This window comes from Bacillus sp. FSL K6-6540 (genome assembly GCF_038007545.1).
This window is the reverse complement of record NZ_JBBOXH010000002.1, coordinates 748,750-806,420: the sequence shown is the minus strand read 5'-3', so window position 1 is coordinate 806,420 and position 57,671 is coordinate 748,750. Positions and strand designations below refer to the sequence as shown.

Genomic DNA, 57,671 nt, shown 5'->3' with positions numbered 1-57,671 from the left:
CGGCGTAATCGCCACAAACCGAAACGGAGCGATTATTCTCTTAAACAGCCCGGCGCTGGAGCTGTTGAACGTTTCACGTGAAACAGCCTTAGAAATGCCGATTACGAGTTTGCTGGGGCTTCAAGAGAATTATACTTTTGAAGATTTAGTGGAGCAGCAGGATTCTATGCTGCTTGAAATAGAGCGCGATGATGAATTAACGGTGCTTCGCGTGAATTTCTCTGTGATTCAAAGGGAACACGGCAAAATTGATGGTTTAATCGCTGTCATTTACGATGTAACCGAACAAGAGAAAATGGATCAGGAACGCAGAGAATTCGTTGCGAATGTATCACATGAGCTGCGGACGCCGCTTACGACAATGCGCAGCTATTTAGAAGCGTTAGCTGAAGGCGCGTGGGAAAATAAAGACATTGCTCCGCGCTTCTTAATGGTGACGCAAAATGAAACAGAGCGTATGATCCGGCTTGTCAATGATCTGCTTCAGCTGTCGAAATTTGACAGTAAAGATTATCAATTTAACCGGGAATGGATTCAGATTGTCCGGTTTATGTCGCTTATTATTGACCGTTTTGAAATGACAAAAGAGCAGCATGTGGAGTTTATCCGCAATCTGCCGGACAGAGATCTGTACGTCGAGATTGACCAGGATAAAATAACGCAGGTGCTCGATAATATTATTTCTAACGCTTTAAAATATTCACCGGAAGGCGGACATGTCACGTTCTCGATTGATGTCAATGAAGAGGAAGAACTTCTCTATATCAGCGTGAAGGATGAAGGGATCGGCATTCCGAAAAAAGATGTCGAAAAAGTCTTTGACCGCTTCTATAGGGTGGATAAAGCGAGAACGAGAAAGCTTGGCGGCACCGGTCTGGGATTGGCGATTGCCAAGGAAATGGTACAGGCGCACGGTGGAGATATTTGGGCGGACAGCATAGAAGGAAAAGGCACGACGATTACATTTACTCTTCCATATAAAGAGGAACAAGAGGATGATTGGGATGAAGCGTGAAAATATAAAAACGATATTACTTACGGTACTCGTCGTCATCAGTCTTGTTTTTACATGGGGGATATGGACGTTCCAGCCAAACTTTTCTGAAGGCTCATCCTCAACAGAGTCTACTGTTCGTGTGAAACATAAAATCGAAAAAACCACCCAAAAGCTGTCTGAAACGGTAAGGCCAAGGGACATGTTTATCCATGATGACGGCGCTCATTACAAAGTGGATGACAATGCCCTCTATGAAGAAATTTGGTCTGACTTGCCGCATTGGGATGTGAAAGGAATTAAAGATATTTCGGATCAGTATGACAAGGCTGGATTCAAAAGCTGGTTTTATGGAATAGGCGGTTCTGAAGCCAAGCTTGACTTGCAATTCAGCGATACGATTCCGATTGATATTTTCCAAACGTTGTTTAAATGGTCTAATCAGTCGTTTGAATACAGTTCGTTTGACCATATTCTGATCCCGTTCAATGAAACAAAAGCGAACAAGAAAATCTATTTGGTGTCATACAGCAAGCAGCTCATTCTTGAAGTGACGGTTGAATCAGCAAACTACCGGAACATTATGAACGACTTGAAAAACAGGCAATCAAATATGCCGGCGTTCAGTTTGTTCTCCATTGGCTCAAAGAAAGAGTTCTTGCTGCCGAACAAACCGCTTACGATGGACAAAAAAGAATTTGTCACAGAATCGATTAAAACAAATACCTTTAAGCAGGCTTTGTTTAGTGATCCGAGCATTGTAAGAGAAGATTCGAATTACAACAACAGAAATGTGCTGACAGATGGGATCAGCCGGTTAGATGTGAATCTAAGCCAGAGACAGGTGCAATTCCAGCAGCGCAATTTGGTGCAGAGCACATCCTATCAAACAGGTGAATTAATCAAAAAGAGCCAAAAATACCTTGAGGATACCGGAAGCTGGACGGATCACTATCAATTTTTCAATATCAATGACAGCCAGCAGTTGAGCTTCTATATCTTTATGGATCAGATCCCGGTCATTAACAGCACCGCCAAACCTTTCGGGGCGACATCGGCGATTTCGGTGCAATGGGCGAATGATGATATTCTCAGCTATAAGCGGCCGAATTACAGTCTCGGAACGAATCCGATTAAAACAAGTGAAACAGAGCTCATGAGCGGCAGCGAAGTGAGGATGCTGCTTTCGAAACAAACCGCTTATGATACGGACAAAATTGATCAGATCTTCCTTGCTTATCAATTGGTATCAACATCAACCAACGACGATCCTCTCGTTGAACTGGAACCGGTTTGGGCGATGAAAGTAAATGGAAAAATTGTGCCGATTACAAAGGATTTATTGAGGAAGGAGGGGGCTAACAGTGGAGTGGAATAAGACAAAATCAATCTTCATCGTTGCCTTCCTCATTTTAGATATTTTCTTAGGCTATCAGTTTTTTCAAAAATGGCAGGCTACCGGCAAAGAATATGAAGTCATTAAAAATGATGTCGAGCATGACATGAAGGCCGATCATATCACGTATGAAGGTTTGAATAAGGAAGCGACAGAAGGTTATCGGATCACGGCAAATCAAAAGTCTTTCTCCAAGGAGGAAATTGAGGCGCTGAAGGATCAAAAGCCTTTGATGGACATGCCTAGTGATGATCATAAAGTAACGAGCCTGAAAATGAAGTTTGCAAATCCAATCGCCCTATCAAAGAAGGATATCGAGGACGATGCCCAGGCACTTGTTTCTTCAAAGATTCAAGATGGCGAAAAATATAAGCTTTGGAAGGTTAATAAATCGAAGAAAGAAATTATTTTCTTCCAAACGTACGAAGGTCATTATATTTACCAAAAGACTGATAATCCCGCTAATATGATCGGGCAAGTGGTATTGCACTTAAACGGTAAAAACGAGGTTGTGTCATACGACCAGACTACGCTTGAGACCTTCAAGCAAATCCAGAAAGAAAGCTTAATTACTGAAATGGATGCGGTTGAGCTATTGTACTATCAAAATCAATTAAAAGAATACAGCACTGTGAAGAGCTGTAAATTCGGCTATGTAGCACAATATCCGCTGACAAGTACGCAGGTGCTGGCGCCGGTATGGAGAATTACGGTCGAGTACGAGAAAAAAGTGAACGGTGAGAAAAAGACAGTACAAGAGTATTTTACTGTGAATGCTTTGGAGAGTACGATTTTAGATACAGATCAATGAAAATAATGGAGTGAGACAAACATGAGCTTGCAATTTAGCGTACTTGCGAGCGGGAGTACGGGAAATGCGTTTTACCTCGAAACAGAGGATCACGCATTTTTAGTGGACGCCGGTTTGAGCGGAAAAGCCATGGATGGGCTGATGGCGCAGATCGGGCGTAAGCTGGATGATGTAGACGGCATTTTTGTGACGCATGAGCATAGTGACCATATTAAGGGCCTTGGTGTCGTCGCCAGAAAGTACAAGCTTCCGATCTATGCGAATGAGAAGACTTGGAAAGCGATGGAGAATCAAATCGGCAAAATTGACACCGATCAAAAGTTTGTATTTCCAATGGAGACGGTGAAGTCGTTCGGCGGACTTGATGTTGAATCGTTTGGCGTTTCCCACGATGCGGCGGAACCGATGTTTTATGTATTCCATTATAACGGCCGAAAGCTCGCGTTAATGACAGATACGGGATATGTCAGCGACCGGATGAAAGGCATTATCCGTTCAGCGAATGTATTTGTGTTTGAAAGCAATCACGATGTCGGTATGCTGCAAATGGGAAGATACCCGTGGAGCATTAAGCGGCGGATATTAAGTGACGTCGGGCACGTTTCAAATGAAGATGCTGCCCTGGCGATGACGGATGTCATTGGCGATGAGACGTCTCGTATTTACCTGGCGCATTTGAGCCAGGACAACAACATGAAGGAGCTGGCAAGAATGTCTGTGCAGCAGACATTGGCTTCTAAAGGATTTGTGACGGGTAAGACATTTGACTTATACGACACCGATCCGAAGAAGGCCACTCCGCTTTGCGCTGTATAATTTTTCTATGTAAATCATGACTATTCTAGGAGCTTCTAACCCACAATATAACCATATTAACGTTCTTGGAAAGGATGGAATATGGTGGATTACGAACGTGAGGAAGAACATACTACTCCTGAACAGCCAAAGAGAAGCAAAAAAGGATATTTTCTTTCGAGTCTGATTGGCGTGATTGTCGGTGCCGTATTAATGGCGTTTATCATGCCGTACCTTTCAAATGAAGGGCTGGATACAGGCGCCTTAGATCAGCAGCAAAACAACAATGGCCGGGAATCAATCAGGACGGTAAATGTCAGTGTCAACAATGCCGTCACCAAGATTGTCAGCAATGTGTCGCCCGCCGTTGTCGGTGTTGTGAACATCCAAAAATCAGATATTTGGGGAGAGAGCGGCGAGGCTGGGAGCGGCTCTGGCGTCATCTATAAGAAAAATGACCATTCCGCTTATGTCGTGACCAACCATCATGTCATCGAAGGCGCTTCCCAAATTGAAATCAGCTTGAAAGACGGCTCACGTGTATCAGCTGATCTTGTCGGCAGCGACCAGCTGATGGACCTTGCCGTTTTACGGGTGAAAAGCGATAAGATTAAAGCAGTCGCCGATTTCGGAAATTCAGATAAAGTGAAGTCTGGGGAGCCGGTTATTGCGATCGGGAACCCGTTAGGCCTTGAGTTTGCAGGCTCTGTCACACAAGGCGTCATCTCAGGTACGGAGAGGGCGATTCCAGTGGATTCAAACGGTGATGGACAGCCTGACTGGAACGCAGAAGTCCTGCAAACAGATGCGGCCATTAACCCTGGGAACAGCGGCGGTGCTTTGTTAAATATGGATGGGAAGGTCATTGGCATCAATTCAATGAAAATTGCCGAGTCGGCGGTTGAAGGGATTGGCCTGTCGATTCCCTCTAAGCTCGTGATCCCTGTGATAGAGGATTTAGAGAGATACGGAAAGGTCAAACGCCCGTTCCTTGGCATTGAGATGAAATCGCTAAGTGACATCGCAAGCTATCATTGGGATGAAACATTAAAGCTTCCTAAGAACGTCACCAATGGAGCGGTTGTGATGGGTGTAGACGCCTTTTCACCTGCCGGAAAAGCGGGGCTGAAGGAACTGGATGTCATCACGGAATTTGACGGATACAAAGTAAATGATATTGTTGACCTGCGAAAACGGCTTTATCAGAAAAAAGTCGGTGACCGGGTGAAGGTGAAGTTTTATCGCGGCGGAAAAGAAAAATCTGTTGATATCAAGCTGTCCTCCGCAGACCAATTAGGCAGTTAATAAAAGCAGTCTGGCATCGTTGCCAGGCTGTTTTGATATGCAAAAAAAACTGAACAGGGGTCACGCCCGTTCAGTTGAAAAAGGATATATCGAATATGAAGAAAAATACAAGATGGATGTTACACGTGAAACAGCAAATAGCAGTTAGCAAATACCTTCATTTTCAGCATTCTCCCGAAAATATGGAGGGTCGGGATTAGGCCTTGCCATAACGAAATCGATTATCGACAGCCACAATGGGTCGATTGACGTGAAAAGTAAAATAGGCAAAGGAACTGTTTTTCTGATCAGGCTTCCTGCCCCGGATTATTCGTTAGACGAGTGAGAAAATTTCTTCAGCCGATATTGGAGGCTTTGTCTGCTGATGCCAAGCTCCTGAGCAGCTTTCGAGATGTTATGGCCGTGTTTTCTTAACACGTTCTCTATCACATATTTTTCAAAGCTTTCCATTTTTTCTTTTAAGTCCGCGGCTGGCTGGTGTCTTGGTGTTTCCGGCTCTGGGATGTCAGCCGGCTTGATTTTCATGCGGTATTGATAGGGCAGATGGGAAGCCGTAATCGTTTGCTCGTCCGTCATGAAATTCATTGCGCCTTCGATCATATGCTCAAGCTCGCGAATATTTCCCGGCCAGTCATAAGAAAGGAAAAATTGCTTCACGTCATCGCTGATGTGTTCAACATTCATTTGGAATAGATGATTGTTTTTCTGGATGAACTCCGACGCGAGAAGCAAAATGTCTTCTTTTCGTTCCCGAAGCGGCGGGATGATCAGTGTGACGACACTCAGCCTGTAATACAAGTCCTTCCGCATTCGTTCGCCTGCAATTGCATCAATTGGGTCTTCATTCATCGTGGCAATAATACGTACGTCTATCGGTGTATCCTTTGTCGAACCGATGCGCCTGATTTTCCGTTCTTGAAGGGCGCGCAGCAGCTTCGCCTGAAGGCTGAGATTCAGCGAGTTGATTTCATCTAACAGCAGTGTGCCGCCATGGGCTTGTTCAAACAGGCCGGGCTGGTCGACAGCGCCGGTAAACGCGCCTTTTTTCGTCCCAAACAAAATGCTTTCCACAAGGCTGTCTGGCAGTGCCGCACAGTTTTGCGAAATAAACGGGCCGCCAGAACGATCGCTTCCATTATGGATACTTTGCGCGAACAGTTCTTTTCCTGTGCCGGTTTCGCCTGCGAGAAGGACAGATGATGACGTACGGGTTGCCCGCTTGGCGTTTTCGATGACGTCTTGAATGGCCGGACTGGTGCCGAGAATACTGTCAAACGTATAGGTTGTGCTGCCTTTTTTGTTCATATTCTCCCTGATCAGCCGTTCCAGCTTTGTCACATCCTTGGCAATTTCAACGGCGCCCCTGATTTTGCCGTCTTGGACAATGGGATATGTATGATTGATCGTCGTAATTTCCTGGCCTTTATTATTGAAATAGCTCTGTTTGACGTTTTTAATCGTCTTGCCTTCCTGAAGAGCCTGTACCAGTGTGCTGTCCTGCTGCTTTGAAAACATAAACACATCCATCAGGTTTTTATTCAAGACGTCATGCTTCTCCATATCTTCAATCTGCATCATTTTATTGTTATAAACGATTGTGTTTCCATGCTCGTCTACCACGTGCAGGCCAACATCGATTTCATCTAAAATACTCTGAAAAACCAATGTGAGGAATTCGCTGTCTTTGACCACTGTATGAACCTCCCTCTATTATTTTCTTAATATTGCTTCTATTTTATAAAAAAATGGAGAGGATATGCAAAAGAATTTTGCACTTGCTGGAATTTTTGCTCGAAATATCAGAATGTTTTTGCACCTTGTCCTCGAAAATTGTAGAAAACACACGAATTCTTGATTTGGCACAGAACTTGCATTTATATAAAGGGAAAGCAGGATAACATGTTGAAACAGAAAACAAGGGGGAATTCAAATATGACAGCTTTATCTAAATCCAAAGAAATTATTGATCAGACGTCTCATTACGGAGCCAACAATTATCACCCGCTCCCGATTGTTATTTCTGAAGCGCTGGGTGCTTGGGTAAAGGACCCGGAAGGCAATGAATATATGGATATGCTGAGTGCTTACTCTGCGGTAAACCAGGGGCACAGACACCCGAAAATCATTCAGGCATTGAAGGATCAGGCTGATAAAATCACCCTCACGTCACGCGCGTTTCATAACGATCAGCTTGGGCCGTTTTACGAAAAAACAGCTAAACTGACAGGCAAAGAGATGATTCTGCCGATGAATACAGGAGCCGAAGCGGTTGAATCTGCGGTGAAAGCGGCGAGACGCTGGGCGTATGAAGTGAAGGGCGTAGCTGACAATCAAGCGGAAATTATCGCATGTGTCGGAAACTTCCACGGCCGCACGATGCTGGCGGTATCTCTTTCTTCTGAAGAGGAATATAAACGAGGATTCGGCCCGATGCTTCCGGGAATCAAACTCATTCCTTACGGCGATGTGGAAGCGCTTCGACAGGCCATTACGCCGAATACAGCGGCATTCTTGTTTGAACCGATTCAAGGCGAAGCGGGCATTGTGATTCCGCCTGAAGGATTTTTACAGGAAGCGGCGGCGATTTGTAAGGAAGAGAATGTCTTGTTTATTGCGGATGAAATTCAAACGGGTCTCGGACGTACAGGCAAGACGTTTGCCTGTGACTGGGACGGCATTGTCCCTGATATGTATATTTTGGGCAAAGCGCTTGGCGGCGGTGTGTTCCCGATCTCATGCATTGCGGCGGACCGCGAGATCCTAGGCGTGTTTAACCCTGGCTCACACGGCTCAACATTTGGCGGAAACCCGCTTGCATGTGCAGTGTCTATCGCTTCATTAAAAGTGCTGGAGGATGAAAAGCTGGCGGATCGTTCTCTTGAGCTTGGCGAATACTTTAAAAGCGAGCTTGAGAGCATTGACAACCCGGTTATTAAAGAAGTCCGCGGCAGAGGGCTGTTTATCGGTGTGGAATTGACGGAAGCGGCACGTCCGTATTGTGAGCGTTTGAAGGAAGAGGGACTTTTATGCAAGGAAACGCATGATACAGTCATTCGTTTTGCACCGCCATTAATCATTTCGAAAGAGGATTTGGATTGGGCGATAGAGAAAATTAAGCACGTGCTGCAAAACGCATAAATCCGCACCATGGCGGGATATTCACTTCGTTTGTATAAATTTACAACAGAAAAATCAGCACTCCCTATTTGCTCAGCTACAGTATTTTAGTATAATGTATCTTTATGAGAAGAAGTGAATTTTATATTAAATAGATAGAGACTCTTTGGACAGCAAACTGGGATAGCACCATGCAGATGTTCCAGCTTAGATCCAATACAAGTTGCTGAAGGGGTGCAGAATGTGAATACAAACCAAGATAACGGAAATCAGCTCCAGCGGACAATGAAATCACGCCATTTGTTCATGATTTCATTGGGCGGAGTGATCGGAACCGGTTTCTTCCTTGGAACCGGGTTTACCATTAACCAAGCGGGACCGCTCGGCGCGGTTCTGTCCTATTTAGTGGGCGGCTTTATCATGTTTTTGACCATGCTCTGCTTAGGAGAGCTGGCAGTCGCCTTTCCTGTGTCGGGGTCCTTCCAGACCTATGCCACGAAATTTATCAGCCCGGCCTTCGGGTTTGCGTTCGGCTGGCTGTACTGGCTCGGCTGGGCGGTTACATGCGCCATTGAATTTTTATCAGCGGGGCAGCTGATGCAACGCTGGTTTCCGCATATAGACGTGTGGATCTGGTGTCTGGTCTTTGCGGCACTGATGTTTATTTTAAATGCGATCACCACAAAAGCCTTTGCGGAATCTGAATTCTGGTTCTCAGGTATTAAAATTTTGATTATCCTTTTATTTATTATTCTCGGCGGAGCTGCCATGTTTGGCCTGATTGATCTGAAGGGTGGAGAGCATGCGCCGTTTTTGACACATTTTTATGAAGACGGGTTATTTCCGAACGGCATAAAGGCAATGCTGATTACGATGATTACCGTGAACTTTGCGTTTCAGGGGACTGAGCTGATCGGGGTTGCAGCCGGAGAAAGTGAAGACCCTGAAAAAACGATTCCGCGGTCCATCAAACAGACAGTATGGAGAACGCTTGTGTTCTTTGTGCTTTCAATCATTGTCATTGCCGGCATGATTCCGTGGAAACAGGCGGGTGTCGTGGAAAGTCCATTTGTTGCCGTATTTGAGCAAATCGGAATCCCATATGCAGCTGATATCATGAACTTTGTTATTTTAATCGCACTGTTATCTGTTGCGAACTCAGGTTTATACGCATCAACACGTATTCTGTACGCGATGGCGAATGAAGGACAAGCCTTCAAAGCGCTTGGCAAAACAAATCAGCGCGGTGTACCGATGTACTCGTTAATCGTAACGATGGCTGTGGCCTGCCTATCACTTCTGACAAAGTTTGCGCAGGCTGAAACCGTATATATGGTACTGTTATCTTTGGCGGGCATGAGCGCGCAGGTCGGCTGGATTACGATCTCGCTTTCCCAAATCATGTTCAGACGCAAATATATCCGTGAGGGCGGGAAGATAGAAGATTTGAAATTTAAAACACCGCTGTACCCGGTGCTTCCGCTGATCGGCCTAACATTAAATACGGTCGTGCTCATCAGTCTTGCATTTGATCCGGAGCAGCGTATCGCGCTGTATTGCGGCGTACCGTTTATGGTCATTTGCTACATCATTTATCATGTCGTCATTAAAAAACGCCAGCAGGCAAATCGTCAGCTAGAGCTTTAAAAACGTTGTCCGCAAGTCATCTTTGTTATAACCCGCATAGGACATTATCTTAAATGTTGAGGTGGAATCACAGATGGATAAAACGATTTCGGTTATTGGAATGCCAATGGATTTAGGACAAGCACGACGCGGAGTGGATATGGGCCCGAGCGCCATCCGGTACGCTCATCTGATCGAGCGGCTGTCGGACATGGGGTATACGGTTGAAGATCTCGGTGACATTCCGATCAACCGCGAAAAAATCAAAAATGACGAGGAACTGAAAAACCTGAATTCCGTTTTGGCGGGAAATGAAAAACTCGCGCAAAAGGTCAACAAAGTCATTGAAGAGAAAAAATTCCCGCTTGTCCTGGGCGGTGACCACAGTATTGCGATCGGCACGCTTGCAGGCACAGCGAAGCATTACGATAATCTCGGCGTCATCTGGTATGACGCGCACGGCGATCTGAATACACTTGAAACTTCACCATCGGGCAATATTCACGGCATGCCGCTCGCGGTCAGCCTCGGCATTGGCCACGAGTCACTGGTTAACCTTGAAGGCTACGCGCCTAAAATCAAACCGGAAAACGTCGTTATCATTGGCGCCCGGTCACTTGATGAAGGGGAGCGCAAGTACATTAAGGAAAGCGGCATGAAGGTGTACACAATGCACGAAATCGACCGTCTTGGCATGACAAAGGTCATTGAAGAAACCCTTGATTATTTATCAGCATGTGATGGCGTCCATCTGAGCCTTGATCTGGACGGACTTGATCCGAACGACGCACCGGGTGTCGGAACCCCTGTCGTCGGCGGCATCAGCTACCGGGAGAGCCATCTGGCTATGGAAATGCTGTATGACGCAGGCATCATTACCTCAGCCGAATTCGTTGAGGTTAACCCGATCCTTGATCACAAAAACAAAACAGGCAAAACAGCAGTAGAGCTCGTAGAATCCCTGTTAGGGAAGAAGCTGCTGTAATAAGAAAACCCCCGCACCCGCGGGGGTTTCAGCGTGTCGACAAACCCTCGCATTCGTTGTCAGGCCTGCGCTTCGGTGCTCACGAATTCCAAACATTCGCTGCGCTCCAATGCTCGTTCTTCCTAGACTTCAAGGGTTTTCAATCACGCTGAAAAGATGAAAGAATCCTAAAACTACAAACCGTTTTAGGATTCTTTCGTTAAATTGAACCCCCGCACCCGCGGGGGTTTTTCATTTATCCAATCATTTTCTCAGCGACTTTCATTTCCTGTGAGTGGGTTTGATGGTCTGCAATAAACCAACCTGATAAAATCACCGCTGCGACGCCTGCGCCAATCAGAAATCTTTTCATTTATATAACCTCCGTTCGTTTAATCAGTTCTTCAATCTGTAATGCTTCATAAAAAAAGTGGGCAGCTTCTTTGTAAAGCTCAAGTTCCCTATACCGTTCGCCAGCCAAAATGGAAAGTTCTCTTACACTGTCATACTCTTTCTCGGACAACAAGTCATCCATATGTTGTTTGCATAAGTGAAACGTTTCCGCATGACCCCCTTCTGCATAAATGGTATATAAAATGTCTATTTTTGCCTCACATATTCTATTCGGCTCAGCAGTCAATTTTTCCTTCACGTCTTGGTAATAAGATAAGGCCTGTTCTTTCTTTTTGATCTTAAACAGTTCTCGTATCAGCAAGTAGGCAGAATGATAATAATAGGCGGAGCGGGCATACTCATCGTTCCGTAGAGCCTCCTCTAATTTCGAAACCGCTTCTTCTGATTTGCCGCTTTGCGCATGAAGAAGGCCGAAGTTATGCAAAAGCTGGGCTTCAAAAAAATGATCCTCTAATTCACTCGTGATCCGAATTGCTTCGTCCAAATAAGCCTCAGCTTCTTCAAACTGGCTCATCTCTGTAAAATTGCCTGACATGGTAATCAGCGCTGAAGCCAGCTTCTTTTTATAATCTGTCTCTTCTCTGAATGTTTTGACTGCTTGCCGTGTATGATTGAGGGATACAATATTTTGTCCAAGCTTATAATAGAGCTTTCCGACCTTCAGGTGAAATTCGGCTTTTTCAATCGGATCGGGAATGTTGTCGAGATACTGCTCTGCATCTTTATACAGCCCAATGGCAATGTCATAATTATTTTTATAGGCCTCATACATGCCTTCAAACAGAAAAAAGTAATATTTCAGCATGTCAGACGTAGCATTCATATGAGAAGGCTCCTCATGCTGAAAGCCCTGTCCTCTCGCCTCGTGAAGCAAAACCTTGTGGCGCAGTTCCAATAAGGAGAAGTAGGCCAGCACCTCCTGATCCTCTTCCATGTCATCCAATAAAGGCTTCACTTCTTCAAATAAACGGGAGGACTCTTCAACTTCATGTTTCTTGATAGCAAGGTACCAATCGTTGAGCATGCTAGCGATTTCTGCGGGTGCGATCTTATTCATGTGAAACTCCTTTCTCTAGTGACTTATCAATCTCAGTTGCTTATTCTGATAGTAACACCTCTTTCTATTTTATGTAAAATCCTCTAGTCAATATATGAAGGAGAGATGATATGACAATTATGCTGAGCCCTATGCAGACAGAAGAATTTCGGTCTTATCTCACGTACACAACAAAGCATTACGCGAAAGAAAAGGTAAAAGCGGGAACATGGCTGCCTGAAGATGCACAGCTTTTGTCTAAGCAGGCGTTTTCTAATCTGCTTCCGAGAGGGCTGGAAACACCCCATCACCATTTGTGGAGCCTCAAGCTGAATGAAAAGGATATCGTTGGCTGGCTCTGGATACATGCTGAACCGGAGCATCCGCAGCAGGAAGCGTTTATTTATGATTTCGGGTTATATGAACCGTATCGGGGAAAGGGCTACGCAAAGCAAGCATTGGCGGCATTAGATCAAGCGGCACGCAGTATGGGAATCCGCAAGCTGTCCCTTCATGTCTTTGCCCATAATCAGACGGCTCGAAAGCTATATGAGCAAACCGGATTTCAAGAAACAGACGTAGTGATGAGCAAGAAGCTTTAACGAAAAGGGCCTGATAAAGGCCTTTTTCTGTAAACGATTTCTAAAAATTCTGTAAATAACCTAGTTACTTTCCTTATTTTCCTAATATAATGTGGGTGAGGAAATTACCTTTCCTACACTCACAAGAAAAGAGGAGATGTAATGAAGTTGAAGAAACGAGTGTCGATGTTTTTGGTAGCGCTCACAATGTGCGGCGGCCTGTTTGTTACTCCCGCCAAAGCCGTAAAGACCACAAATTATGCTGAAGAAATCGCCGCACTGCAGCCAGGCACGACACCGGAAGAAATCATGAAATCTGCCAGCCAGATTGCCAAACAGCAGCACGTAAAGCAGGACGTTATCCTAAAACAGTTCTATAAGGAAATCACGGCTGATAAAGCAGAGGGAGACCGGCTCGCCAAGGAAAGCGGCATGTCTATCATGGGCGGCTCGTCCGGCACGAAAAAACTCCCGACAAGCGCGAAAGGCAATATCTATTACACGAACTCCTACACAGCCTACTACAATCACGGCCACGTCGGCATGTACTCCGCTGCTGACAAAATTGTTGAATCTGTCCCGAGCGACGGCGTCAGGCAGATCGCTTATAATGCCAGAGACGTGGAAGACAACTCCATTGTGCAAACCGTCAGCGTATCCTCATCTCAAAAAACAGCTGCTGCCGACTGGGCGGTATCAAAAGTGGGCGACCCATACTCATTTAACTTCGTCAATAACAGAAATACCGGCCATGACGGCGCCAAAAACTGTTCAAAGCTCCTATGGTCTGCCTTTTTGCTGAAAGCAGGCATTGATATAGACAGCAACGGAGGCTTAGGCGTGTATCCGCGCGACATCACAAGTTCTTCGTATACGACAACCATCATGACCATTTACTAAGGAGAAGGATATGAAAAAGTGGATGATTACCATCGCCATGCTGATTCTCGCAGGAATCGCACTATTTGTCTTCATTTCTCCTCTCAAAAACCATAAAACCGTAAGTCAGCAGGATCTCAGAAACCCCGATTTCCTGGATGACAAAGAAGTCCTGTTATATTTCTCATCCTCTGCGGATCAAGATGCATTTGGCGGCGGGAAAAGCTACGCCCTGTTTATCAGCCAGGACGGGACGCTGTCTTCCTTTAAGATGAAGGGCCTTGAGCTGGGCTCAGCCAAGGTTCACGGCGACAGTGTGATGCTGGAGGACAAAAACAAGATTTATACGATCAAAAACGGCCTGCGCTCCCATAAAAGAACCTATCAGCACACAGGCGACAGCGCCGGCTTTCTGCAAAACACGGACGGCTTTTACACCTTATACAACTCCGGCTACGACAAAAAGGGAGACGGATACCGCTCAGAGCTGTACCGCCAAATGGACGGAGAGTGGAAAAAAGACGTCATCCCCTACTACATCCGAGCCTCCGGTTTTCATGACGGCACCATTTATGCACTCGTCCCGACAGATGACGAAAAAGGCTACGAGCTCCTTCAGATTCAAGCAGATCAGAAGAAGCTTACCTATCACACCATAACGGAATGGCAATACCGGGAAGGAGCCTCAGTCGAATCCCAGCTTGCTGTGGACGACCAAGCTGTTTATGTTATGGTTCGCGGCCAAAAAGCCCGCAATCTCTATCAAATGGTCAAGATCAACAAAAAAAGCGGCAAAGTAGAGCTGCACGACATCGCCGAATACAAAAACGACGAACAAACGATATATAGCTCCATGCCCTTCAGCTTTAAAAACAGCTTTTTCCCTTATGACGGGAACCTGTATTTCATTGACGGCTTCGGAAAGGTACACAAAATTGATGCCAAGACAGGAAAAACAAACATCGCCTTCACCCTTTCCCAGGACAAAATGAAAGCCGATTTCAAAGAAATCACCCAAAAAGGCAGCAGCCTCTATTTCTTCACATACACGTATAACAAGCCTGCCTACATTGAACAGTACAATCTGAAAACCGGAAAGAAAATGAAAGAAAAAGTGATTGGGAAGGTAAAGGACGTCGTGACGCCGAAGAGTCATTTGAAGCTGTATGATGTTGAGGTGATGAAGGGGTTTTAGGGCAAGGAGGTTAGTATGGGAGCTATCGCCGTTTTATTTATCGTTTTTGGTTTTCCGATTTTTGCAGGTGTATTTGGTATAGCGGGTCATTTTTTATTTAAGAGGTTTTGGGTGGCACCGCTCATCGTCCTTATCGCGAGCTTGATATTGTTATTTACGTTAGCTTCGGGCAATAGCTCATTCATGTTTTGGGTTGTTATGTATACGGCGATTTCGTTAGTAACGAGTGTTGTCACATTATTTCTCAGGAAATTTTTTAATTGATCTCTAATTATGAAGAGACTGGTGTGAAGTCTCTTTTTTTGTTGAACCGAAATTTGCAGAGGATTTTGGGTATGGTTTAGAAACGAATCTAAAGGAGGAATTACATGCGCACCAAACGGGTTATTCTTCTGGCAGTTATGATCTGCCTGGTTTCGGCCATTACTGTGTTCTTGTTAAATGGATGTAAAGTCGACTTCTTAGACATCGGCGGAACCATTATTGGATGCTTTCTTGGCATATTTGTTGTTGTAAGAATACAGAAAAAACAGTCGTGAAAAAGGGAAAGAGTCATGCCGAACCGAAGTCATGTTCAAGGACGGAGAGTCCAAACACATGAATGGGAGGAATGGCGTTGACAGGAAACAAAGCGGTTGTGTACAAAGGCAAAGGGACTGTAGCGGTGGAGGATATCGGTTATCCGGAGTTAATCTTGAGGGACGGGCCCGGCGTCCCGAAGGCGAATGTGAATCGAAAATGTGAGCATGGGGTTATTCTCAAAGTCATTACAACCAACATTTGCGGGAGCGACCAGCATATGGTCAGAGGCCGCACAACGGCGCCTGAAGGCTTGGTGCTCGGACATGAAATCACCGGAGAAGTTATTGAAACGGGGCGTGATGTCGAATTTATCAAAAAGGGCGATATCGTATCCGTTCCTTTCAATATTGCCTGCGGACGCTGTGTGATGTGCAAAACGCAGAAAACGCATGTGTGCCTGAATGTCAATCCGGACCGTCCGGGATCGGCTTACGGCTACGTCGATATGGGCGGCTGGGTCGGCGGCCAGTCTGAATACGTCATGGTGCCATACGCTGACTTTCAGCTTTTGGTATTCCCTGATAAAGAACAGGCGCTAGAAAAGATTCTCGATTTGACCATGCTGTCCGACATTTTTCCGACCGGCTTCCATGGAGCTTACACAGCGGGCGTGCAAACAGGTTCAACCGTTTACATCGCGGGAGCGGGTCCTGTCGGCTTGGCAGCTGCACACTCCGCTCAGCTCCTTGGTGCCTCTACCGTGATTGTCGGCGATCTGAACGAAGACAGACTGGCACAGGCGAGAAGCTTCGGCTGTGAAACGGTCAACGTACAAAAACACGACCGCCTCGGCGAGCAAATTGAACAAATACTAGGTGAACCAACCGTTGATGCCGCAGTGGACTGTGTCGGCTTTGAAGCATCCGGACACGGCAATCAAGGAGAAGCGCCTGCCGCCGTGCTGAACTCAATCATGGACGTCACCCAGGTCGGAGGCAGCCTTGGCATTCCAGGCTTATACGTGACCGAAGATCCCGGTGCAAAGGATGCGGACGCCAAAACAGGCTCACTAAAAATCCGCTTCGGACTCGGCTGGGCTAAAGCCCACACCTTCGTCACCGGACAAACACCCGCCATGACATACAACCGCAATTTGATGAAAGCGATCCTGAGCGGCAGAGCGCAAATCGCAAAGGCCGTCAACGCCACTGTCATTTCTTTGGACGACGCGCCAAAAGGCTACAGCGACTTCGACAAAGGCGCAGCCAAAAAATTCGTCATCGACCCGCATGGAACATTGAAGTAAAAGAAAAAGCCGGACGTTCTCAGAACGCCGGCTTTATTGCTGGTAATCCGTTTCTTCAAATCTACTTCCCGTTTCATCCTGTACGATGAAATCCCCTGCGATTTTGTCCAGTCCAATCAAAATATAAGGGTTTTTCTCATTTGCCGTAGGAGCAGGTTTTCGTTTCACAGTTACAATCGTTTCTTTAGGCGAGAATTTGACGTCTGACACTTCAAGCTTCTTATCTTTCTCGCTGCTTCCGAGAGACACAATAACCATCTTTCTCCCTTCTAAAATGGTGAAGACTTGATATCCTTTTACATCATCATGCATTTGAAGGTAATTAGCGTATATTTCTAAGTCTGGACTGCCTTCACCGATTCGATCCTTCTCCAACACCCAATAAGACGGCCGACACCCAGCAAGCAGCAACATGATCACAAAAAGCCAAACCCATCTAAAGCGCAAATGCAGACCTCCCCACACATCGGTTACATCCAAACTAACACACGAGCGAAATAGAGTCATCAACAGCTTGTTTGTCGAATTGTGGATAAAACTCAGCCCGAAGCACTACTAACATGTGAATAAATAGGTTATATTGAGAAGAGAACATTTGTAAAAATGGAAGAAAACATCGGAGGATTTGAACATGAAACAAGCGTATTATTCTTGTGAAGAACACATCGAAACGGTGCTGGATATGTACATAGACGACCACGAGCTGCCGCCCGAAATCAGAAAAATCGAACATACTAACAGTTTATCCACAGCCTGTGAATTATGTGGAGACCCCGCAGTATATATAGTGGGGAACGAATGATCTTACACAAAATACAGAAAAGATATCCACAATTGTGGACAACATATATGAATAACTTGTTTTTAAAGTGGGGATGACCTGTGAATATCAATATTGTGACAATCGGAAAACTAAAAGAAAAATACCTCAAGCAAGGCATTGAAGAATACACGAAACGACTTTCGGCCTACGCAAAAATCGACATCATCGAACTCCCGGACGAAAAAGCGCCGGAAAACCTAAGCGACCAGGACATGAAAATCATAAAAGACAAAGAAGGCGACCGCATCCTATCAAAAATCAGCTCCGACGCCCACGTCATCGCCCTCGCCATCGAAGGAAAAATGAAAACATCCGAAGAACTAGCCGATACAATAGATAAGCTGGCGACATATGGAAAAAGCAAAATCACCTTCGTCATCGGCGGATCACTCGGACTGAGCGACGCAGTGATGAAGCGAGCGGATGAGAAGCTGTCGTTTTCGAAAATGACGTTCCCTCATCAGTTGATGCGGCTCATACTAGTCGAGCAGATTTATCGGGCTTTTCGGATTAATCGTGGGGAGCCGTACCATAAGTAAGTGATGGTTCTTCAGGTTTAAGAAAAACTGTAATTTAAGTGAAAACCGTTGGAGAAATCGACATTTGCTAACTTAAATGTAAAGTGATTGTAGAAGATAATAGGTAAGGAAAATATGTTCGCTATCTATTGAAAAAAAGAGTTAAATCATATATGCTGCTTTTACAGTTGTTTTTTAAATAGGAGCGAAACAAATGAGTACAACAGTAAAATTTAAACTAATCGATTTGTTTGCAGGTGCTGGAGGACTAAGCAACGGATTCGAACAAACTGGGAGATTCAAAGTAATTGGTGCTGTAGAAATAAACAAAGAAGCAGTTCAAACATACATTTATAATCATAATAAAAACACAGATATTATTATCAAACCTAAAGGTAGTGAGATTAGCGATATAACAAAAATAAAATTTAGTGACTACTTAAAAGAAAAAAATATTAATAATAATGAAACTGTTGTTATCGGTGGTCCGCCTTGTCAAGGTTTCTCAAATGCAAATCGTCAGAAAAACCATTTGATTTCTGGTAATAATCAGCTTGTTAAAGAATTTGCACGTGCCATTGATGAGATTAAGCCAGTAGGTTTTTTATTGGAAAATGTCAAAACAATGAACTCAGAGAAGCATAAGTTTTTTGTTACGGAACAAGGAGAAGGAGTATTTGCATATAGTTCAGAAGAACACTTGCAAGAGATTACTACGAAACTTGGAAAAAAACCTCTATGGGAAAAAGAAAAATTAGTTTTAATGGATTCAACCAATACTAATTTAAAATCTTTAATAGATGAGCTAATTGAAAAGTCTTTTACACCATTTCTAACATCAAATATACATCTTTCTAGAATGCGTAGTTTACTACGAAATCTTAAGAGCGATAAAGTTTACAATGTAGTAAAAAAGAAAGAAGAAGAGGAAATTAAAAGTGTAATTCAATGTATTAATGAGTATGATTTTTCACTTTTAAACGGTTATGAAGTATTGAATCGAATTTTTCTTAATACTAAGGAAGCTCTAGTATCACTGATACAACGAAATAATAATGATAACAAACTACAAATCAACAAACTTAATGATTTTATGGAATTAAATCAACTTTTGAAACATCTAGAAGAGTTAAAACAACAAAAAATAAAAATAGTGGGGAAAACAAAAGCAAAACTAATTAACGAAAAATTGATAGTTAGTGTAACAGTTAAATCTTATAATATAGTTAAATATTTAACCTATTTCTTTAAATTTATAGGCTATGAAATTAAAACTGAAGTAATGTTAGCTAGTGATTTTGGTACGCCTCAAAACAGACATCGATTTATGATTTTAGGTATTAAAAAGGACTATGTAAAAAACGGTCCTGTCAAGATGCCAGAAAAATTCGAATCAGAAAAACTTCCTTTTACTGTTTATGATGCCATAAAAGATTTAGAGAATATTGCACCAACTAAAGATGTAGCTGATAATAAAATCCCTTATAGTATCGATTCACAAAAAACAGAGATGCAACACTATTTTCGTTCAACAATAAAAGGAGATTTCATATACAACCATATAAATACTGATAGCAAGCCTCTAAGTCGGCAACGATTTGAAGCTTTAAAACAAAGTGGAGGAAGGAATTTCCATAGTTTATCGAAAGAGCTAAAAGAAATATCTTATACTGACGGATCACGAACTCAAAATACAGTGTATTTAAGAATGAATTATCATGAGCCGTCTCCAACAGTAATCAATGTTAGAAAATCAATGTGGCAACACCCAGAGAAAGCAGAAGCATTGAGTATTCGAGAGGCTGCACGATTGCAATCCTTTAAAGATGATTATGTTTTTATTGGATCAAAAGATAAACAATATCAACAGGTTGGAAATGCCGTACCACCACTTTTAGCACGTGCAGTTGCTGAACAAATGTTATATATATTAGGCGATAAACCGATTAAGAAAATAACTGATGAATTTAATTTTTAAAATCTCGGAGTACACGAAGTTTAAACAATGACGTGTACTCTTTTCAATATTTTGTTAACCTAAAAGTATCAAAAGATATAGAGTGAGGGATTGAAGTTGGATACAATTTTAACTAGACCATCTGCAGCTCCTGTCATCCAATCGTTAAGAAATATAGGATATAATGCACAAACTGCTATTGCAGACATTATAGATAATAGTTTAGATGCCAATTCAACTGATGTTCATATTACATTTGAATATAATTCCGGTAATGGATACATTTTAATATATGATAATGGAATAGGAATGACAGATGAAGAATTACAAGTTGCTATGACTATTGGCTCCAAAGATCCGAGACTGGAAAGGAAAGAAAGGGAACTCGGAAGATTTGGAATGGGTTTAAAAACTGCAGCATTTTCATTAGGAAAACGTTTGAGTGTTGTGACTAAGAGTCAAGGGGTTATTTCTGAGCGTTGTTGGGATTTAGATTTTGTAAGTGAAAATAATGAGTGGGAATTACTCAAACAAATACCCGAGGACATAAAAGAAAAAATAGGTGGTCTTGAGTCTAACGGGACAATAGTATTTATTGATAAGTTAGATCGTTTTACTGGATATGATAGCAAGAAAGTTATTCAACCAAGAAGCTTTTATGGAAAGGTAGCTAGAGTTAGAAAGTATTTGGAAATGGTTTTTCATTTAAAGTTACAAAATGGTTTTAATATTTATTTAAATGATAACTTTTTAATACCTTGGGATCCTTTTTTAAGTAAACACCCGAAAACGATTGAAGGAGAAACACAAGTTATACGGGTAAATCGAAAAAGGGTAAAGATAACTCCATATGTTTTGCCACATCCTTCAGCTTTCAAAGAAAGTGAATATAAAGATGCATCTGGTCCAAAAGGTTGGCGTGATCAACAAGGATTTTATATTTATAGAGAAGGGCGCTTGGTGAATTTTGGAGATTGGTTTGGGATGTTTACAAAAGACAATTACTCTGAATTAGTAAGAATAAAAATAGACTTTAATAATAATGCTGATGAAGATTGGAAAATAGATATTAAAAAATCAAGTATTTCAATACCAGAAGATGCTAAGGAAAATTTAAAAGCAATAGGTAAATATTATAGACAGGTGTCTAAAGAAATTATGCTTTACCGAGCAAAACCTAACAAGAAAACGGATCGATTAAAAGGTTCTTTACATACTTGGGAACTTTACAATGATGAAGTTAACAGCGTATATGTTTTAAATCGTAATCACCCAATTTTAATTGAAGTTTTAAAAGAAGTTAATGATATAACTCGAAAAAAACTAAATTCCTATCTGAAACTTATTGAATGGGGTTCTCCTAATAATTTACTTATGTCTGAGTCGATGGTTAAAAAAGAAGAAGAAATTCAAGAGCTAGATGAAAATAAAAGATTCATTATTATAGAGGTAGCAAATAGCTTAGTCTCTATTAATGATGAAATTGATATAAATCTTATAGTCGACTCTATTTCTTTAATAGCAGGTTTTGAATCAATTAATAGAAGTACAATAAAGACTTTTATAGAAAAGGAAGTGTTAGTGAAAAATGAATGAAACAATGAGAGAAAATTATAAGGCAACTTTTAAAACGATATATCATGCCTTTCAAAATAGTGGTATTAATTCTCCTTTTGAACGAGCACAGGCTATAGCAGAAGATAAGTTAAAAACAAGCTATCATGATGTTAAGGAATCTGATTTAGAAAGTCTAGCGTTAGAGATGTTTGAGTTGTATGGAGGATATATTGATATTCCAAAGAGTTCTATATTGAAGGGAACTGGTGCGAAAAATTGGTTTGATGAAAATGCACTTCCTGTATACTCGTACTTCTGGCCAAGATATAGAAGATATTTAGAAGAGTACAAAAATTGGGAAAGGGAAAATGTAGACTCAATCCATGAATCGACAAATAAAATTCTTAGATCAATAGGTAATCCTAAAAGTACAGAGGCCTTTGACGTACGTGGCTTAGTATTGGGATATGTTCAATCTGGTAAAACAGCCAATTTTACCGGTCTAATTAATAAAGCTTTTGACATTGGGTATAAATTAGTAATTGTTTTAGCTGGTATGCATAATGACTTACGATCTCAAACACAAATTAGGTTAGAAGAAGAAGTAGTAGGGAGAATTGATGAAAACACAGACGAGAAGATAGGAGTAGCCAAGATTAGAAATGATGGTCCACTTGTCACAACTTGGACTACAAAGGATAAAGATATTACTGTAGCACATGCTAAAAAACGTGATTTTCTTTCTCGAAATCTCCTCATTGTGAAGAAAAATAAATCTGTATTAGAGTCTTTGAAAGAAATATTATTGCAGAGTATTATGTTATCAAAGAAAAACGAAGATGTACCGGTATTGATTATAGACGATGAAGCAGATCAAGCAAGTGTAGATACATCAAATCCAAATAAAGAAGAAAATCCAAAAACGATTAATAAATTAATTCGAGAAATTTTAGAGTTGTTCAGAAAGAAATCATATGTAGGATACACGGCTACACCTTTTGCTAATCTTTTAATCCGGACTGATGCGAAACATGATACTGCGGGTAAGGATCTATACCCAAAAGATTTTGTTGTAGCCTTACCTAAGCCAAAAGGATATTGTGGTCCAGCTGAATATTTTAATGTAACAGGATATCTTAAAGATAATAAACCTTTACTCTTAAGACATTTAAATGAAGAAGATTTAAACTTATTTAACAGTATGAAAAAAACGACAGATTCAGACAAATTTAATAAAGTACCTAAATCAATGAGAGAAGCAATTTTTGCATTTTTAATTGCCATAGCAGTAAGAAATCTACGTGGACAAAATGGAAAACATAACTCAATGCTGATCCATACTTCACGCTTTACAGATACACAAGGCACTATGACAGAAGTCATAGAAAGATACTATCAAGAATTATGTAATGATATTTTATATAACAGTCATAGTAATTATATTACTGAATTAAAAGAGCTTTATTTAAATGACCACTTATTAGTACAACGAGAATTTGATAAACAACTCCCCGTTTATGATTGGAAAGAAGTTTTTAAAGAGATTAAAACACTTGTTAGCAATGTGCGCATAATGGAGATAAACGGACAGAGTGGAGAAGCCTTAGAATATGAAACTTATAAGGATGTCGGTTTGAATGTAATAGTAGTCGGAGGTGATAAATTATCTCGTGGATTAACGCTTGAAGGACTAAGTGTTTCATACTATTATCGAGGAACAAACATGTATGATACATTGATGCAAATGGGTAGGTGGTTCGGTTTTAGAACTGGTTACATGGATTTGTGTCGTATTTATACTTCTGAAACAGTATCTGATTATTTTGAACACATGGCTTTTGTAATGGTAGAGTTACGTAAGGAATTTGAATATATTGCAAAAAACGAGAATGTCACACCGGAAGAATATGCGATAAAAATGTTAGATCATGAAGATATGCAGGTAACAAGCATAGCGAAAATGCGTTATGCTAAGAAACTAACTAATTACAGTGGTATGAGACAGACCCGTATTTTTGACTCTAGAGAGCTTATTATGAAGAAAAATTTTGATGCAACTTTAAGTTTAATAAATGAAATAGAAACACCAATCACAAAGTTAAATAATAAATTGAAAAAGGACACTCAATATTATATATCAAGAGATGTAGCTAGTAGGCGAGTAATAGATTTTCTTAAAAGATATGAAACGCCAGCCTCTGTTAACAAAGTTAATAGTAAAGATATTGCTAGTTTTATTGAAAGAATGAATTCAAAAAATGAGTTACAGAAATTTAATGTGATTATTGTTGGTGGTACTAACTCAACATTAAATAGTGATAATGTTAAGCTAGCTGGTTTAAAAAAGCATCCAGTTAATTTAGGAAAAATAAAATTAGAAACTGCAGTTATTCGGGCTGTAGAGAAAAAGATAGATCCAACAGATAAAGTTGATATAGGGGCGATTGTGGCAAGTAATCAAGAGTTTGTAGATTTAGAGCAGCCAAGTCAAACAGAACGTAATAAACATAATGCTGCTTTATTAGTCTATCCATTACATCCAGGAGTAGAATTATTTAAAGATTTAGGGTACGAATTTAATGAAAACTTTGTACCTGTAGGATTTGCATTTTCTTTTCCGGAAATAACGGAAAAATTTACAGATGATGGAGGGGATATAATTAAAAAGCAGGGGAAATTCATAGTAAATAAAACTGTTAAAAGAGGTAGTAAAAATGATTAATCTTACAGAAGAAATTAAAAAATTACTAGACATCACGGATAATGATCAGAATGAACAGGTCTATAAACTTAAAACAATACATTTTAAAATACCTATTATGATGATAGGAATTGATATGATCACTAGGGAACGCAGGATTTATATTGATATCAGTAATGAAAATTGGAATGATGATCAAATGAAATCGCTTCCTAAGTGGAGGGGAGTAAAGATAACTATAGATACCTTTGATAAGATAGGACCGTTAATTAATAAGAGGTTTTTAATTATTGCTCAAGAAGAGGAAGATAGTGAAGAGATTTTCGAAAAACTTCTACAAAGTTTGGTTGACCATATTTTAGTAAGTGAAGGACGTTCTTTATTTACAGTTATTTATGGAGTCTTAGATCGGTGGCACAATTTCTTTCGGTTTAAGACGAATAAACGGCTTTCTTTGGAAGAGCAGATGGGTTTATTTGGAGAATTATACTATATAAGTACTTGGTTGAATAAATTTTCGGATGAACCACCATTGATAATTGATGCTTGGAAAGGACCAACAAAACACAGAATAGATTTTGTGAAAGAAAATATAGGAATTGAAATTAAGACAATCTCTCAAAAAATTCATGATGGCATACGTATATCAAATGAAACGCAACTAGAATTAAACAACGTAATTCGTAAAATTTACTTGTATGTACTTAAAATTGAACATACACAATCTGATGATGGAAAATCAATTCAAGATTTAATAGATGATATTCGCTTTCAGCTAAATGAACGATCAAAAACAGGGTTAGTTCGATTTAATGATATTTTACTTGAACTATATATTTCAGATGATATGTATAATGATGTGTATTTTTATATACATAACGAAGAAACTTACGAAGTTACTGAAAAATTCCCGAAGATCATAAGTGATAATCTACCGATTGGTGTAACTAATGTATCCTATAAAATTGATTTATCTCACTGTATTGAGTTCAAAGTGGAAACTGATAAAGCATATTATTCAAGTAAAGTAGGTTGAGTGATGTGAAGGAAGAGAAGAAGAAAATTGAATTTCTGGAAGAATTCATAGATGCAGTTGAACAAAAAGGTTTAACGATTGGTAGCAGAGAAATTCCATTCTTTACTGAAATGTTAACTTACATGAACCAAGAAGATGAACCCTCAATTATATTCCCATATATAAAAGGAAATATCAAAGTTAATGGTTATTTTTATGATGAAGAGTCTGCTAATTTAAGTCTTTATGTCGTTGATTATGATATCAATTTTGATGAAGGTACTCTACCTGAAACCACAAAAACTAAACTTACTGAAATTGCGAATAAGGCAAAACGTTTTTATACTAACTCAAATGGGATTTATCATAGTGCTAGCGGTGGGGTTGAATTTAGAGAACTGGCAAGGTTTATTACTAATAATCGTAATGTAATAGATGAGGTAAATATTTATGTTTTGACTACAAGTTTTTATCTGACAAACAAACCGGTAGAAGTTAATATCCCGGGGGTAGAGGCTGTTAACGTTCATATTTGGGACATGGACCGCGTATATAGATTATCTGAGGCTGAGCAAGGTATTCGTGATTTTGATATTGAATTGGAGGTAGACTACAATCAATCAATTGAAATGATGAATGTTCCGAAAAGAGAGAACTGTCAAAGTAATTATGATTTTGATTGCTATATTGGTTATATACCAGCGGATTTATTAGCTAAACTTTATGATGACTGGGGCCCAAAACTTGTTGAACGTAACGTACGTTCATTTTTACAAGCACGTGGAGGAACAAATAAAGGTATACGGGATACACTAAAAGATCCTATTCAACGTGATATGTTTGTTTCCTATAATAACGGTATATCTAGTGTTGCTAAAGATGCTGATATTCAACAAATAGGAGACAACAACTTATATCGTATAACTCGAATTACTAGTTGGCAGATTGTCAATGGTGGACAGACAACAGCATCTGTTCATCAGGCTTATAAAAGTGGAGTAGATTTAAAGGATGTGTATGTTCAAACAAAGTTAACAATTTTAAAAGTTAGTGAACAGGAAGAAGATCGATATAAACTTGAAGATGAAATTGTATCTAAAATTTCAGAGTACGCGAATACACAAAATAAAATTAATAAATCTGATTTATTGGCTAACACAAGATTTATGTCAGATATTGAAAAATTATCCCGGAGTATTTGGATTCCAAGCTTAGATAACAGAAAAGAAGAGTCCAAGTGGTACTTTGAACGAGCTCGCGGACAATATATGGTTGATATTAGTCGACGTAAAAAAGGGAAAGAACAAAATGTATTCAAAAAGATATATCCAAAGGAAAACGTAATTACAAAAGTAGACTTAGCAAAGTTTTTTATGTCTTGGGAGGGATTTCCTCATATATCAAGTAAAGGTGGAGAAGAGGCCTTTAAACAATTTATGAATGTAAATAGTCGTTTTTGGAAATCTAATACAAACGAGAAGGGGGAATCAACAAGCTTAGATGAGATCGATAGTGATTTCTATAAACAGTTAATTTCTCGTAAAATCATCAACTCTTATGTAACAGACATTGTTAACGAGATGAACTTAAAAGGATACCGAGCAAATGTTATTTACTATACAGTGGCAATGCTCGGGCACATATATGGAAGACAAATTAATTTAATGGAGATTTGGGAATCACAAAGTGTTCCTAATCAATGGGATAGTATAGTAAAAATAATTGCTCAAAATGCATTAAACTATTTACGTGATTCAGCCGGAGATCGAAACGTAACTCAATGGGCTAAACAAGCAACATGTTGGGATTTATTTAAAGAGGAATCAACAACAGTATTGAGCCAGTTGATTTAATCACTACACTTTCTTAGATGAGAGATTGAGTTTAAAGGGAGACCAACAAATTTTAGAATAAAAATATATCTCCAAAAGTAAGCAGGCATATATTATAGCAACTTCGTAATTTTGATAATTGCTTTATGTTAATCTTAATTATAAGTGATTTTTTAAAAGGTAATTCATTCAAAATAAAGAGGTATGTGAAAAGTTCACGTACCTTTTTTTAATTGAGATTATTCACGTACTTGTAAGCGAGCAGATAACGAGACTTGTTAGCAATTTTGCTGTGTTAAATGAGAAATTAAAAAACCATAAGGAGCCCAGAGATGTCACCCCTGAACCCCTATCCCTCACTTCATATACCGATACTCCCGCAAACTCTCCAAAATCGCAACTTCCTGCAACAATTCCTCACCAACATTCGTTTCCTTCACTTTCTTCCGCTCAAGCTCTTTGTCCACTAACCGCTTCACTGTTAAGACATCGGTTCCGGTGCTTAGGACTTCTGCCTTTGAGTTGAAGTGTTTATGGGCGACGAGCTGCATGCCGTAGGAGTTGTAGAGCAGCGTGTAGCCGGCGATGCCTGTTGTGGATTGGTAAGCCTTGGAGAAGCCGCCGTCGATGACGATCATTTTTCCGTTTGCTTTGATTGGGTCTTCTCCTTCGATTTCTTTTACCGGTGTATGGCCGTTGATGATATGGCCATGATCTGGATTGAGGCCGAATTCTGCCAGGATGTTTCGGCAGGTTTCCTCGTCTTCTCGTAAATAATAATACGGGTTTTTCTTTTCTTTATGCGTTTCCTTCTCTTTAATGAAATAGCGCTCAAATGTGGTCATGGCGCGTTTTCCGAAAAGGGAGGAATACTCGCCTGTCCATAAATACCAAGCCATATCTGTTGCCAGGTCATCGGTTTCTTCCGGGTGGGCAAAGGCTTCCCGTAAGAATCGTTCAAATACATCGAGCAGCTCACGGCCCGCATACGGTTTATCCTCAATCATCATCGTTTCCATATTGCCGTTTTCATCGACAGGAATACAGCCGTGAATCAACAGGTTGCCGTTATATTTTAAATAAAGGCTGCCTTTTTTCATCATAAAATTCATATGGCGGCCCAGCTTTTCGGAATGCTGGACAGAGAATAGCAGCTTGTCTATGACTTCTGCTTCTTCTTCTAAAAGCTGATCTGGCTGCTCCGGAGTAATCGTCGCAAAGCAGGTGTTTTCCAGTTGATATGTTTTACCGTTCAGCGTGATTTCATTTTTGTCATAATCTATTTTCTCTAATAACAGCCGCTCTTCCATATTAAAGTTCGGCCGTCTCTTGATAATCGGGCTCTCAAGCTTGAATTGGATCATGGCAATCGCTTGATGGATTTTTGTGATTTGCTTAATCTCATCCTCTGGTCTGTTGTCGTCTGCTTTTGGACGGAACGCTGGATTATCATCATAATATTTTTCGGCCAGGTTCAGAAGCGGTCTCAGGTTGATGCCGTACACGTCCTCAATAATATCCAGGTTGTCGTAGCGGGCACAGATGCGGATAATATTGGCCAGGCACACTTTGGAACCGGAATAGGCGCCGATCCAAAGGACATCGTGATTTCCCCACTGAATATCGACAGAATGATAGTTGATCAGTTCTTCCATAATCCTATCCGGTTGCGGTCCGCGGTCGTAAATATCGCCGACCACATGCAGATGGTCGACCACCAATCGCTGAACGCTGTATGCAAGGCCGGTGATCAGCTTATCGGCTTGGCCAAGTTCAATGATCTGATCAATGATTTCGGAGTAATATTGCTCCTTGTTGCCAGCTTGTTCTGTTTTGTATAACAGCTCCTCCGTAATATAAGCAAATTGGGCAGGCAGTGCTTTGCGTAATTTGGAGCGGGTATACTTGGAGGAGCAATATGAAACGAGCTTAATCATTCGATGAATCGTTTCTTTATACCACTCGTTTAACGCTTCTTTCGCATCAAAGTCATGTTTGATTAACTTCAGTTTGTCTTCCGGATAGTAGACCAATGCTGCTAATTCATCGATTTCTCTATCGTAAATGACACCGCTGAAGATGTCGCGTATCTTCTCTTTGACTCGTCCTGAACCATTGCGCAGCACGTGCTGGAATGCCTGATACTCCCCGTGCAAATCACTGACAAAATGCTCAGTGCCCTTCGGCAGGTTCAATATCGCTTTCAAATTAATGATTTCTGTTACCACTTTTTCTTCACAATCGTATTTTTGTGCGAGTAGATCTAGGTACTTGCTTTCCAAAACCGTCCAACCCCTTTTTAGAATAAACCCCTCTTTATGAGCATGTGCATGATAAGGTGAATTTAAAAGTATGTCATTGTTTTTCATCATTGGACCTTTATATGATAGTACCGCATAACTGCTTTTATAGACAATTGAAACGAGTGAAAGATTAAGGCAGCTAGAGCTGAAAAACCTTTCAGCAGAATCTACGGAGGAGGTTATTTAGTCAAGGGCTTAGGCTAAAAGGTTCAGTATCCTCCTTATTGTTGTTATCAATATGCATTGATATGGTATTGACGATCCATTTATTTAGCTTGTTGTCAGTTATCTTGTAAGGAATTGCCTTGAGGAAACTGCCGTTGTTGTACATTGAGTGTTATATATTGTAAACTAGAGTAAAAGATATCCAGATTAATCATCGAAAAACATTTCTTACAGTTCCAAACCGGAAACGAAAGAGGTACCTCGAAAATACAAATATTTCCTAGGAGTATGTATATGAATATAGCAAATTACACTTTAATAGTGAAAGGAAAAACGTTACTTCAGGACACCGACTTGCATTTTTCGAGCGGGAAAATTAATCACGTTGTTGGAAAAAATGGAGTCGGTAAATCACAGCTTGCTAAAGACTTTTTGTTGAATAATAGCAAAAGAATCGGCAGAGATATTCGTCAAAATGTTTCTTTAATATCCAGCTCGTCGAATATACCTAATGATGTTTCTAAGGACTTTTTATTACACTTTTTGAGTAAAAAATTTGATGCAGAAATGATAGATAAAATCGCACATTTACTTAATCTGGATAATATTGATGGAAAAGTTCTGATCAAAAATTTGAGTGATGGACAAAAGCAAAAATTAAAATTGCTCAGTTTCTTATTAGAGGATAAAAATATTATTGTTTTAGATGAAATAACGAATTCATTAGACAAAAAAACGGTTATAGAGATTCATGGCTTCTTAAACAAGTATATTCAGGAGAACCCCGAGAAGATTATCATCAACATCACACATGATTTGTCTGATTTAAAGGCGATAGAAGGGGATTATTATATATTTAATCACCAAGAAATTCAACAATATCATTCAGTGGATAAATTAATTGAAGTGTATATAAATGAGTAATAAAACAGTGGGGGCTTGAGATGAAATTAGAGTTTAAAAAGAGTATTAGCAACAAAGTTATCATTATTTTAGGAGCAATGTTTGTATTTTTATTCTTGCTGGGTTATTTTTTACTTGTTGGAATTGATAAAGTCAGCAATGTTACACCTGAAATGTTTTTCTTTAGCTCCTATACTGTTGCGACCCAGTTTGGTTTGATGTTATTTTCATTTGTTATAGCTTTCTTTATTAATAGAGAGTATTCAAACAAAAATATTCTCTTTTACAAATTAATTGGAGAGAACATCTATACTTTCTTTTATAAAAAGATAGCTGTTTTATTTTTAGAATGTTTTGCATTTATAACGCTAGGCCTGCTAATCATATCGTTGATGTACCATGATTTTTCGCATTTTGCATTATTACTTTTTTTATTTTCTGCAGTTATACTGCAGTATATTCTAATTATCGGAACTATAAGCATGTTATGTCCTAATATATTAATTAGTATAGGTGTCAGTATCGTTTATTGGATGACTTCTGTTATCTTAGTAGCTATAAGCAATAAAACGTTTGGTTTCATTGCTCCTTTTGAGGCAGGTAACACTATGTATCTCCGAATAGAAAGAGTGCTGCAATCTGATAACATGACACTTGGGAGTAATGATGTTTTATTTATTATTTTGTATTTAGTTTCAATTATTATCATAAATGCGATTATCCTTCGCTTTTCTAAAACTAGATGGATCAAAATGGGCATTTAATAAAGGAAGCTACTTCACAGTGAAGTAGCTTTTTTTGAACATAATATTTGGTGGAGAATTATTAAAAGAAATCCTATTAGATACCGAATTTCACAATAAAAAACTATTAGCCTGTACGACAAACTGCGACTGCTTATAATTATACGAAATCTTCGAGTAATCAAACGGCTGCCCATTTGTCAGGTGAAAAATACTTTCTATATACAGCTTCGGCAGTCCAGCCTCTAACCCCAAATATTCCGCTTCCTCCTCATTAAGCTGGTCCACGTGCAGAAACAAATCAGAAAAACCAATCTTCAACCCCAGTCCTTCCCGGATGTAATGGAAGATGGAGTGGGAGACGATTTCGTTGTTTAAATACGTCACGATCGATTTGTTGTAATAGGATTCTTCGTAGCAAAGGGTCTGGCCGTTGATATAGCGGACCCTTTTGACATAGTAGGTGTCCTCGTCCATTTCGATGTTCAGGTTTTCCGCCGCTTCAGGTGTCGGCTTTCTCACGTCCAGTTCGATGACTTTTGAGGTGACGTTGAAATCCTCGAGATCTTTTTTAAATCCCTGATTCGACAGAAGGCTGATATAGCCTTTTCGTTTATGTTTTCTGACGAAAATGCCGCTTCCTCTGACTTGAAAGATCGCGCCTTTTTGCTCTAATAGCTCGAGGGACTTTGTGATTGTGCTTTTGCTGACTTCAAACTGGGCCATGAGGGTTTCCAGGACTGGCAGTTTGTCTCCCTGCTGAAGCTGGTGTTCTTCTATATATGTTTCAATTTCCGCTGCGATTTGCTGGTATTTTAACATACGCATTCCTCATTTATTCGTTTAATTTCACTTGTCAAAATTATAGCATAAACCGCTTACAATTATAGTTAGTCCGTAAATATTTTGTTTCGGTATTGATAAATTATACCGGTACAATTATAATGAAAGCGCAACCAAAACAAAGGGGTGGGTGAAAATGTCGGGGAAAGTGAGAGATTATACGAAACTAGCAAAAGACATTTTAGAGGCCGTAGGCGGGGAAGAGAATGTGATTGGGGCTTCTCGCTGCGCTACCAGACTTCGATTGGTGCAGAAGCGGTCTACCCCTAAAGCGAAGGAAATCGTGAAATCGATGCCACCATCCCGGGTCATTACGGTTGTCAAAGCATGCGATTGACCTGCGTTCAGCGTCGAATTGCTTGCGCACATCGGGCTGGATACGGTGACATTAGACGGCAGGCCTTTTTCCTTGAAGGTAAAAGAAGGCGATACCGTCAAAAAAGGCGAAGTGCTTGTTGAGTTTGATAAAGCTTTCATTGAAGAGATTGAGGAAAGTGCATTGCATCAAAAAATATTTACAGTCGTAAGCTGAGGAGGAATTAAACATGGGAAACATGCCGAAAGATTTTTTATGGGGCGGTGCTTTAGCCGCCCACCAATTTGAAGGCGGATGGAATCAAGGCGGTAAAGGGCCGAGTGTCGTCGATGTGATGACAGCGGGTGCGCACGGCGTGCCGAGAAAAATCACGGACACGATTGAAGAAAACGAATTTTATCCAAACCATGAAGCCATTGATTTCTATCACAGATACAAGGAAGATATCGCTTTGTTTGCGGAAATGGGATTAAAATGCCTGCGGACGTCCATCGGCTGGAGCCGCATTTTTCCGAAAGGCGATGAGACTGAACCGAACGAAGCGGGTTTGCAGTTTTATGATGATGTGTTTGATGAATTGTTGAAGCATGGGATCGAGCCGGTCATTACCCTGTCTCACTTTGAAATGCCGCTGCACCTGGCAAGAGAATATGGCGGCTTCAGAAACCGGAAAGTCGTGGACTTCTTCGTCAACTTTGCAGAGGCTTGCTTTACCCGTTACAAAGATAAAGTGAAGTACTGGATGACATTTAACGAGATCAACAACCAAATGGATGTGAACAATCCGTTGTTCCTATGGACGAATTCAGGTGTTGTGGTTGGCGAAAACGAAAACGCCAAGGAGGTCATGTACCAAACGGCACACCACGAACTAGTGGCGAGTGCCTTAGCAGTGGCAAAAGGAAAAGACATCAATCCAGAGTTCCAGATCGGGGCCATGGTATCACACGTGCCGATTTATCCTTTCTCCTCCAATCCTGAAGATGTGATGCTGGCTGAAGAAGAAATGAGGCAGCGCTATTTCTTCCCTGATGTACAGGTTCGCGGTTATTATCCAAGCTACGCGTTGAAGGAATTTGAACGCGAAGGCTACAACATCACATTCGAAGACGGCGATGATGAGATTTTAAGAAACGGAACCGTCGATTACTTAGGCTTCAGCTATTACATGTCAACAACTGTGAAAAGCGATGTGAAAAATGATAACACTGGCGATATTGTAAATGGCGGCTTGCCGAATGGTGTCGAAAATCCGTACATCACTTCGAGTGACTGGGGATGGGCGATTGATCCAACCGGGCTGAGATATACGTTAAATCGTTTTTATGACCGATACCAAATCCCGTTATTCATCGTTGAAAATGGCTTTGGCGCAGTGGATACGCTGGAGGAGGACGGCAAGGTTCATGATCCGGAACGCATTCAATATTTAAAATCGCATATTGAAGCATTGAAAAAAGCGGTCACGTACGATGGTGTTGATTTAATTGGCTACACGCCGTGGGGCATTATTGATATTGTCTCCTTCACAACTGGCGAAATGAAAAAACGCTACGGCATGATCTATGTTGATCGTGACAATGAAGGAAACGGATCCATGAAGCGGTATAAGAAAGATTCCTTTGAGTGGTACAAAAATGTCATTCAAACGAATGGCGAGGACCTATAAGAAGCTGGCCCGAATCGAGCACGTTTACCGGAGTGCCTGGTTCGGGTTTTTGGCATGATCCGATCCGATATCCAATAATGGGAATAGATTACTAGCTCTGATTGCTATGTTATGATTTCACCTGTAAGATCCTTTTTTGTATAATTTAATATTAGAATGGAAGAAAGGGAGAGAGTTTGTGAGTAAAAAGGGATGAAAGCGGGTGTCCGGCTGAAGTTTTAAGATCATGATAGAGTTCCCTAAGCAAATCTCCTGAAAAAAATTTGGCGAGGAAGGGGCAACATCACATTGAAAAACATTTTAATAAGAGCTGGCATATCACCATTTGATACATTTAATGCAGCTGAAATGATTGTTCGCAACTCCATTGGCGGCAACGTAGGAAACCTAGTATATGCCTACAGTGTGTTTCGCACGCTGATGACAGAAGGAACGACGATTACTCCTGATTATTATCGGATTAATCCAGCGGATGCTGAACAAATTAATACAAATTATGATATGTATATTATTCCGCTGGCAGATGCATTCCGCGAGGATTTCGTGCCTTCTTTACGGAAATATACCCAATTAATTAAGAAACTAACCATTCCGGTTGTTGTGATTGGTGTTGGTTTGCGGGCTCCGTTTGAACCAAAATTAAATGAAGGTTTTCCTTTTGATGAGGATGTAAAAGCGTTTGTAAGTGCTGTGCTGGAGAGATCAAATATGATCGGTGTCCGCGGTGAAATTACAGCGAAATACCTTTCCAGATTAGGCTTCCGTGAAGACATTGACCATACGGTGATTGGGTGTCCTTCTATGTATGCGTTTGGCAGAGAACTGAAGATAAGAGAAACTAATATCACAACAGAATCAATGGTGACGGTTAACTCATCAAGACTGTCTCCAAAGCATGTACTGGACTTCATTACGAGAAGCATGAAAGAGTTCCCGAATCATTACTTTATCCCGCAATGGCGAAAAGAAATGATTCTGACGTATGCGGGTGCGCCTGCGCTAGCGAAGCCTGCTGATAATTATCCGGTCAGCATGGAAGACCCGGCTTATCAGAATGATAGAGTCCGATTCTTTTTAAATGTGCCGACTTGGCTGGATTTCCTGAGAAAAGCCGATTTGAGCTTTGGCGCAAGGCTGCATGGAAATATCGCAGCGACGATTGCCGGTACACCGAGCCTGTTGCTTCCGAAAGATGCCAGAATGCGTGAATTAGCTGAGTACCATCAATTAACGCATGTCATGGCAAATGAGATAACCGATCAGACAAAACTGTCAGAATTAATTGAAACACTTGATTTTCATCAGCCTGAGAAACGGCAAGCGCAAAACTTTGACCATTTCATCAGCTTCTTGAATCAAAATGAATTAGACCATATTTATAAAGAGAAAGCGATTCCTGATACCGTTCCTTTTGACGAAAAACTATCTAACACGAAGCTTCTTCCGCCTGTGACTACAGTTAGCGGCTGCAGTTCCACAGAAACAGCGAAACGCTGGGAAGCGCTGATGGCATTAGAAAATGCCAAAAAGGAAAAAACCATTAAAGATCTGAAAAAAAAGGTCAAAAAGTATCAGGGCACGTTAAATAGAAAATCAGTGCGTATCGCTTTAAAAACAGCAAATATGCTGAGTGTGAAGTGACCATTCACTAACATTACAACTATATTACAGTTGTATAAAACTTGCAATATTTTTGGAATAAAAAAGAAAGCCGCAATGCTGCCAATCTGGCAATTGCGGCTTTCTTATATTAGTTACGGATTAGGTAATCAAACGCGCCGAGGGCGGCAGTTGCACCTGATCCCATAGAAATAATAATTTGGTTGTACGCACTGTCTGTGCAGTCGCCGGCAGCAAATAAGCCTGGTACGCTTGTTGCGCCGTGTTTGTCGACAATAATTTCGCCCATGCGGTTGCGTTCAACTGTTCCTTCTAACCATTCTGTGTTTGGAACGAGACCGATTTGGACGAATACACCTTGAAGTTCAACGTGTTTTTCTTCGCCTGTTTCGCGGTCTACATATGTGATGCCGTTAACACTCTGATCACCTGTGATTTCTTTTGTTTGTGCGTTTTTCACGACAGTGACGTTAGGCAGGCTGTAGAGACGTTTTTGCAGGACTTCGTCTGCTTTCAGTTCCGGCGCAAATTCTAGCACGGTAACGTGATTGACAATACCTGCAAGGTCAATCGCTGCTTCGATACCAGAGTTTCCTCCGCCGATAACCGCTACGTCTTTGCCTTCAAACAATGGCCCATCACAGTGCGGGCAGTATGCAACACCTTTGTTTTTGAACTCTTGTTCACCGGGTACGTTGACATTGCGCCAGCGTGCACCTGTTGAAAGGATCACTGTTTTACTTTTCAGGACAGCACCGTTTTCGAGTTCAAGTTCGAACAGATCTTTCTTCTCAAGGCGTTTCGCACGCTGAAGGTTCATGACATCAATATCATATTCCTTCACATGCTCTTCAAGACTTGCCGCAAGCTTCGGTCCTTCCGTCGCTTTGACGCTGATGAAGTTTTCGATGCTCATGGTGTCGAGAACCTGTCCGCCGAAGCGTTCAGCCACAACCCCAGTGCGGATGCCTTTACGTGCAGTGTAGATCGCTGCACTTGCACCAGCAGGTCCGCCTCCGACAACAAGAACGTCAAACGGCTCTTTGTCAGCAAACTCAGATGCATCTGCGCCGCTGCCCATTTTCGCAAGGATTTCTTCAAGCGTCATACGGCCGCTTCCGAAGGATTCGCCATTCAGGTAAACGGTCGGCACTGCCATGATGTTTTTGCTTTCAACTTCTGCTTTGTATGCTGCACCGTCAATCATCGTGTGCGTAATGTTCGGGTTCAGCACGCTCATCATGTTTAAAGCTTGTACAACATCAGGACAGTTGTGGCATGTCAGGCTGATATAAGATTCGAAGTGGTATTCACCGCTGATCTTCTTCACCTGATCAATGACTTTTTGGTCCACCTTAGGCGGTCTGCCGCTCACTTGGAGCAACGCCAACACTAATGATGTGAATTCGTGGCCCAGAGGGATACCAGCGAAAGTTACGCCAGTGTCTTCTCCGACACGATTGACACTGAAGCTTGGCGTTCTGTTTAATTCAGCTTTTTCAACTGAAATTTTCGATGACATGGAAGCCAGCTCATCAACGAGAGCCAGCATGTCCTTTGAAATGTCATCTTCGCCTGCGCTAACTTTGAGAACAATGTCATTCTCAATTAGCTGCATATATTGATTTAATTGTGCTTTGATATTTGCATCAAGTACCAATTGAATGCACTCCTTAGATTTTACCTACTAGATCAAGGCTAGGTGTAAGAGTTTCGCCGCCTTCTTCCCATTTAGCCGGGCAAACTTCACCTGGGTTTTGACGAACGTATTGAGCTGCTTTTACTTTGTTTACAAGGTTGCTTGCGTCACGGCCGATACCGCCTGCATTGATTTCAACAGTTTGGATAACGCCGTCTGGATCGATGATGAATGTTCCGCGGTCAGCAAGACCAGTTTCTTCGTCAAGAACATCGAAGTTGCGAGAGATTGTTTGAGATGGGTCACCGATCATTGCGTAAGTGATTTTGCTGATTTTTTCAGAGCTGTCATGCCAGCCTTTGTGTACGAAGTGAGTATCTGTAGAAACAGAGTATACTTCAACACCTAATTCTTTAAGAGTAGCATATTGTTCTTGAAGATCTTCAAGCTCAGTTGGGCATACGAAAGAGAAATCTGCTGGGTAGAAGCAGAATACGCTCCATTGGCCTTTCAAATCTTCGTTTGTTACATCGATGAATTCACCGTTTTTGAATGCTTTTGCTTCGAATGGAAGTACTTCTTTACCGATTAAAGACATAATGTATATTCCTCCTAAAAATGTATTAGAAAGCATATTCGCTTTCAATAATAATTCTAATTATATATGAATTATTAATTAATATATATTTTTTGTCAAGCCATAACCTACTTTTTTTCATCTTACTAAAGGTGTGACAGGTAGGATTTATGCATTTCTTTTATAACAAATGAGAGGCTGATTCTCAATTAGACAAGGTTTTCAGGGACTTTTGTAAATCAGAATGACAGGCCGTTTTGGCATTTGAACATTTTATGACACCATGGGCAAGGGCAAAGGACAATGGCCAAAAGCAGAATAGAACGGAACAGCAAGCTGCTGTCACATGATGATCTTGGGGATTGTTTCTAGCTATTATTGTATCACTGTTTATGATATTTAAAACATAACTTATGTCTTCTGTTGTTTGGGATAGAAGAAAAAAACACGGTTCAGTTGAAAACTGACCGTGTTTTTGATGACAGGTTATTCAGACCAATTCGTATGGAAAACGCCGTCCATATCAGTCCGTTCGTACGTGTGAGCGCCAAAGTAATCGCGCTGCGCCTGCAAGAGGTTCGCATTGGAACGCCCTGTGCGGTAGCCGTCGTAATAAGAGAGCGCGGTAGTTAAGCATGGGAAAGAGATTCCGGTGCTGATACCCTCGCAAACGACTTTTCGAAGGCCTGTTTGATAGGCATGGAGCTTATCTGTGAAATAAGGCGCGATCAGCAGGTTTGCCAGATTTGGCTGCTCACTGAATGCTTCGCTGATCACGTTTAGGAAATCAGCGCGGATGATGCAGCCGCCTCGGAAAATCAAGGCAATGTCTTTGAGCGGCAGATTCCAGCCGTAAAGCTCAGATGACATCTTATATTGGGCAAAGCCTTGTGCATAGGCGCATACTTTCCCCATGTAAAGAGCCTGTCTGACGTATTCAATCCAGGTGTCTTTATCCAAGTGTTTTTCTTCGGCTTCCGGGCCTGCTAATACGTCTTGAGCTGCCATCCGTTCTTCTTTTAAGGATGACAAGTAGCGGGCGAACAAGGACTCTGTGATGATCGTGGACGGGATGCCGTTATCAATCGCCTGCATGCTCGTCCATTTCCCAGTGCCTTTTTGCCCGGTTTTATCAAGGATGACATCGATCAGAGGCTGCCCTGTTTTTTCGTCTTTTTTGCGTAAAATCTCAGCTGTAATTTCTATTAAATAGCTTTTCAGCTCACCTTGATTCCATGTTTCAAAAATAGATGCAATTTCATCTAGCGGCAGATGAAGCGTTTCTCTTAGAAACGTATACGCTTCTGCAATCAGCTGCATGTCGGCATATTCAATGCCGTTGTGCACCATTTTTGTAAAGTGCCCTGCCCCTTTTGGTCCGATATAGACACAGCAAGGGTCATCTCCGACTTGGGCTGCGATTTTCGTCAGGATAGGAGCGGCTTTCTCATAGACGTCGCGATCTCCGCCCGGCATGATGGAAGGCCCTGTTAATGCACCGACTTCACCGCCGGAAATGCCGACTCCCAGGTAGCCGATCCCTTTTTCCTTCAGCTCGTCATATCTTCTTTCTGTGTCTTCATAGTGGGAGTTTCCTCCGTCCATGATGACGTCGCCTTCTTCAAGCAAAGGCTTTAATGATTGGATGACGGAATCTACGGGTTTTCCCGCTGTGACCATCAAAAAGATTTTTCTTGGTTTTTCTAACGATTGAACAAAGTCCTCAAGCTCGTAATACGGGCTGAGAGATTGTCCATCCAGCTTTTGGATAAGCTGGTCCGTTAAATCTCTGGTGTAATTATAGACAGCGACGTTTTCGCCTTTATTTGCCATGTTTAAGGCGATGTTGCTTCCCATTACGCCTAAGCCTATGACACCAATCGTATTGAACATGTGTTACAGCTCCTTCTTAATTTCATACAACTAAACTTAACAATAAAATGAATCCCAGTCCAGCAACGGAAATAATGGTTTCCAGCAATGTCCATGTGGCAAATGTTTCTTTCATGCTTAATCCGAAGTATTCCTTGAACATCCAGAAGCCGGCGTCATTGACGTGTGAAGCGATGACACTTCCGGCGCCTGTTGCGAGCACGACTAACGCCAGATTAACATCAGAATGGCCCAATAACGGAATGACCAGACCTGTTGTGCTTAGTGCCGCAACAGTCGCTGATCCTAGAGAAATGCGCAGGATCGCCGCGATGAGCCATGCCAGAATGATTGGCGATAATGCCGTTCCTTTGAATAAGTCTGCTACGTAATCGCCGACACCGCCGTTGATCAGCACTTGTTTGAAGGCGCCGCCTCCTCCGATGATCAAAAGCATCATGCCGATTTGTGAAATGGCAGTTGAACAAGAATCCATCACGGTTTTGACTGGAATGTTGCGCTTGATACCCATTGTATAGACTGCGACCAATAACGAAATAATCATAGCAGTCGATGCGTTTCCAATCAATCTGATAAAAGCTAAAACTCCGTTATCTGCAAACCCGATTGTTTCTTGAAGCAGGTCGATAATGGTCGCGACCGACATGATGATAATCGGGAGCATTGCAGTAAAGACACTGATTCCAAAGCCGGGTGTTTCTTCAAGGTTAAATGTTTTTTGTGTGCCGAGTGATGCAATATTGCCGTTTTTCGCAAATGATGCAGGAACGATTTTTTTCGCGAACTTTGTAAATAACGGCCCTGCGATGAGCACTGTCGGAACAGCAACGATAAAGCCGTACAGCAGCACTTCTCCAATGTTTGCGCCATACTCACCGGCGATCGCCGTAGGCCCCGGGTGCGGCGGCAGGAAACCGTGTGTGACGGATAGTGCCGCGACCATCGGGATTCCGAGAAATAAAATAGAAATCTTCAATTCTCTTGAAATCGCAAAGACAATCGGAATTAATAGAACCAGTCCTACTTCAAAAAATAACGCAATCCCAATAATGAATGAGGCAATGACAACGGCCCATTGAATATTTTTCTCACCGAATTTGTTGACGAGCGTCATCGCAATGCGCTGTGCGCCTCCTGAATCCGCGATCAGCTTGCCCAGCATCGCACCGAGTCCGAAGATGAGCGCGATGTGGCCAAGAGTCCCCCCTATTCCTGCTTCGATGGAGCTGACAACTTTATCGAACGGCATCCCGAGTGCCAGTGCCACGCCGAACGATACGACCAGCAGGGAAATAAATGTGTTTAATTTTAAGCCCATAATCAGAAATAGTAATGCTAAGATCCCAAGTGCAACGATGATTAACGGCATGGTAATGCCCTCCCCTTCATGTCATGTACTATTTGTGTGTGATTAAGCCCCTCTGATAATCTGCAATTTGTGTATATTGATTTTCTAATAATCTTGATAGATTGATGAAAATCGGCATTAATGTTCTGTATTCCTTGGCTGAGTCTTCGATCGGCGTATGTCTGTATGTGCTGCCGATCATGTCGGACACGGCGTCGAAAGAATCGATTTTTCCTGTTGCATACAGGCCTAAAATGCAGGCGCCGAGACATGAGCTTTCGTAGCTTTCCGGAACGACAACCTCTGATTCGAAGATATCCGACATCATTTGGCGCCAAACCTCCGACCTTGCAAAACCCCCTGTCGCTTGGATGCGGGTTACCGGGCCATCCATGCATTCAGTTAACGCCAAGAACACCGTGTACAGGTTGTAAATGACGCCTTCCAATGCCGCGCGTATCATATGCTCTTTCTTATGCGACATGGTCAGGCCGAAAAATGAGCCGCGTACATCCGGATTCCACAACGGAGCGCGTTCTCCGGCGAGATATGGGTGGAACAGCAGACCGTCAGAACCGGGTCTGACGCGTTGGGCAATTTTCGTCAGCACGTCATATGGATCAATGCCCAGCCGTGTCGCTGTTTCGATTTCGGAGGAGGCAAACTCGTCTCTGATCCAGCGAAGGACGATGCCCCCATTGTTCACAGGTCCCCCAATAACCCAATGCTTGTCCGTCAAGGCATAGCAAAAAATTCTCCCTTTTTCATCGGTTTGCGGCTTGTCAATAATCGTCCGGATGGCACCGCTTGTACCGATGGTGACGGCGATTTCGCCCTTTTTAATGGCGTTTACTCCGAGGTTGGACAGCACGCCGTCGCTGGCGCCGATGACAAAAGGCGTTTCCGGATCGATTCCCATCTGGATCGCAATTTCCGGGCTGCAGTGCTGAAAGATCTCGGTTGTCGGCACGAGTTTGGATAAGTGATCCGGCGTGATGCCTGCGATGCGCAGTGCCTCTTCGTCCCAATCCAAGCCCTTCAGGTTCATCATGCCTGTCGCTGATGCCAATGAGTAATCGATGACATACTCATTGAACAGCTGTTTAAAAATGTATTCTTTGATGCCGATATATTTTTTTGCCTTGGAAGCGATTTCTTTCCGTTCATTCGTGATCCAGGCAATTTTACTTAACGGTGCCATCGGATGAATCGGTGTTCCCGTCCGTTTGTACACCTCATGTCCGTTCAATTCCTCTTTGATCTTATGCGCCCAGCCTTCACTTCGGTTGTCGGCCCATGTGATGCATGGCGTCAGCGGCTTGTCATTTTCGTCGATTGCAATGACGCTGTGCATGGCGCTGCTGAACGAAATGAAAGAGATCTGTTTTTCGGGATGCTGTTTTGTAATTCTCGCTGTTGTATGGATGACTGCCTGAAATATCTCTTCCGGGTTTTGTTCAGCTGTTGAGATGTCCGGTGTATAGAGCGGGTAGCCGATGCTTTCTTTCTGTACCACATCTCCGTTTTCACTGAACAGCACAGCTTTTGTGCTTGTCGTGCCGATATCGATTCCTAACATATAACTAGTCATTGTTGTATTCAGCTCCTTTTGCCAGCATTTGTTGTGAGAGCCATAGGTCTTCTACCTTATCCTGCACATCATCAAAGTTTTGGTGAAGAGACTGAATCATCAGCGCCCTATCCTTTGTTTTGATGGCTTGAATATAAAGCTCGTGGTTATCTAAAATCCTTGTGAAGTCTTCATACTTTTCCTTTAACCGTACCCGCATCGATAAAAGAATAAAGCTTTCCATGACGGGTTTTAGATTGTTCCAGATCATCTGAATGTATGAATGATCAATCGCTCGGATAATCGTTTCATGGAACAGCACATCTTGAAATGAAAATTCGTCAGCATCCTCATATTTGATTGAGACTTTCATCATTTCAAGAATTTTGCTGAGATCCTTAACTAAAGGCTCAATGTCTATTTTGACAAGCCGTTCAAAGACAAATGTTTCTAATAGTAACCGCACATCATAAATTTCCGCGATTTTCTTCTCAGTTAAACCAATTACGACCGCTCCCATTCGTTCTAAGCGGATGATTTTTTCGGATGCGAGTATTTTTAGCGCTTCGCGAACCGGCGAACGGCTTACTGAAAACTCGGCGGCGATTGTATTTTCTGATAAAATGGTACCGCTTTCAATTAGGCCTGAAACGATCCGCATTCTCAGCTCGTATGCGACACGAACCCCGGTTGACGCTTTTGAGAGCCATTTTGCGGGATACAACAGGTCTTTGGAGTCTAGCATACACTCACCTTCCTCACTCAAGAAGTATACTTGTATACAAGTATGATAACGTGAATATTTCTTTTATGCAAACACTTTCATTTCTAATTTTTAATAAAATTTTTCCCAATCATTATGGTATTTATTTCTAAATGGAATATGGTACATTGGAGATAACTAGCATAAGTGAATCATGTTTTGAAAGAGGCGATTTGGATGAAAATCATCATTGCACCTGATTCTTTTAAGGAAAGCTTATCAGCTCTGGAGGCAGCCGAAGCGATAGAAAGAGGTTTCAAATCGGTCTTTCCGGGTGCTGATTACAGAAAATTGCCGGTGGCGGATGGCGGCGAGGGAACCGTTCAATCTCTAGTCGATGCGACCAACGGAAGGATCATAGAGCAAGTTGTCACAGGGCCGCTGGGGGAACCGGTGAGAGCTTTCTTTGGCATGATGGGAGATGGGAGAACAGCTGTGATTGAAATGGCTGCTGCTTCAGGGCTGCATCTGGTGCCTGTAGATAAGCGAAATCCGCTCATCACTACAACAAGGGGAACGGGAGAATTAATCGAGGCAGCTCTTGATGCAGGAGCGGAGCGTTTGATCATCGGAATCGGCGGAAGCGCCACGAACGACGGGGGAGCCGGGATGATTCAGGCATTGGGCGGAAGGCTTCTTGATAACTCAGGCAGCGAGATTGGTCCAGGGGGCGGCGCGTTATCTCAGCTTGCATCAATAGATGTGAGCGGGCTTGATTCCAGATTGCGGAATGTCAAACTGGAAGTTGCCTGTGACGTGGACAATCCGTTAACAGGACCAAAGGGTGCTACGGCTGTTTTCGGACCGCAAAAAGGCGCGACGGCCGACATGCTGGATGTACTAGAACAGAACGTAAGCCATTTCGCTGATATGGCAGAAAAAGAGCTCGGATCAACCTTCCGAGATACAGAGGGTGCCGGTGCAGCGGGCGGTCTTGGATGGAGCCTGCTGACTTATCTTCAGGCTGACCTGAAAAGAGGCATTGATATTGTCCTTAATGCGATTGATTTTGAAAGTATCGTTCAGGATGCAGATCTTGTGATTACCGGCGAGGGACGAATCGACAGCCAAACGGTTCATGGAAAAACACCGATCGGGGTGGCCAAGGCGGCTAAATCATACGATGTGCCCGTTATCGGCATTGCGGGATCAATTTCCCGAGACAGTAATGCCGTCTATCAACACGGGATCGATGCGCTTTTCAGCATCGTCCCCGGAGCCGTGCCGCTAGAAGACGCGTTTGAACATGCCGCGGAATATATGGAAAGAACGGCGCGGGACATTGCAGCGTCTATCAAATTGGCGAAAACGATGTTTCTGATATAGCCGATGCACATGCCAATGCATAGCCATCCTCCTTTTTGGGTAGAGACAGTTAACACACAATGAGGAATTCATCCCAGAAGGAGGACGCAGATATGACTGTACAAGAAATCAAAGGCAAAAAACTAGTAAAAGGCATTGCGCCAAATGTGGAGCCGGAAGCTCTGTTAAATGATAAACGAAAAGTATTTTTGTTTGGTTCCCCTAGTTACACAAACATTGGCGACCAAGCGATTGCGTATGCGGAAGAGAAATTTGTCAAAAATCATTTTCCGTATTATGAATACATTGAGATTATGGATTATGCGACGGATGAGGGCATTGAACTGGTGAAGGAGATCATTCGTGAAGACGATATTGTCTGCTTTACAGGCGGAGGGAATTTAGGAAACCTTTATCTTGATATTGAGGAAGACAGAAGAAAGGTCTTTTCGGCGTTTAAAGACTACAAATCAATTTCTCTGCCACAATCCGTTTATTTTGAGGATACAGAGGAAGGACAGAAGGAAAAGAAAAAAACACAGGATGCGTACCATCAAAATACAAACTTAACGATTGCTACGCGTGAGACGCAAACACTGGATGTTGTGAAAGAGACCTTCAACTCCAATGTGATCTTTACACCGGACATGGTGCTTTCCTTGGATATTGTGCCGCGAGAGCTCGAGCGGGACGGCGTTCTCTTTATTTTAAGAGCGGATAAGGAGAAAGTGACTGACGAAGATTTTATTTCACAGATGAAGCAATGGGCAGAAAAAACAACTTACACAGAGCGTACCGATACGGTGCTGGATACGGTAGACACCATCGATTACGCTGATCGTGAAAAGCATTTTATGGAGATGCTGGACCGCATCGGCTCCAGTAAATTGGTGATTACCGACCGCCTTCACGCGATGATTTTCTCGATTATCACCAAAACACCTTGCCTTGTCTTTGGAAACAGCTATGGCAAAGCCAAACATTCATACCGGGATTGGCTTGAAAGCTTAAACTTCATTGAATATACAGATAAGAATGATGTTGAGGAGCTGGAGCGCATGATTGACCGCCTGCTTCAAGCAGAGCCGAATGACGTTGATTTATCTAAGGACTTTCAGCCGCTGATTGATTTTTTTGCTTCTTAAACGAAAAAGACTGCCCTCCCCCGGGGCAGTCTTTCTTTGTTAAATATGAAACAGCCAGACGACGAGCGGGCCGAAGAATGAGCCGAGCACCGCACAAAGCGTCATGGAGACGGAACTCATGGATACGGCCAATTCCCCATATTCCAACGCTTTGGAGGTACCCAGTGCATGGGAGGCGCTGCCTAATGCAATGCCTTGTCCAAGGGAACTGCGTATGCGAAGCCATTTTAGGAAAAGAGGCCCGAGGATGACGCCTGAAAAGCCCGCAATCATGACAAATACGACTGTCATGGAAGGGACGCCGCCAAGACCGGCGGCGATCTGAATAGCGACAGGGGTTGTGATCGACTTTGGCAGAATGGATAATAAGAGATCATGATCAATCCCGAATGCTTCTGCGAAGATCAGCCCGCTGATCATTCCCATGCATAATCCGACCAGGACGCCGCCTAAAATGGGAACACAATGTTTGACAATGATATGCCATTGTTTATAAAGCGGATAGGCCAGTGCCACGACAGCCGGCCCAAGCAAAGAATTGATCCATTTCCCCCCGATCATATAGCCTTCATAGGAAACATGGAACATCATCAAAACCGCTACAATCAAAATGGTCGTTGTCAGAACAGGGATCAGAAATGGAAGCGGGAATCGCTTATAGAGTTTGACCATCGCTAAATAAGCGGCAACTGTTAAAAGAATTATAATGATCGCGATACATGCTTGCTGCATTTCTCTTTCTCCTCCCGTTTTTTAGCTTTTTTCTCTAATAGCTGGCTGGCGAATCCAGCCGCAATGATCGTGACGATGGTGCTCAGAACGACTGTAATCAGCAGCATCAGGCCATTGAATGAAATGAGAGACGGATAGTTTATCACTCCTGTCATTGCCGGGATGAACAACAATGGAAGGAAGGATAATAAAAACCCTGCTCCGTCTTCAATGATGGAGACGGGAACAATACGGAGGCCCAAGCAGATCAGAAGCAATACCAATCCAACGATGCTTCCTGACACGGGTAAATGAAACAGATGCTGAATGGCTTCCCCGATCATAAAAAATACATATAATATCAACACTTGCAAGATAATTCGTATGACTTTCACATCAAGTGCTGCTCTCCAATCAGAACAGCTTCCTCCTTTCTGGTGCTTGCTTCTAGGATGGTTCTGAGGAATCGCTTTACTTTCTTTTTATATGATTGTACTATACAAGTATAATGATTGATTTATTCATATAACGACTTGTATTTATTCAGTTAATGTACATTTGTATTATACAAGTATATATGATGTTGTCAATGCCGGAGATTGGAATAGGGAGCGAGAGCGATTGCAAAATCAAAATCCAGTTGAATTAATTGAATATGAGCTGACGACTTTTATCAGGAGAGCTGTTTATCTGGATCAATCAGAGAAAAGAACAGGGAATTTGGAGAGATCTTCGTACTTATTACTGAGACAATTGGATGAGTTTGGCCCTGCTCGTGTTAAGGAATTGGCAGAATCGTTTAAGCTTGATATTTCTACTCTTTCAAGACAAGCAGCTGCATTAGAGGCAAAGGAGCTCATCTATCGTTTCTCAGACCCGTCTGATGGGAGAGTCAGCCTGTTTACCATTACAAAACTCGGCAAACAACTATTAAAAGCCGATCAGCAAAAGCGCCTTGAACGTTATGAACAGATGCTGAAAGAATGGTCAACACAGGAAAAAGAGATGTTTGGCGAGCTGCTGCAGCGTATGAACAAGGCTTTTATCGATTAACTGCTGAAAAACCCATGGTTCGCTGGAACAGCATGGGTTTTTCTTATGGTCAGAGATTATCTGCATCGTTTGGCGGCAGCCCAAGCCACTAGTCCGGCAACAACAGCCGCCGATACAATGGGGCGCTTCGTCGCTTTTGTGTAGTAGCTTCTTGACCTCATCCATCCTTTATTTGTGCCTCTGTCATGCATACCGCAGCCCGCATCATAAAGAGCGCTTTCTTCTCGCGGTTTGGACGGTCTTTCGGCATGCTGGCTGTGATACATGATTTTTTCCATCAGTCTGTCGGTCAGACGAGGGAAAAGCGCGCCCAGCATGGCGATAGCTTTGGCCTTTGAGCCGATGTACATGTCGCGCTTAGGGTGTTCGGCGGCAAACAGGATAGCTTCGGCGACTGCTTCCGGTGGATAGATCATGGAGCGGTAATGAGCCGGCTGTTTGTCGAGGTAGCTGTGCGCATGCTCGTTATAAGGTGTGTCAATTCTGCCCGGGTGGATGAGCGTTACCGAGACGGGCGCCTGTTCCTTTTCGAGCTCCATTCGGATGCTTTCCGTCCAGCCGTGAAGCGCAAATTTGGCAGACGCATATGTGGATTGAATGACCGTTCCCCTGTCTCCGAACAGGCTTCCTACATTAATGAGTGCGCCCGGCACACCTCTGCCGGTGTAGTGTTTGACAGCCGCTCTTGTTCCGTAAACAGGTCCCCAGAAATTTGTGTCGAACATGCGCTTCATGTCTTCGACGGTGACGTCCATGGCATGTCCGAAAGTCGAGACGGCCGCATTGTTGACCCATGTGTCAAAGCGGCCGAATGTGCTGATCGCGGTTTCTGCGATGCGGTTGACGTCCTCTTCTTTTCCGACATCCGCCTTTACCCATATGGCGTCGTGCCCTTTTTCCTTAAGTTCATCAGTGAGCTCCTTCAGCGCGTCTTCATTTCGTGCTGCTGCCACGACCTTTGCGCCTTTTTCAGCTGCCATTCTCGCCGTGACAAGTCCGATTCCGCTTGAAGCGCCAGTAATGACGATCACCTGATCCTTAAGCTTTTTCAGTTTGAGCTTTGTTTTTATGGCGGGGTTTTGTCGTTCAAGCTGCTCTGTATTCGTGACTGAATGATCGATTGTCATTGAGAGATCCCTCCTAGACGCTGTTTTTGTACATTACCCCATCCGGGAGGGTCTTACCCCTTTTGACATTCACGGGGTTCTTTTTTATATTATATAAGTCGCTCTACCATACCTAGGAGGGAATGTTTTAATGACTAGCAGAGGAGATTCACGTGAAAAAATCCTTCACACGGCGTCACGTCTGTTCCAGCTGCAAGGATATCACGCGACAGGTTTGAACCAGATTGTAAAAGAAAGCGGTGCTCCTAAGGGATCGCTTTATCACTTTTTTCCGAATGGCAAAGAAGAATTAGCAATTGAAGCGGTTACATATACAGGTAAGATCGTTGAACATCTGATACAGCAAAGCATGGATGAATCCTCTGATCCTGTTGAAGCGATTCAGCTTTTTATCAAAAAAACAGCCAGCCAATTTGATAACACAGAAAGCATTAAAGGTATTCCAGTCGGTTTGCTGGCGAGTGAGACAGCGTTAATCAGTGAACCGCTGCGGACGGTTTGCATGAAGGTGTTTAAAAGCTGGGAAGCGGTTTTTGCCAGAAAATTAATGGAAAACGGATTTGCAGAAGAAGAAGCAAATCAGCTTGGAACGCTGATTAATTCGATGATTGAGGGCGGCATCATGCTTTCGTTAACGAATAAAGACAAAACGCCTCTTCTTCTCATTGCCGAACAAATACCAGTGCTGGTGAGAAAAAAAGGGTAGCATTTTGTTATCCTTTCTCCTACAATTATATAGAACGGTCTATACAAATAAATGATAATATATAGACTGGTCTAAATTGGAGGAAGCGATAATATGAAAACATTATGTACACATTCATTGCCTAAAGAAAAAATGCCTTATTTGCTCCGGAGCGGAGAAGGCGAGCGCTATCTGTTCGGCAGACAGGTTGCCACGGTGATGGCGAATGGGAGGAGCACAGGTGATTTGTTTGAGATCGTGCTTCTTTCCGGGGGAAAAGGAGATGCCTTTCCGCTTCACGTCCACAAGGACACACATGAAGGAATTCTCATTTTGGACGGGAAACTGGAACTGACACTTGATGGTGAACGCTATTTATTAATATCAGGTGATTATGCGAACATTCCGGCGGGAACACCGCACAGCTACCGGATGCAGAGCCACAGAACAAGACTGGTATCTTACACGATGAAAGGAAACGTAGCGCACTTGTATTCCGTTATTGGGAATCCGTATGATCACGCTGAACATCCGCCGTACGCAAGCGAAGAAGTCTCAAACGAGCGATTTGCAGAAGCAGCCGCTGTAGCGGACATTGTATTTCTAGATGAAGGAAAGCCTGCATGTTCGGCCAAATTAGCGGAACTTACAGAGCTGCCAGATGGAGCGGTTCCATACGTTCTTGAATCTGGAGAAGGAGATCGCCTGTTGACTGGAGATCAGCTTCACCGTATTGTGGCTGCACAAAAAAATACAGATGGCCAGTTTATCGTCGTATCCTCTGAAGGCCCTAAAGGTGACCGAATCGTTGATCACTACCATGAACATCATACAGAAACATTTTATTGCCTTGAAGGTCAGATGACGATGTGGGCAGATGGCCAGGAAATTCAGCTGAATCCGGGAGATTTCCTGCATGTCCCTGCAAATACCGTTCACTCCTATCGCCTTGATTCTTACTATACAAAGATGGTGGGCGTATTGGTTCCTGGTTTATTTGAACCGTTTTTCCGGACGTTAGGCGACCCGTATGAAGGCCACATCTTCCCATGTGAGCCTCAGGCTTTGCGCTTTGATCGCGTTTTGCAGAATATCGAAGCATTAGATTTAAAGGTGATGAAACCATAAAGATGACAAGATTGTAAGGTTTTCATGCCGGCCTGACACCTAAATCGATGTTTCCGCGCTTCATTTTTTCATACCCTTAAGGTACAGAAAAAAGGAGCGTGATGGCTATGTCTTCATTACAGCCGACTTTAACAAATGAGCGGATCGGTGTGCTTGATGTGCTGAGAGGAATGGCGATTTTCGGCATCTTATTTGTCAATCTGGCACATTTTAGTTATCCGGATATGTATTTGTCTATGCTTGGAAAAGAGAATTTTTTCATGGATAAGTGGTCTGAAGCTGATTTTGCCGCCGCAGACATACTGAAATTCTTCATTCAAACAAAATGTATTTTATTGTTTTCCTTTTTATTTGGATTTGGCATGGTTGTCATGATGGAGAGAGCAGAAAACAAAGGGAAACGGTTTGTTCCGTTATATGTGAGAAGGTTAATGGCGCTTCTCTTGTTTGGAACGATTCATGCCTTTTTGATATGGGACGGGGATATTTTAACAGAATATGCCCTGCTCGGTTTTGTCCTGCTCTTGTTTCGAAAAGCAAAGCCGAAAACACTGCTGATATGGGCGGTCTCTTTGTATCTTCTGTTTTCCATTCCGTTCATGTTGACAAGTTTTGATCAATCAAACGGACAGGAATGGGTACAAGCGGTAACACAGCAAGCAAAACAAGCGATTCATGTTTATGGAAGCGGCAGCCTGAGGGACATTGCAGAACAGCGGATCCATGATCGTCTTGTTTACATGTCTTCGAATGGCATGCTTACGTATAATCCGCTCAACTTTTTCTTTGCATCCATTCCATATTTCAGCATGTTTTTGCTGGGAGCTGCGGCAGCAAAATCACGGTATTTGCATGGACCGGAAAAGCATCGCAAAGGATTAAAACGATTATGGATGGCTGGGCTTGTCATCGGCATCGGCGCCCATGTGCTGTACAGTGTAACGGAAAAGGAACTATTTCTGCTGATTGGCGCGCCTTTCCTCATGTTTTTCTATGTTACAACGGTTGTCTATCTTTATCATAAAACAAGAGTGAGAACAGTGCTGCAATCATTCTCCGCTGTTGGGAGGATGGCATTTACCAATTATCTGATGCAGTCTATTGTATGTACTTGGATTTTTTATCATTACGGCTTGGGCCTGTATGGAAAAGTGTACCCTGCTGCGGGCGTGCTCATTACAATTGCTGTTTGTGCCGTTCAAATGGTCTTCAGCCACCTTTGGCTTCGTGTCTTTCGGATGGGGCCGTTTGAGTGGCTGTGGAGAAGCGCTACGTATCTGTCGTGGCAGCCTATTGTAAAGAAAACAAAAGTCTAGACGCCTATTGGCGTCTAGACTTTTTTCTATTATTTATACACGACACGTGTTTTGCAAATGATGTCATGCAGGCCTTTTTTCTCTCCAAAGGCGATCATGATAAACCCGATATAAAAGATGATTCCAGATAAGATATAGGCAAAGTAACGGCCAATTCCCTGTCCGACAGAAACCCGTTCGCCTTGTTCATTGACCACTTTCAGGCCAAGAATTTTTTTGCCAAGTGTGCCTTGCATTTTAGAAGCTGTGAGCAGCCCGTAATATAACACACTGATGACGATCATGATCAGCATAGTAGGCAAAAATGCAAGCGTCATGTATTTCACTAAATACTCTTCTTCCGTCATGTAAGGGTTTGTTGCCACAGCCCCAGCTACAAAAACAGAATTGATCACAAATAGAATAATATAACTAGGAACAGATACAATAATGCCATCAATAAAATAAGCTAAAAAACGAATCCAAAATCCTGCTGGTTTTTCCATGTATTTTTCTCTCTCCTCTGAATTAATCTGGAATAGTATACTTTGAAAAACAAGTACATGCAATATGGTATGGTGATAAAATCCTGATATTACAGAAAAATGAGTCTTTTATCCTTTGTTTTTTACTATATAAATATACTAGAAAGAAGCATAGCATTTGTGTATGCATTCTGGAATTTTTTAATAAATAATGAATTTTCTACACAGCTCTCTTATAATGAAAAGGTTAATATTTCTATCTAAGGAGGAGTTTGATGTCTAGAAAAAACAGCGTGGCGATCATGACAGCCATTTCTGCGTTTCTTTTTTGCGCTGTGATCGTGGCGGCTTCACTTTCGCCGCTGGCCGGAACGGGAGCGGCGGCCAATCAGTTTAATTCAGTTGGCATGTGGTCAGCTGTCGGTATGATCCTTGTATTGTATTTCATTCCATTTCTCGTTTATATGCTCGGAGTCGATGCAATGAGGTATGTCATGGCGGTGCTTTGCGGCTTCGGGCTTTTGATTCATTTGTCTTCGGCCGGTTTTATCTTGATGTTTAGTTTCTTTAGTGACCATCTGCTTTCTGAGGTGATCTTTGTTTTCGGAATTAGTCTCGCTGCGGCTGCTGTCAACGTCATTTGGTTTGTGTCTGCATTTCGGCCGGGTGCTGAAAAAACGTCTGCGCATACACTTACATAGTTTTCTAGTTTGTGATGGTTTTGTGAAATAGATTTATAAAATGGATGAATATGTTATGATGGTCACAAATTAGAAGTTACATATAATGGGGGTCTCAATGATGGTCAAGTCATTTGGTATGAAAGCTTTGATTGCGGGAGCTGCGGTGGCGGCGGCTGTTTCGGCCGGCGCTGTTTCTGATGTGCCCACTGCCAAAGTGCTTCAGCCGACAGCTGCTTATGCGGCGGAAACGGTGTTTTCTCAAAATAATGGAGCATCTGGCTTTTTGCCAGGAAGATATGATGTACAAGCGATGGCGCCTGCCATGTTTAACTGGTCACGCGAAAGCCGGTTCGCCGGAAATACAGACGGGACGCTGAAATGGCAAAACGACATCAGAACGACTCCGCAAAATGGAGCGGGGGCTGTGATTGACGGAGACGGCACAGTATATCTTCATTCCAGAGACGGGGAAATGAAAGCCTTTAATCCAGACGGCTCAGTCAAATGGGTGACTGGCAATCTTGGAAAAACATATACGCAATCTCCTGTACTTGGGACCAACGGCGTTATCTATTTGGCATCCTATGACAAAAAGATTTATTTTATTGACAAAGAAACGGGAGAAATTTTAACAACGGTTCCGTTAAGCGGCGGGCCAAGCTCTGAAACGGTGATCGGTTCAGACGGGACGTTGTATTTCTCAACACTTGATAATTATGTTCACGCGATCAAACCGACGTCAAAATCAACCTGGACAGAGCGCTGGAAGTTGAAAACAAATGGTGTCGTCAGCTCTGTGCCGGTGCTTGCCAAAAACGGCACCGTGTATGTCGGCACATATAATGACGTGTTTTATGCGATCAACTCCGGAACCGGACAGGTGAAATGGTCCAGAACGACGTCAAATGCGTTTAAAGGATATCCGGTGATTGATAAGGACGGCAACGTTTATGCCGGCAACCAAGACGGACAGCTGTATGCCTATACATCAACAGGCAGTTTGAAATGGACATTCCCGTTAAACGGGTTCTCCAGCTCATCTCCTGCGATTGATCATAATGGCAATATCTACATCGGCTCAGGAAGCGGCGAGCTGTTTTCCATCAGCAAAAACGGGGATATGAACTGGTCATTCTATACAGACGGTCCTGTCAGAACGGCGCCGCTGATTGACGCGAAGGGAACGGTGTATTTCGGGTCAGATGATATGAAGGTTTATGCGGCAGACGCAAACGGCAATGAATTATGGAGCTATCAAACCGACAGCAACGTCGTGTCTTCTCCTCAGCTCGCTGAGGACGGAACGCTTTATATTGGAAGTTATACGAAGCTGATGGCTTTTGGGAAATAGTAAAACAGGCTGGCGAGGTTAACTCGGCAGCCTGTTTTTTGATCAATCAAGATATTTATTTTTATAGACAACCTTTGTCCCGCAAATATAATCATGTAATGCCAGTTTAGAGGGAAAGGCCGCCATGATAAAACCGATATATAAGATCTTAGATAATGTGTAAGCGAAGAAACGGCCGAAGCTGTGCCAAAAAGAAATACGCTCACCATGCTGATTGACAACGATGATGCCCATGAGTTTTTTTCCCAATGCTGCTTGCATGTTTGAAGAAGTCAGCAAGCTATAGTAAAGAATAGCGAAAATAAATATGATGGCCAAAACAGGGATTGTGCCAATGATCAACATGAAAAACTCATATTGGGCTTCTGACATGTGTGTACCTGCCGCATCAATGAGTGGCAACACAATGAAGGTGTTAATGAAAATCATAATGAAAGAGAATATAGCTATAATAAATACATCAATAATAGAGGCGGCTGCCCGAATCCAAAATCCTGCTGGTTTTTCCATGTATCATTTTACTCCTTTGAAGTTTTCTGGGATATTATACGTTAGAGGCTGCAGGGTTTGGTCTCGTAGTAAAAATGGTATTTTATCACTTTTAATCTCTTTATTTAGGTGATATAAAGATAAAAAAAGAACCTGCAAGATGATGCAGATTCTCTTCGTTACGATTATTTGGAGGCTTGAATAAATACACCCTTCTCATGAGAAAACTCTTTGAATCCGTATACCCCATGATAGGAGCCGATTCCGCTTGTGTTTACGCCGCCGAATGGCAGGTTGACGTCACTGAAATGGACGACGACATCATTGATGGCGGCATTTCCTGATGTCGTGTGCTGAAGGACGTTGTCAATCAGGTCTTGGTTTTTGCTGAACACATAAAGTGCAAGCGGTTTATCGCGGTCATTTACGTAATCGATGACCTCGTCGATGTCTTCATAGTTCATCATTGGCAGGATCGGTGCGAAGATTTCCTCCTGCATGATTTTCATGTCAGGCGTGACGTTTTTCAAAACGGTTGGCGAGATCGTGCGGTCGCTGGCATCGAATACGCCGCCGAACACCACTTCCGCCCCTTTTTCGATGGCATCGTCGAACAGATCTTTGACGCGGTTGAAGTTGCGGTCATTGACGATCTGCGTAAATTTGCTGCGGTCTGGGTTATGATCATCCTCCATAAATCCAGCGTTGACGACTGTTTGTAAAATCCCCGCGAACCGGTCCTGAACGTCTTTTTTAATGAACAGGTAATCAGGTGCGATGCAGGTTTGGCCGGCGTTTACGAATTTCCCGACGGCGATCTTTTTCGCTGCGTCCATCAGATCGTATTCACTGTCGATAATCGTCGGGCTCTTGCCGCCAAGCTCAAGTGTGACAGATGCCAAGTGTTTGGCAGCCGCTGTCATGACGATTTTCCCGACATTTGTGCTTCCAGTGAAGAAAATGTGGTCGAACGGCTGATCAAGTAGTTCGGTTGCCACCTCAACCTCTCCTTCAAAAATCGCGACTTCTTTTTCATCAAAAGCGTCTCTTATCACTTTAGCGGCAATGTTGCTCGTGTTCATCGTGAAATCGGACAGCTTCACAATCGCGCTGTTTCCGGCTGCGAGAGAAGCGGCAAGCGGCGCCATCGTCAGCATAAACGGATAGTTCCACGGGCCGAGGATGAGTGTGACGCCTTTAGGCTCGTACATAAGAATTCCGTTTGCGTCAGGGCTTAACGATGAACCGACTTCTTTAGGCGCCATCCATTGTTCCAGGTTATTCATATTATCTCTAATCGCTTTTTTTGTTCCTTCGATTTCCGCTTTTTTGACTTCGTGATATGGTTTGCGGACGTCTTTGCGGATCGCTTCGATGATTTCTTCTTCATGGGCGATGACGGAATCTAAAAAGCGTTGAAGCTTTTCTCTCCGCTGTTCCGCTGTTGAAGCGCGCAAGGCTTTTTGCTGTTTTTTCTGAAGCTGAAAGACACGCTGGATGTCGTCCTTTACTTGCTGTTCCATTGTAAAATCCCCCTCATTTGCTTTCTTCTTTTCTCGGACCTATTATAAGGTGGTACCTTTTCTGTAAGAAAGACAACGGTGAACCATCTATACGTTACCGTACATATATCGAAGATCTGTCTAATGATTGGGGGTGTCTTTTGTGCCGGAATCTGCCGAAGCTCAAGTGAAAGAGGCGCTGCTGGCTTTATTGAAAGAAAGAGATATTCAACACATCACAATGAAAGAAATCGCTGAGAAGGCCAAAGTGAGCCGCGGATCGCTCTACCTTTATTATGAGGATAAGTTTTCAATCATTGAGGATGTGATCGAAGACATGAAGGAAGGACTGGGCAAAGCGCTTTTTGACGCCTTCAGTCATATGGATACCCTTCATTTGAACAAAAAACGGCAAACGGTGCATCCGACGCTGTCCTTTGTTCATGAGCATCGATCCTTTTTTTCTGTGATGATGAACAGAGGGCATTTCCATCGTTTTTTTAGGGATGTGTTTCAGCAGGATGTTCTGCTGACTCCGGTCCATGTGAATTTGACGCCGATCGAACGGGAAATTTACGGACATTACCGGGCCTTGTACACGTACGCGATTATCCTGTATTGGCTGAATGAGGATGCAGCCGCGACTCCAGAAGCTATCAGCCAAAAGGTATGGGAGCTTGTTTCTCAAAAGAGATTTTATTGGCTGTTTGGACAAGCTGTGCCAGGAGAGCGAGAGAAGGACAAGCAAATCGACAGGCGTGTGGTTCGAACGAGAGAGGCGCTCCAGAAGGCATTTCTGGACGTGCTGGCGGAGAAAAAAGACTATGCAGCCATCACAATTTCGGATATTACCCGGAAAAGCAATATCCGCCGTGCAACCTTTTATGATCACTATGCCAATAAGGAGGAATTGCTCCAAACCATGATACAGCGATCATGTGCGGAGATCATTAATCACCTGACGATTGCCTCCAGCCCGAATGAATTTTCCTTAAAGGAAGCGGAGAAGGCGCTCG

At 42.5% G+C, this 57,671-nt stretch carries 54 protein-coding genes and 2 pseudogenes (2 of these 56 only partly in view); 38 read left to right on the top strand and 18 right to left on the bottom strand.

Annotated elements, in window-relative coordinates; translation table 11 throughout:
• From walK to MHH82_RS36420, 7 genes and pseudogenes are all read left to right on the top strand, one after another.
• Positions 1-1,015, top strand: the 3' portion of a protein-coding gene (gene walK, locus MHH82_RS36450) for a cell wall metabolism sensor histidine kinase WalK (RefSeq protein WP_009968432.1). It extends 821 nt beyond the left edge of the window; the window shows 1,015 of its 1,836 coding nt (coding positions 822-1,836); its start codon lies off the left edge, out of view; it ends in the stop codon at positions 1,013-1,015.
• A complete protein-coding gene (gene walH, locus MHH82_RS36445) occupies positions 1,005-2,372 on the top strand; it encodes a WalRK two-component regulatory system regulator WalH (protein WP_072175742.1) in 1,368 nt (455 codons plus the stop codon). The genes walK and walH overlap by 11 nt, the downstream gene beginning before the upstream one ends.
• Complete coding sequence (gene walI / locus MHH82_RS36440) at positions 2,359-3,201, top strand: WalRK two-component regulatory system regulator WalI (RefSeq protein WP_064671690.1); 843 nt, start codon at positions 2,359-2,361, stop codon at positions 3,199-3,201. The genes walH and walI overlap by 14 nt, the downstream gene beginning before the upstream one ends.
• 21 nt (positions 3,202-3,222) lie before the next feature.
• Positions 3,223-4,017 (top strand): MBL fold metallo-hydrolase, encoded by a 795-nt coding sequence (locus MHH82_RS36435; RefSeq protein WP_021481078.1) that lies wholly within the window; start codon positions 3,223-3,225, stop codon positions 4,015-4,017.
• 81 nt (positions 4,018-4,098) lie between these two features.
• Entirely contained in the window at positions 4,099-5,301 is a 1,203-nt protein-coding gene (gene htrC, locus MHH82_RS36430; protein WP_021481077.1) for a serine protease HtrC, read from the top strand.
• Positions 5,302-5,320: 19 nt separating this feature from the next.
• On the top strand, positions 5,321-5,449 hold the full coding sequence (locus MHH82_RS36425) for a hypothetical protein (protein ID WP_125121027.1): 129 nt from the start codon (positions 5,321-5,323) through the stop codon (positions 5,447-5,449).
• Between the two features lie 15 nt (positions 5,450-5,464).
• Positions 5,465-5,626 (top strand): annotated as a pseudogene (locus MHH82_RS36420) (ATP-binding protein); the annotation flags it as partial.
• Here MHH82_RS36420 and rocR read toward each other — a convergent pair.
• A complete protein-coding gene (rocR, locus tag MHH82_RS36415) occupies positions 5,608-6,993 on the bottom strand; it encodes an arginine utilization regulatory protein RocR (RefSeq protein ID WP_003244510.1) in 1,386 nt (461 codons plus the stop codon). The pseudogene MHH82_RS36420 and the gene rocR sit on opposite strands and share 19 nt — an antisense overlap.
• Positions 6,994-7,233: 240 nt before the next feature.
• Between rocR and rocD the strand changes: the two genes are divergently transcribed.
• From rocD to rocF, 3 genes are all read left to right on the top strand, one after another.
• Complete coding sequence (gene rocD, locus MHH82_RS36410; RefSeq protein ID WP_072175728.1) at positions 7,234-8,439, top strand: ornithine aminotransferase; 1,206 nt, start codon at positions 7,234-7,236, stop codon at positions 8,437-8,439.
• A gap of 222 nt (positions 8,440-8,661) precedes the next feature.
• Positions 8,662-10,065, top strand: coding sequence for an amino acid permease (locus tag MHH82_RS36405; protein WP_032730280.1), 1,404 nt, complete (start codon positions 8,662-8,664; stop codon positions 10,063-10,065).
• A gap of 73 nt (positions 10,066-10,138) precedes the next feature.
• A complete protein-coding gene (rocF, locus tag MHH82_RS36400) occupies positions 10,139-11,029 on the top strand; it encodes an arginase (RefSeq protein WP_003226959.1) in 891 nt (296 codons plus the stop codon).
• 235 nt (positions 11,030-11,264) lie between these two features.
• Here rocF and MHH82_RS36395 read toward each other — a convergent pair whose 3' ends face one another.
• On the bottom strand, positions 11,265-11,381 hold the full coding sequence (locus tag MHH82_RS36395; RefSeq protein ID WP_003226961.1) for a Phr family secreted Rap phosphatase inhibitor: 117 nt from the start codon (positions 11,379-11,381) through the stop codon (positions 11,265-11,267).
• A complete protein-coding gene (gene rapG / locus MHH82_RS36390) occupies positions 11,382-12,479 on the bottom strand; it encodes a response regulator aspartate phosphatase RapG (RefSeq protein WP_046664038.1) in 1,098 nt (365 codons plus the stop codon).
• Positions 12,480-12,589: 110 nt separating this feature from the next.
• Here rapG and MHH82_RS36385 point away from each other — a divergent pair, with 110 nt between their 5' ends.
• The 6 genes from MHH82_RS36385 to fdhA all read left to right on the top strand — a co-directional run bounded on the left by MHH82_RS36385 (position 12,590) and on the right by fdhA (position 16,941).
• The gene (locus tag MHH82_RS36385) at positions 12,590-13,060 is read left to right on the top strand and encodes a GNAT family N-acetyltransferase (RefSeq protein WP_021481071.1); all 471 of its coding nucleotides are present in this window, start codon (positions 12,590-12,592) and stop codon (positions 13,058-13,060) included.
• Between the two features lie 141 nt (positions 13,061-13,201).
• Positions 13,202-13,939, top strand: coding sequence for a YiiX/YebB-like N1pC/P60 family cysteine hydrolase (locus MHH82_RS36380; RefSeq protein ID WP_003243470.1), 738 nt, complete (start codon positions 13,202-13,204; stop codon positions 13,937-13,939).
• 10 nt (positions 13,940-13,949) lie between these two features.
• On the top strand, positions 13,950-15,113 hold the full coding sequence (locus tag MHH82_RS36375; RefSeq protein WP_072175730.1) for a hypothetical protein: 1,164 nt from the start codon (positions 13,950-13,952) through the stop codon (positions 15,111-15,113).
• A 15-nt stretch (positions 15,114-15,128) separates the two neighbouring features.
• Entirely contained in the window at positions 15,129-15,377 is a 249-nt protein-coding gene (locus MHH82_RS36370; protein WP_072175731.1) for a DUF2651 family protein, read from the top strand.
• A 104-nt stretch (positions 15,378-15,481) separates the two neighbouring features.
• Positions 15,482-15,652 (top strand): hypothetical protein, encoded by a 171-nt coding sequence (locus MHH82_RS36365; protein ID WP_017695773.1) that lies wholly within the window; start codon positions 15,482-15,484, stop codon positions 15,650-15,652.
• A gap of 62 nt (positions 15,653-15,714) precedes the next feature.
• Complete coding sequence (gene fdhA / locus MHH82_RS36360) at positions 15,715-16,941, top strand: formaldehyde dehydrogenase, glutathione-independent (protein ID WP_003226972.1); 1,227 nt, start codon at positions 15,715-15,717, stop codon at positions 16,939-16,941.
• Positions 16,942-16,974: 33 nt separating this feature from the next.
• Here the strand turns inward: fdhA and MHH82_RS36355 are convergent, their stop codons facing one another.
• Positions 16,975-17,388, bottom strand: coding sequence for a hypothetical protein (locus tag MHH82_RS36355; RefSeq protein WP_072173754.1), 414 nt, complete (start codon positions 17,386-17,388; stop codon positions 16,975-16,977).
• 184 nt (positions 17,389-17,572) lie between these two features.
• On the opposite strand from MHH82_RS36355, the gene MHH82_RS36350 reads away from it, so the two are divergent.
• From MHH82_RS36350 to MHH82_RS36320, 7 genes are all read left to right on the top strand, one after another.
• The gene (locus MHH82_RS36350) at positions 17,573-17,743 is read left to right on the top strand and encodes a CxxH/CxxC protein (RefSeq protein ID WP_003219122.1); all 171 of its coding nucleotides are present in this window, start codon (positions 17,573-17,575) and stop codon (positions 17,741-17,743) included.
• Between the two features lie 80 nt (positions 17,744-17,823).
• Entirely contained in the window at positions 17,824-18,303 is a 480-nt protein-coding gene (gene rlmH, locus MHH82_RS36345; RefSeq protein ID WP_072175732.1) for a 23S rRNA (pseudouridine(1915)-N(3))-methyltransferase RlmH, read from the top strand.
• A 193-nt stretch (positions 18,304-18,496) separates the two neighbouring features.
• On the top strand, positions 18,497-20,260 hold the full coding sequence (locus MHH82_RS36340; protein WP_072175733.1) for a DNA cytosine methyltransferase: 1,764 nt from the start codon (positions 18,497-18,499) through the stop codon (positions 20,258-20,260).
• Positions 20,261-20,356: 96 nt separating this feature from the next.
• Positions 20,357-21,835 (top strand): ATP-binding protein, encoded by a 1,479-nt coding sequence (locus tag MHH82_RS36335; RefSeq protein ID WP_072175734.1) that lies wholly within the window; start codon positions 20,357-20,359, stop codon positions 21,833-21,835.
• Positions 21,828-24,518: a Z1 domain-containing protein gene (locus MHH82_RS36330; protein ID WP_072175735.1), complete on the top strand. Its 2,691-nt coding sequence runs from the start codon at positions 21,828-21,830 to the stop codon at positions 24,516-24,518. Before MHH82_RS36335 ends, MHH82_RS36330 begins: the two co-directional genes overlap by 8 nt.
• Positions 24,511-25,533, top strand: coding sequence for a PD-(D/E)XK motif protein (locus MHH82_RS36325; protein WP_072175736.1), 1,023 nt, complete (start codon positions 24,511-24,513; stop codon positions 25,531-25,533). Before MHH82_RS36330 ends, MHH82_RS36325 begins: the two co-directional genes overlap by 8 nt.
• 5 nt (positions 25,534-25,538) lie before the next feature.
• The gene (locus MHH82_RS36320; RefSeq protein ID WP_072175737.1) at positions 25,539-27,365 is read left to right on the top strand and encodes an AIPR family protein; all 1,827 of its coding nucleotides are present in this window, start codon (positions 25,539-25,541) and stop codon (positions 27,363-27,365) included.
• Positions 27,366-27,700: 335 nt separating this feature from the next.
• Here the strand turns inward: MHH82_RS36320 and fbp are convergent, their stop codons facing one another.
• Positions 27,701-29,626 (bottom strand): fructose-1,6-bisphosphatase, encoded by a 1,926-nt coding sequence (gene fbp, locus MHH82_RS36315; RefSeq protein WP_139026574.1) that lies wholly within the window; start codon positions 29,624-29,626, stop codon positions 27,701-27,703.
• Between the two features lie 480 nt (positions 29,627-30,106).
• Between fbp and MHH82_RS36310 the strand changes: the two genes are divergently transcribed.
• Positions 30,107-30,736 (top strand): ATP-binding cassette domain-containing protein, encoded by a 630-nt coding sequence (locus MHH82_RS36310; protein WP_021481061.1) that lies wholly within the window; start codon positions 30,107-30,109, stop codon positions 30,734-30,736.
• 20 nt (positions 30,737-30,756) lie between these two features.
• Positions 30,757-31,479: a peptide ABC transporter permease gene (locus MHH82_RS36305; protein WP_072175739.1), complete on the top strand. Its 723-nt coding sequence runs from the start codon at positions 30,757-30,759 to the stop codon at positions 31,477-31,479.
• Positions 31,480-31,569: 90 nt separating this feature from the next.
• Here MHH82_RS36305 and MHH82_RS36300 read toward each other — a convergent pair whose 3' ends face one another.
• The gene (locus tag MHH82_RS36300; RefSeq protein WP_032722782.1) at positions 31,570-32,280 is read right to left on the bottom strand and encodes a GntR family transcriptional regulator; all 711 of its coding nucleotides are present in this window, start codon (positions 32,278-32,280) and stop codon (positions 31,570-31,572) included.
• 157 nt (positions 32,281-32,437) lie between these two features.
• Between MHH82_RS36300 and MHH82_RS36295 the strand changes: the two are divergent.
• The 4 genes and pseudogenes from MHH82_RS36295 to MHH82_RS36280 all read left to right on the top strand — a co-directional run.
• Positions 32,438-32,626 (top strand): annotated as a pseudogene (locus MHH82_RS36295) (PTS transporter subunit EIIB); the annotation flags it as partial.
• A gap of 30 nt (positions 32,627-32,656) precedes the next feature.
• On the top strand, positions 32,657-32,833 hold the full coding sequence (locus MHH82_RS36290; protein ID WP_031601167.1) for a PTS glucose transporter subunit IIA: 177 nt from the start codon (positions 32,657-32,659) through the stop codon (positions 32,831-32,833).
• Between the two features lie 13 nt (positions 32,834-32,846).
• Entirely contained in the window at positions 32,847-34,286 is a 1,440-nt protein-coding gene (gene bglA / locus MHH82_RS36285) for a 6-phospho-beta-glucosidase BglA (RefSeq protein ID WP_041850300.1), read from the top strand.
• Positions 34,287-34,574: 288 nt separating this feature from the next.
• Positions 34,575-35,927, top strand: a complete 1,353-nt coding sequence (locus MHH82_RS36280) for a polysaccharide pyruvyl transferase family protein (protein ID WP_072175740.1) — start codon at positions 34,575-34,577, stop codon at positions 35,925-35,927.
• Positions 35,928-36,036: 109 nt separating this feature from the next.
• Here the strand turns inward: MHH82_RS36280 and ahpF are convergent, their stop codons facing one another.
• The 6 genes from ahpF to gntR all read right to left on the bottom strand — a co-directional run bounded on the left by ahpF (position 36,037) and on the right by gntR (position 43,678).
• On the bottom strand, positions 36,037-37,566 hold the full coding sequence (ahpF, locus tag MHH82_RS36275; RefSeq protein WP_017697262.1) for an alkyl hydroperoxide reductase subunit F: 1,530 nt from the start codon (positions 37,564-37,566) through the stop codon (positions 36,037-36,039).
• Positions 37,567-37,579: 13 nt separating this feature from the next.
• The gene (gene ahpC / locus MHH82_RS36270) at positions 37,580-38,143 is read right to left on the bottom strand and encodes an alkyl hydroperoxide reductase subunit C (RefSeq protein WP_072175741.1); all 564 of its coding nucleotides are present in this window, start codon (positions 38,141-38,143) and stop codon (positions 37,580-37,582) included.
• Positions 38,144-38,608: 465 nt separating this feature from the next.
• A complete protein-coding gene (gnd, locus tag MHH82_RS36265) occupies positions 38,609-40,015 on the bottom strand; it encodes a decarboxylating NADP(+)-dependent phosphogluconate dehydrogenase (RefSeq protein WP_072175865.1) in 1,407 nt (468 codons plus the stop codon).
• 22 nt (positions 40,016-40,037) lie between these two features.
• Positions 40,038-41,384: a gluconate permease GntP gene (gene gntP / locus MHH82_RS36260; RefSeq protein ID WP_003243139.1), complete on the bottom strand. Its 1,347-nt coding sequence runs from the start codon at positions 41,382-41,384 to the stop codon at positions 40,038-40,040.
• A 28-nt stretch (positions 41,385-41,412) separates the two neighbouring features.
• Positions 41,413-42,954, bottom strand: a complete 1,542-nt coding sequence (gene gntK / locus MHH82_RS36255) for a gluconokinase (RefSeq protein WP_072175864.1) — start codon at positions 42,952-42,954, stop codon at positions 41,413-41,415.
• Positions 42,947-43,678: a gluconate operon transcriptional repressor GntR gene (gene gntR, locus MHH82_RS36250; RefSeq protein WP_003243132.1), complete on the bottom strand. Its 732-nt coding sequence runs from the start codon at positions 43,676-43,678 to the stop codon at positions 42,947-42,949. The genes gntK and gntR overlap by 8 nt, the downstream gene beginning before the upstream one ends.
• 195 nt (positions 43,679-43,873) lie before the next feature.
• Here gntR and MHH82_RS36245 point away from each other — a divergent pair, with 195 nt between their 5' ends.
• Both MHH82_RS36245 and MHH82_RS36240 read left to right on the top strand, forming a co-directional pair.
• The gene (locus MHH82_RS36245; protein WP_049140845.1) at positions 43,874-45,022 is read left to right on the top strand and encodes a glycerate kinase; all 1,149 of its coding nucleotides are present in this window, start codon (positions 43,874-43,876) and stop codon (positions 45,020-45,022) included.
• Positions 45,023-45,114: 92 nt separating this feature from the next.
• Positions 45,115-46,146: a polysaccharide pyruvyl transferase family protein gene (locus tag MHH82_RS36240; RefSeq protein WP_072175863.1), complete on the top strand. Its 1,032-nt coding sequence runs from the start codon at positions 45,115-45,117 to the stop codon at positions 46,144-46,146.
• Between the two features lie 39 nt (positions 46,147-46,185).
• Here MHH82_RS36240 and MHH82_RS36235 read toward each other — a convergent pair whose 3' ends face one another.
• Both MHH82_RS36235 and MHH82_RS36230 read right to left on the bottom strand, forming a co-directional pair.
• A complete protein-coding gene (locus MHH82_RS36235; protein ID WP_014478506.1) occupies positions 46,186-46,878 on the bottom strand; it encodes an LrgB family protein in 693 nt (230 codons plus the stop codon).
• The gene (locus MHH82_RS36230) at positions 46,848-47,252 is read right to left on the bottom strand and encodes a CidA/LrgA family holin-like protein (RefSeq protein WP_009968420.1); all 405 of its coding nucleotides are present in this window, start codon (positions 47,250-47,252) and stop codon (positions 46,848-46,850) included. The genes MHH82_RS36235 and MHH82_RS36230 overlap by 31 nt, the downstream gene beginning before the upstream one ends.
• A gap of 226 nt (positions 47,253-47,478) precedes the next feature.
• On the opposite strand from MHH82_RS36230, the gene MHH82_RS36225 reads away from it, so the two are divergent.
• Positions 47,479-47,910, top strand: coding sequence for a MarR family winged helix-turn-helix transcriptional regulator (locus MHH82_RS36225; protein ID WP_003243994.1), 432 nt, complete (start codon positions 47,479-47,481; stop codon positions 47,908-47,910).
• A gap of 56 nt (positions 47,911-47,966) precedes the next feature.
• Here MHH82_RS36225 and MHH82_RS36220 read toward each other — a convergent pair whose 3' ends face one another.
• Positions 47,967-49,037, bottom strand: coding sequence for an SDR family oxidoreductase (locus tag MHH82_RS36220; protein WP_072175862.1), 1,071 nt, complete (start codon positions 49,035-49,037; stop codon positions 47,967-47,969).
• A 130-nt stretch (positions 49,038-49,167) separates the two neighbouring features.
• On the opposite strand from MHH82_RS36220, the gene yxaF reads away from it, so the two are divergent.
• The 3 genes from yxaF to MHH82_RS36205 all read left to right on the top strand — a co-directional run bounded on the left by yxaF (position 49,168) and on the right by MHH82_RS36205 (position 52,166).
• Entirely contained in the window at positions 49,168-49,743 is a 576-nt protein-coding gene (gene yxaF / locus MHH82_RS36215; protein ID WP_003227022.1) for a transcriptional regulator YxaF, read from the top strand.
• 93 nt (positions 49,744-49,836) lie between these two features.
• Positions 49,837-50,850 carry a quercetin 2,3-dioxygenase gene (gene qdoI / locus MHH82_RS36210; RefSeq protein ID WP_015715031.1) on the top strand — a complete coding sequence of 338 codons (1,014 nt, stop codon included), beginning with the start codon at positions 49,837-49,839 and terminating at the stop codon, positions 50,848-50,850.
• A 107-nt stretch (positions 50,851-50,957) separates the two neighbouring features.
• A complete protein-coding gene (locus MHH82_RS36205) occupies positions 50,958-52,166 on the top strand; it encodes a DUF418 domain-containing protein (RefSeq protein WP_015715030.1) in 1,209 nt (402 codons plus the stop codon).
• A 29-nt stretch (positions 52,167-52,195) separates the two neighbouring features.
• On the opposite strand, the gene MHH82_RS36200 is transcribed toward MHH82_RS36205, so the two are convergent.
• On the bottom strand, positions 52,196-52,651 hold the full coding sequence (locus MHH82_RS36200; RefSeq protein ID WP_015250840.1) for an RDD family protein: 456 nt from the start codon (positions 52,649-52,651) through the stop codon (positions 52,196-52,198).
• Between the two features lie 254 nt (positions 52,652-52,905).
• Here MHH82_RS36200 and MHH82_RS36195 point away from each other — a divergent pair, with 254 nt between their 5' ends.
• Positions 52,906-53,331, top strand: coding sequence for a DUF5391 family protein (locus tag MHH82_RS36195; RefSeq protein WP_021481044.1), 426 nt, complete (start codon positions 52,906-52,908; stop codon positions 53,329-53,331).
• 100 nt (positions 53,332-53,431) lie between these two features.
• Positions 53,432-54,664 (top strand): outer membrane protein assembly factor BamB family protein, encoded by a 1,233-nt coding sequence (locus MHH82_RS36190; RefSeq protein ID WP_072175861.1) that lies wholly within the window; start codon positions 53,432-53,434, stop codon positions 54,662-54,664.
• A 42-nt stretch (positions 54,665-54,706) separates the two neighbouring features.
• Here MHH82_RS36190 and MHH82_RS36185 read toward each other — a convergent pair whose 3' ends face one another.
• Together MHH82_RS36185 and MHH82_RS36180 are read right to left on the bottom strand one after the other, a co-directional pair.
• The gene (locus MHH82_RS36185) at positions 54,707-55,174 is read right to left on the bottom strand and encodes an RDD family protein (protein WP_064671720.1); all 468 of its coding nucleotides are present in this window, start codon (positions 55,172-55,174) and stop codon (positions 54,707-54,709) included.
• Positions 55,175-55,338: 164 nt separating this feature from the next.
• Complete coding sequence (locus tag MHH82_RS36180; protein ID WP_021481042.1) at positions 55,339-56,676, bottom strand: aldehyde dehydrogenase family protein; 1,338 nt, start codon at positions 56,674-56,676, stop codon at positions 55,339-55,341.
• Between the two features lie 142 nt (positions 56,677-56,818).
• On the opposite strand from MHH82_RS36180, the gene MHH82_RS36175 reads away from it, so the two are divergent.
• Positions 56,819-57,671: the 5' portion of a TetR/AcrR family transcriptional regulator gene (locus tag MHH82_RS36175; protein ID WP_072175860.1), read on the top strand. The gene runs 290 nt beyond the window's last position; only the first 853 of its 1,143 coding nucleotides appear in the window; the start codon lies at positions 56,819-56,821; its stop codon lies beyond the right edge, outside the window.

Excerpts from the sequence above, each read along its gene's own strand:
- walH (WP_072175742.1), top strand. The coding sequence starts at position 1,005 with ATGAAGCGTGAAAATATAAAAACGATATTACTTACGGTACTCGTCGTC.
- MHH82_RS36435 (WP_021481078.1), top strand. The coding sequence starts at position 3,223 with ATGAGCTTGCAATTTAGCGTACTTGCGAGCGGGAGTACGGGAAATGCG.
- htrC (WP_021481077.1), top strand. The coding sequence starts at position 4,099 with ATGGTGGATTACGAACGTGAGGAAGAACATACTACTCCTGAACAGCCA.
- rocD (WP_072175728.1), top strand. The coding sequence starts at position 7,234 with ATGACAGCTTTATCTAAATCCAAAGAAATTATTGATCAGACGTCTCAT.
- rocF (WP_003226959.1), top strand. The coding sequence starts at position 10,139 with ATGGATAAAACGATTTCGGTTATTGGAATGCCAATGGATTTAGGACAA.
- MHH82_RS36395 (WP_003226961.1), bottom strand. The coding sequence starts at position 11,381 with ATGAAAAGATTTCTGATTGGCGCAGGCGTCGCAGCGGTGATTTTATCA.
- rapG (WP_046664038.1), bottom strand. The coding sequence starts at position 12,479 with ATGAATAAGATCGCACCCGCAGAAATCGCTAGCATGCTCAACGATTGG.
- MHH82_RS36385 (WP_021481071.1), top strand. The coding sequence starts at position 12,590 with ATGACAATTATGCTGAGCCCTATGCAGACAGAAGAATTTCGGTCTTAT.
- MHH82_RS36380 (WP_003243470.1), top strand. The coding sequence starts at position 13,202 with ATGAAGTTGAAGAAACGAGTGTCGATGTTTTTGGTAGCGCTCACAATG.
- MHH82_RS36375 (WP_072175730.1), top strand. The coding sequence starts at position 13,950 with ATGAAAAAGTGGATGATTACCATCGCCATGCTGATTCTCGCAGGAATC.
- MHH82_RS36370 (WP_072175731.1), top strand. The coding sequence starts at position 15,129 with ATGGGAGCTATCGCCGTTTTATTTATCGTTTTTGGTTTTCCGATTTTT.
- MHH82_RS36365 (WP_017695773.1), top strand. The coding sequence starts at position 15,482 with ATGCGCACCAAACGGGTTATTCTTCTGGCAGTTATGATCTGCCTGGTT.
- fdhA (WP_003226972.1), top strand. The coding sequence starts at position 15,715 with ATGGGAGGAATGGCGTTGACAGGAAACAAAGCGGTTGTGTACAAAGGC.
- MHH82_RS36350 (WP_003219122.1), top strand. The coding sequence starts at position 17,573 with ATGAAACAAGCGTATTATTCTTGTGAAGAACACATCGAAACGGTGCTG.
- MHH82_RS36340 (WP_072175733.1), top strand. The coding sequence starts at position 18,497 with ATGAGTACAACAGTAAAATTTAAACTAATCGATTTGTTTGCAGGTGCT.
- MHH82_RS36330 (WP_072175735.1), top strand. The coding sequence starts at position 21,828 with ATGAATGAAACAATGAGAGAAAATTATAAGGCAACTTTTAAAACGATA.
- MHH82_RS36325 (WP_072175736.1), top strand. The coding sequence starts at position 24,511 with ATGATTAATCTTACAGAAGAAATTAAAAAATTACTAGACATCACGGAT.
- MHH82_RS36310 (WP_021481061.1), top strand. The coding sequence starts at position 30,107 with ATGAATATAGCAAATTACACTTTAATAGTGAAAGGAAAAACGTTACTT.
- MHH82_RS36305 (WP_072175739.1), top strand. The coding sequence starts at position 30,757 with ATGAAATTAGAGTTTAAAAAGAGTATTAGCAACAAAGTTATCATTATT.
- MHH82_RS36300 (WP_032722782.1), bottom strand. The coding sequence starts at position 32,280 with ATGTTAAAATACCAGCAAATCGCAGCGGAAATTGAAACATATATAGAA.
- bglA (WP_041850300.1), top strand. The coding sequence starts at position 32,847 with ATGGGAAACATGCCGAAAGATTTTTTATGGGGCGGTGCTTTAGCCGCC.
- ahpC (WP_072175741.1), bottom strand. The coding sequence starts at position 38,143 with ATGTCTTTAATCGGTAAAGAAGTACTTCCATTCGAAGCAAAAGCATTC.
- gnd (WP_072175865.1), bottom strand. The coding sequence starts at position 40,015 with ATGTTCAATACGATTGGTGTCATAGGCTTAGGCGTAATGGGAAGCAAC.
- gntP (WP_003243139.1), bottom strand. The coding sequence starts at position 41,384 with ATGCCGTTAATCATCGTTGCACTTGGGATCTTAGCATTACTATTTCTG.
- gntK (WP_072175864.1), bottom strand. The coding sequence starts at position 42,954 with ATGACTAGTTATATGTTAGGAATCGATATCGGCACGACAAGCACAAAA.
- gntR (WP_003243132.1), bottom strand. The coding sequence starts at position 43,678 with ATGCTAGACTCCAAAGACCTGTTGTATCCCGCAAAATGGCTCTCAAAA.
- MHH82_RS36245 (WP_049140845.1), top strand. The coding sequence starts at position 43,874 with ATGAAAATCATCATTGCACCTGATTCTTTTAAGGAAAGCTTATCAGCT.
- MHH82_RS36240 (WP_072175863.1), top strand. The coding sequence starts at position 45,115 with ATGACTGTACAAGAAATCAAAGGCAAAAAACTAGTAAAAGGCATTGCG.
- MHH82_RS36235 (WP_014478506.1), bottom strand. The coding sequence starts at position 46,878 with ATGCAGCAAGCATGTATCGCGATCATTATAATTCTTTTAACAGTTGCC.
- MHH82_RS36220 (WP_072175862.1), bottom strand. The coding sequence starts at position 49,037 with ATGACAATCGATCATTCAGTCACGAATACAGAGCAGCTTGAACGACAA.
- yxaF (WP_003227022.1), top strand. The coding sequence starts at position 49,168 with ATGACTAGCAGAGGAGATTCACGTGAAAAAATCCTTCACACGGCGTCA.
- qdoI (WP_015715031.1), top strand. The coding sequence starts at position 49,837 with ATGAAAACATTATGTACACATTCATTGCCTAAAGAAAAAATGCCTTAT.
- MHH82_RS36205 (WP_015715030.1), top strand. The coding sequence starts at position 50,958 with ATGTCTTCATTACAGCCGACTTTAACAAATGAGCGGATCGGTGTGCTT.
- MHH82_RS36200 (WP_015250840.1), bottom strand. The coding sequence starts at position 52,651 with ATGGAAAAACCAGCAGGATTTTGGATTCGTTTTTTAGCTTATTTTATT.
- MHH82_RS36195 (WP_021481044.1), top strand. The coding sequence starts at position 52,906 with ATGTCTAGAAAAAACAGCGTGGCGATCATGACAGCCATTTCTGCGTTT.
- MHH82_RS36190 (WP_072175861.1), top strand. The coding sequence starts at position 53,432 with ATGGTCAAGTCATTTGGTATGAAAGCTTTGATTGCGGGAGCTGCGGTG.
- MHH82_RS36185 (WP_064671720.1), bottom strand. The coding sequence starts at position 55,174 with ATGGAAAAACCAGCAGGATTTTGGATTCGGGCAGCCGCCTCTATTATT.
- MHH82_RS36180 (WP_021481042.1), bottom strand. The coding sequence starts at position 56,676 with ATGGAACAGCAAGTAAAGGACGACATCCAGCGTGTCTTTCAGCTTCAG.